Source organism: Edwardsiella piscicida (assembly GCF_021733145.1).
Classification (GTDB): Bacteria; Pseudomonadota; Gammaproteobacteria; order Enterobacterales; family Enterobacteriaceae; genus Edwardsiella; species Edwardsiella piscicida.
Map to the genome: position 1 here is coordinate 1,093,853 of NZ_CP090968.1, position 56,787 is coordinate 1,150,639.

The window sequence follows — 56,787 nt, forward strand, 5'->3', positions numbered from 1 at the left end:
CAGGCCTTACCGCACCTGCGGGTGATCGGTGACTGCCGCCAGCAGGCGGTGGCGCAACAGCTTTCTCTTTGGCTAACGCAATCTCACCTCACAATTCCCCCGAATCACTGAGGCTATTCAGCCAGCCGGGCTGCGTGTTTGACTGCGCGCACCCGGTTTTCTTTTTATCTTTACCTGCGCCGGACATTCGACGCCGCGGGAAAAAGATTGATTATTGTTGCGTGGATTGGCCTAATTGGAGGAAATATTTCTCCCGGAGCCCCCTATGCTGGATAAAATTGACCGTAGCCTGCTGAACATGCTGCAGCGGGACTGCACCCTCTCGCTGCAGGTGCTGTCAGAGGCGGTGAACCTGACGTCGACTCCCTGCTGGAAGCGGCTAAAGCGTCTGGAGGAGGAGGGTTATATTACCCAGCGGGTCGCGCTGTTGGATAAAGAGAAGCTGGGCCTCGGGCTGACGGCGTTTGTGGCGATCAAGACCCAGCACCACAGCGCGGAGTGGTATCGCAACTTTGTGCAGCAGGTGGAGCATATGCCGGAGATCCTGGCGTTCTACCGCATGGCCGGTGAGTATGATTACCTGATGCAGGTGCAGGTTGCCGATATGAAAAGCTTCGATGATTTTTATAAGCGTCTGGTCAACGCGGTAAAGGGGCTGAGCGACGTCACGTCGAGCTTTGCCATGGAGCAGATTAAGTTCACGACGGCGCTGCCGCTGCGCGAGTAAGCCGTCTTTCCCGCTAACGGTCATCTCCTCACCCCGCTGACCGTGCCGCTATGCCCGCGTTTCCCGAATCCTGCCAATATTGCGCTCCCGACGGCGTCGCCGTCGGGGCGATCGCGCGTCTCCGACGTCTAACCTGCACCACGGCCGGCGCATTGCACCGTTTTGGTGCTATTGCCCCTGCCGTTCCGCCGTGAATCATGCGCCATCCCGCGTGGGCGGCGGGATCTGTCGCCCGCCTTCTGGGTTGGCATGACCTTTGCTCATAATTTTTGTGAATGAATCCACTGACAGAGGAGGGGGCGTCATGAAGCTGGTGAGCGCGGTGATCAGGCCGTTCAAGGTGGAGGAGGTGCGCGAAGCGCTGTCGGCCATCGGTATTCAGGGGCTGACCCTGACGGAGGTGAAGGGATTCGGTCGACAGAAAGGGCACGCTGAGCTTTACCGCGGCGCCGAGTACAGCGTCAATTTTTTACCCAAGGTCAAAATTGAGGTGGCGCTGGAGGATGAACGGCTGGAGGCGGTGATCGACGCCATTCGCCAGGCGGCCTGCAGCGGAAACATTGGTGACGGTAAGATTTTTGTTGCCGAACTGACGCGCGTGGTGCGCATTCGCACCGGCGAGTGCGATGACGCGGCGCTGTGATGGCTGGCATGGAGGTGTGAGATGAGGCGAGTACGCAGGGGAATGGTGGGCATGGCGCTGCTGCCGGGGGTTGCGCTGGCCGGCGCGCCGCAGATGGATCGGGCGGATAATGGCTTTATGATGCTAGCGACGGCGCTGGTGCTGTTGATGACTCTGCCGGGGATTGCACTGTTTTACGGCGGCCTGCTGCGCGCCAAGAACGTGCTGTCGCTGATGACGCAGGTGATGGTGACCTTCGCCGTCGTGAGCGTGCTGTGGGTGATCTATGGCTATACGCTGGCGTTTGGCAGCGGGAACGCTATCGTTGGCAACCTGCACGCGCTGTTGCTCAAGGGGATCGGACTGCACGAGGTGACCGGCTCGATATCGACGCTGGTGCACGTGGCCTTTCAGGGATCGTTTGCCTGTATTACGGTGGCGCTGGTGACCGGTGCTCTGGCTGAGCGGGTTCGGTTTTCGGCGGTGCTGATCTTTGCCGCGCTGTGGTTTTCGCTCTCCTATGTGCCGCTGGCCCATATGGTCTGGGGCGGGGGCTGGCTGGCCGCCGACGGTGCGCTGGACTTTGCCGGCGGGACGGTGGTGCATATTAACGCCGCCGTGGCAGGACTGCTGGGCGCTCGCCTGCTGGGACGGCGCAGCGGCTATGGACGGGAGTCGTTTAAGCCGCACAGTTTACCCATGGTCTTTCTGGGCACCGCCATTCTGTATATCGGTTGGTTTGGCTTTAACGCGGGCTCCGCCGGCGCCGCCAACGATATTGCTGCGCTGGCGTTTATCAACACGATGATCGCCACCGCCGCCGCCATTCTCTCTTGGGTCTTGGCGGAATGGGGGTTACGTGGGAACCCCTCCCTGCTAGGCGCCTGCTCCGGTTGTATTGCCGGGCTGGTGGCGGTGACGCCGGCGGCGGGCAGCGTGGGTGTCGGCGGTGCGCTGCTGCTCGGCCTGATCGCGGGGGCGGCAGGCCTATGGGGCGTGGTGGCGCTGAAACGCTGGCTGCAGATAGATGACGCCTGCGATGTCTTCGGCGTGCACGGCGTCTGCGGTATCGTCGGCTGCCTGGCGACTGGGGTGCTGAGCGCCGCCTCGCTGGGCGGTACGGGCTATGCCAGCGGTGTCACCATGGGTCATCAGCTGTGGGTTCAGACGCTGAGCGTGCTGGTCTGTGTGATCTGGTCCGCGGCGGCGGCGCTGATTGCCTATAAGGCGGCGGATCTCTGCGTGGGGCTGCGGGTCAGTGAGGATCAGGAGCGCGAGGGGCTGGATGTGACGAGCCACGGTGAGAGCGCCTATAACCGCTAGATGCACGGCGCCGCGCTGCGGCGCCGCAGGGCACTCAGCGCGCCGGGTGCTGTCGAATGACCCCTTCCTGTGCGGAAGAGGCGACCAGACGCCCCTGCCGGTCGAAGAACTGACCGCGGACCAAGCCGCGGGCGCCGGAGGCGGAGGGGCTGTCCACCGCGTACAGCAGCCAGTCGTCGAGGCGAAAGGCGCGGTGGAACCACATGCTGTGATCGAGGGTCGCCACCTGCATGCCGGGCTCAAGAAAGCCCTTGCCGTGGGGCTGAAGCGCCGTCGGCAGGAAGTTAAAGTCTGAGGCATAGCCCAGCAGGTATTGATGCACCCGCGGATCGTCAGGAAGGACGCCGTTGGCGCGCAGCCAGACGTAGCGCTGCGGCGGGCATACGTCGCCTTTGAGTGGGTTATGGAAGGTGACTGGGCGCATTTCAATGGCCTGTTCACGGGTGAACGTATCGCGGACGGCCTCGGGGATCAGGTGCCGCAGCGAGCGGGCGATATCGGTCTCGCTGGGCAGGCCTTCGGGACCGGCGACCTGCGGCATGCTGCTCTGGTGTTCAAACCCCGCCTCCAGAGACTGGAAAGAGGCCGTCATATAAAAGATAGGCTTACCATGCTGGATGGCGTTGACCCGGCGGGCGCTAAAGCTGTTGCCGTCGCGTAGGACTTCGACATCATAGACGATCGGCATACGGCTATCGCCGGGGCGCAGAAAATAGCTGTGGAATGAGTGCAGCTGGCGCTGGGCGTCAACGGTCTGTTTGGCGGCATACAGCGCCTGACCGACAACCTGGCCGCCGAAGACCTGGCGCAGTCCCAAATCCTCGCTTTGCCCTCGGTAGATACCCTGCTCAATTTTTTCGAGATTTAATAGGTTTAACAGCTGCTGTAACGCCTGACTCATTGGTAATACCTTATTTTGTAACGGTGGGAGACCTCGGTAACGCGCTGGCGATGGGGCCAGGGGCGCCGATACGACGCCCCGCACGCAAGGGTAGCACCGGAGACGGGGCTATGGCTGCCAGCGCAGGCGCGCCAGGTCGAGCCGTCCATCGGCATTGACGTCGATCCCTTCGGCCTGCAGCGCGCTGCGCTGGCGGGTAAAGCCTTCGCCGACCAGAGAGAGGGTGCCAAGGCGATTGACCACCCGGTGCCAGGGGAGGGCGCTGCCCGCCGGTAGCGCGCGCAGGATAGCCCCCACCCGGCGCGCGGCGCGCGAGTGGCCGGCCATCGCGGCTATCTGACCATAGGTTGCGACTCGGCCTACGGGAATGGCGGCGATACACAGCAGTACGCGCTGGCGGAAGTCATCCTGTGCGGGGGGCGAGGTCGTCATTGTCATAGCGCGATTATCGCTGTCCGATGACATTAGCTCAAGAGGCCTGTTTAAGAAAACAACGGTTGGCGGGGGGCGCCTTGCAATTGGGCGTGGCATCGCTGATAATGCTCGGGCGCTGAGGTTATAGCGCTCGTTATGGGGGCCCTGTTGGTTCTCCCGCAATGCTAACCCGTGAATTCGGTCAGGTCCGGAAGGAAGCAGCCGCAGCGAGTGACGCGTGTGCCGGGATGTAGCTGGCAGGGCTCCCACCCATTTGAGCCGTGCTATTTATTCCTCGCCGCTTCTCGCTTCTCGCTTCTCGCTTCTCGCTTCTCGCTTCTCGCTTCTCGCTTCTCGCTTCTCGCTTCTCGCTTCTCGCTTCTCGCTTGCGGTTTGCAATCGGTGGCTACACGGAATTTATCGCTGAGATTGACGCCGATCTACGGGCGGTGGGGGACGGGCGAAAACAGGCCTACCCGCGTAACGCTGGGGTATCAATAAAGAATAAATATATTAATAGTAATATAACTAACGTTGCCAGGGCGTCGCTGAAACGCCCGGGGCACTTAGCGGACGTATTGCCAGACTTCTGCTGGAATTTTGTCGTATAGCTTATTCATAGTTAATTCGGCCAGACGATGATCTGCGGCAGAATAAAAAATTTCTAATTCATCATCTGAAAGTTCGTATTTATTCTTTTCGATCACGCGTTCTAGAGTATCCAGCGTCGTGCATTTACGCAGCTTCATCAGATAATCGATCTTGGTCATCACAACATCCTATTATTGGACTAAACATGTAAGGTAGCGTTGCGCTTTTCATGCGCCAGGCAGTATGCCACCCGCCGCTTGGTGCGCAGCCAGTGCCGGAGCGCCGTTTCACTGACGCTATAGGCGCCAAACAGGGCATAGGTTTCATCCAGATAATCATCCAATATTTCGGCTAAATCCGAATGATGCGGATATTTGATCTTAAATGATTGCGCGACGCTGGCAATATGCTCAATCAGCTCATTAAGCTGTAGATTTACCTTTGCCGTCGGGTCGCTGACCCAGCCGTGATGGCTCTCTCCCAGGACATCTATTCCCTGATGATACAGAGAATCACACAGGTATTTTAACTCTGCGATGTCATGCTGATAAGAAGTGTACTCATCCATAGTCTACCCCCTGCGGGAACCAAACCTGCTTTCCTGTAGCAAGGAATATAGCAAATCGATGCAATAATCAAGCGGTTACGCAATGGCTATGACAAGTAACCTCAGTATCATAGCAAAGGCGCAGGGCAATGGGAAAAGTTTTGTGTTAGTAAGTATTTAAACTATACCCAGACTGATTAAGTATAGCCCTCATTTTATGAATACGAGGAATGAAGAATAAATATTTTTAATGAGTTATCCCGCTGGGGCATATCATCATACTGAATTAAGCGTATTAATGTTTGTCTGGTGAGCGCGTCGGGGAGGGCCGTAGGCAATCGATGGATAAAAAAAGACCGCCCGCGGGCGGTCTTTTCATTTTTTATAACTATTTATTGTGCGGTTCAACCGGATGGTTGTGCTCAATATCCTCGCCGCGGCGGCCAAAGCGGCGGCGCACCACCACAAAGAACACCGGTACGAAGAAGATGGCCAGAATGGTAGCGGAGACCATCCCGCCCATGACCCCGGTACCGACGGCGTTCTGGGCTCCGGAGCCCGCGCCGTTGCTGATGACCAGCGGCATAACCCCGAGAATAAAGGCCAGCGAGGTCATCAGGATCGGGCGCAGACGCATACGCACCGCCTCCAGCGTCGCTTCTACCAGCCCCTTACCCTCTTTGTGCATCAGGTCGACGGCGAATTCGACGATCAGGATGGCGTTCTTCGCCGATAGCCCGATCGTCGTCAACAGGCCGACCTGGAAGTACACGTCGTTGGTCAGGCCGCGCAGCGAGGTCGCCAACAGGGCGCCGACGACGCCGAGCGGGACCACCAGCATGACGGAGAACGGAATAGACCAGCTCTCATACAGGGCGGCCAGACACAGGAAGACCACGATCAGCGAGATGGCATACAGGGCCGGAGCCTGGTTGCCGGACAGGCGTTCCTGATAGGACATACCGGTCCAGTCATAACCGACGCCCGCCGGCAGCTTGGCGACCAGGGACTCCATCAGCGCCATGGCCTCACCGGTACTCTTACCGGGTGCGGCTTCGCCCAGGATCTCCATGGAGGGCAGACCGTTGTAGCGCTCCAGACGCGGTGAGCCGTACTCCCAGCGTGAGCTGGAAAAGGCGGACAGCGGTACCATCTGACCATTGCTGCTGCGCACGTACCAGTTATCGATATCGCTTGGCAGCATACGGAACGGCGCATCGGCCTGGACATAAACGCGTTTGACGCGTCCGCGGTCGATAAAGTCGTTGACGTAGGCCCCGCCCAGCGCGGCAGAGATAGTCTGGTTAACGTCGGCGAGAGAAACCCCCAGCGACTGCGCTTTTTCTTGGTCGATATCCAGCTTGAACTGCGGCGTATCTTCCAGGCCGTTGGGGCGCACGCCGACCAGCAGGTCAGGGTGCTGCGCCGCCATGCCCAGCAGCTGGTTACGCGCTTCGGTCAGCTTTTCGTGGCCCAGGTTGGCCTGATCGATAAGCTCAAAGTCGAAGCCGGATGCCGTACCCAGCTCAACGATAGCCGGCAGGTTAAACGGATACACCATGGCGTCGTTGATCTTACTGAAGGCGCCCGCCGCACGTTGAATGATCGCGGTAACCTTGTTCTGATCGCCCTTACGCTCGTCCCATGGCTTCAGACTGACGAAGGCCAGACCGTTGTTCTGCCCCTGACCGCTGAAGCCGAAGCCGCTGACGGTAAAGACCGATTCAACGTTATCTTTTTCTTTGGTCAGGTAGTACTGGGAGACCTGCTTGAGCACATTGTTGGTGCGCTCCTGGGTCGCGCCCGGCGGCAGCTGGGCCATGGTCAGCAGTACCCCCTGGTCCTCTTCCGGCAGGAAGGAGGTGGGCAGGCGGATAAACAGCAGCCCCATGCCGACTACGATCAGCAGGTAAATCACCAGATAGCGCCCGGTGCCGCGCAGGATGCGGCCAACGCTGTCGGTATAGTGGTGAGTGCTCTTTTCAAACAGGCGGTTAAACCAGCCAAAGAAGCCGGTCTGTACGCCGTGATCGCCTTTGGCGATCGGTTTGAGCATAGTCGCACACAGCGCCGGCGTCAGGATCATCGCCACCAGCACTGACAGCACCATGGAGGAGACGATGGTGATGGAGAACTGGCGATAGATGGCCCCGGTTGAGCCGCCGAAGAAGGCCATCGGTACGAAGACCGCGGAGAGCACCATGGCGATACCGACCAGCGCCCCCTGGATCTGCTCCATGGACTTCTTGGTCGCCTCTTTCGGTGGCAGCCCCTCTTCGGACATGACGCGCTCGACGTTCTCCACCACCACGATGGCGTCATCCACCAAGAGGCCTATCGCCAACACCATCCCGAACATGGTCAGGGTGTTGATGGAGAAGCCCACGATCTCCAGGATAGCGAAGGTCCCCAGCAGTACCACCGGTACGGCGATGGTGGGGATCAGGGTAGCGCGGATATTCTGCAGGAACAGATACATCACCACGAACACCAGCACGATCGCTTCCAGCAGGGTCTTCACCACTTCGTCGATCGAGAGCTGAACGAACGGCGTGGTGTCATACGGGTAGACCGTCTTCAGGCTTGCCGGGAAGTAAGGGGCCAGCTTGGCCAGCTCCGTCTTCACGGCCTTGGCGGTGTCCAGCGCGTTGGCGCCGGTCGCGAGCTTCACGGCGATACCGGCGGCCGGTTTACCGTTATAGCGGGCGATGGTGCCATAGTTTTCCGCCCCCAGCTCTACGCGCGCAACGTCGCGCAGCAGAACGCGGGAACCATCCTGTTGGACCTTAAGCAGAATCTTGCCGAACTCGGTCGGATCCTTCAGACGGGTCTGCACGATGATCGAGGCGTTCAGCTGCTGTCCCGGCACCGGCGGGGTTCCCCCCAGCTGGCCACCGGCGATCTGGTTGTTCTGCACCTTAATCTGGGAGACCACGTCGACCGGCGTCAGGTTGTACTTATTCAGCTTGTTGGGGTCCAGCCAGATACGCATGGCGTACTGGGAGCCGAACAGCTGTACGCTGCCGACGCCCTGGGTACGGCTCAGGGGATCCTTAATGTTGGACGCCACATAGTCGGCGATGTCATCCTGACTCAGGCTGCCGTCTTCGGAGATAAAGCCTGCGACCAGCAGAATACTGCTGGAGGCCTTATCCACGCTGACGCCCTGCTGCTGTACTTCCTGCGGCAGGGAGGGCATGGCCAGCTGTAGCTTGTTCTGCACCTGGACCTGAGCGATATCCGGATCGGTACCGGCCTCGAAGGTCAGGGTGATGCTGGCGTTACCGGCCGAGTCACTGGTTGACGACATGTACATCAGGTTATCGATACCGTTCATGTTCTGTTCGATAACCTGCGTCACGGAGTTTTGCACCGTGGCCGCATCCGCCCCCGGATAGCTGGCGGAGATGGTGACTGCCGGCGGCGCAACGGTAGGGTACTGTGCGACCGGCAGACTCATGATCGCCAATGCACCGGCCAACATCATGATGATGGCGAGAACCCAGGCAAAGATCGGACGATCGATAAAAAACTTAGCCATGTATTACTGGCTCCTTTTCCCAATATTATGCATCGCGATGCGTTTACTGCTGTGCGCCACTGGCCGCACCGTCGCTGACCGCTGCATTCAGTTTAGCTTCCTCTACTTTCACCTGCACACCCGGGCGAATACGCTGCAGACCGGATACGATCACCCGATCGCCGCTCTTCAGACCGCCGGTGACCAGCCACTGATCGCCGATCGCCTGTGCGGCATCGATGGTGCGCATTTCGACCTTGTTGTCTGCGCCGACCAGCATGACCGTCGCCTGGCCGCGGGGGTTACGCGTTACGCCCTGCTGCGGAACCAGCAGCGCATCGGGACGGACGCCCTCTTCCAGACGGGCGCGGACGAACATGCCCGGCAGCAGGTCATTGTGCGGGTTAGGGAACACGGCGCGAATCGTGATAGATCCGGTGCTCTCATCTACGGTCAGATCGGAGAACTCTAGCGTCCCTTTCAGCGGATAGGGCTGGCCGTTTTCCATCACCAGCTCGACGCTGGCCTTACCGTTTTCCTGCTTGATCTGCCCGTTGGCCAGCTCCTGCTTCAGACGCAGGAAATCATTGCTGGACTGGGTCACGTCGACATAGATGGGGTCGAGCTGCTGTACGGTTACCAGGGCGTTGCTCTGGTTGGCGGTCACCAAGGCGCCTTCGGTGACGGAGGACTTGCCGCTCAGGCCGGTAATAGGCGAGGTGACTTTGGTGTAAGCCAGATTGATGCGTGCGCTTTCAACGGCGGCTTTCGCGGCGACGACGGTCGCGTCGGCCTGGCGCGCGTTGGCGACGGCGGTATCGTAGTCCTGCTGACTGATGTATTTGGTCCCCAGCAGCGGGGTGTAGCGTTTGACCGTCAGATGGGCGATGTTAGCGGCAGCCTCTGCCTTGGCCAGATCGCCGCGGGCGCTGTCATAGGCGGCCTGATAGGTCGCTGGGTCGATCTGATACAGTGATTCGCCGGCTTTTACCGTGCTGCCTTCGACAAAGTTACGCTTAAGGATAATACCGCTGACCTGCGGACGGACTTCTGCGATACGGTACGCAGAGGTTCGGCCCGGAAGCTCGGTTGAGACATTTAACGGCGCCGTTTTCAGTGTGACTACACCGACTTCGGGGGCAGGACGTTGCCCGGTTGCGCCATTGTCATCATTACATCCTGTAAGAAGTAAACTGCCGGAAAACAGCAGTATCGCCGCCAGAGGCGTTAACCCTCTGTTTTTCTTCATATTATACCTCAAGAGTCCGAGTGCGAAATGGGTATGGAGCACACTGGTAAAAAACCCATTGCTGCGCTATAAAAAAACGCATGTTATGGTACATACATTCATCAATGCATGTAAGTCTTGATACTTTAAAAAACCAACGCCATGGCACGAAAAACCAAACAGCAGGCCCAGGAGACCCGGCAGCAGATCCTTGACGCTGCCATACGTGAGTTTTCCGTACGCGGCGTTGCTGCCACCTCACTAAACGATATCGCCAAAGCCGCCGGGGTTACCCGCGGGGCCATTTACTGGCATTTTAAGAACAAAACTGACATTTTCCACGCCGTCTGGGCGTTTATGGAGTCCAGGATCAGTGAGCTTGAGCTAGAGTATCAGACAAAGTTTCCGGATGATCCACTGCGTATATTACGTGAGCTCCTAATTTTTATTTTGGTCGCGACGGTGGTGGATCCGCAGCGGCGGGCGATGATGGAAATTCTGTACCATAAGTGCGAGTTCGTCGGCGAGATGCGGGCGCTGGGGGAACGGCGTAAACTGATGTACCTGGAGAGCTACGCGCGCATCGAGCGGGTGCTGCAGCACTGTGTCTTCCGGGAGCAGCTGCCGGCGAATCTGGATACGCTGCGCAGCGCCATCGCCCTGCGCAGCTATATTACCGGTATCATGGAGAGCTGGCTGTTTACCCCGGACCGCTTCGATCTGCAGCAGCAGGCGATACCGCTGGTGGATAACGTGATTGCCATGCTGCGGCACAGTCCGTTTTTGCGCCGTGACGCGGTATGCGCCCCCAATGATACCTCTGTATGGGGAAGCGGTTTCCCACCCACCGTAAATTGTGTTGATAAAGACGAGTAGATAACAATGCAAAAAATTGTCGTGATTGCCAATGGGGCCGGTTATGGCCATGAATCCCTGTTCAACGCGCTGCGCCTGGCGCTGGCGATGAAGGAGCAGGCGGCGGATATCGATCTGAAGCTTTTTCTGATGTCGGACGCCGTGACGGCGGCGCTGCCGGGGCAGAAGCCCCACGAAGGCTACAGCCTGCAGCAGATGCTGGAGATCCTGTGCGCGCAGCGCACGCCCATTCTGCTGTGTAAGACCTGCGCCGACGCCCGCGGCATTGCGTCGCTTCCGCTGATTGAGGGGGTGGCTATCGGTACGCTGACCGAGCTGGCCACCTGGACGCTGGCCGCCGATAAGGTCTTGACGTTCTAAGGCGTACGCCGCCGTTCATCTGGCGACGGTGGACGCGTGACCGCCCGGCGTGGGGCTACGACGCCGGGCAATTTTCTCCGATTGCGCCTATTCTTGCTATTACAGCTTCATGTTACTCTAGGCCGCTTTTTGCGATGGGACGCTGACAAGCGTCGCGCGGAATCGAGCCCAAGAAACCTATTCTTCCTTTATTGATAAAGTCTGCTTAATTTAACTATGACTCACGGCGTGTTATTACGGCCAGGCAAGGGTGTCGCCCTTTGGCGCGTTATTATTGTCACTCTGCTGTTTTCCCTGCTCTTTTGCAGCGCCTTTGCACGGGCGCAGAGCGGCGATATCGATTCGCGCAACGAGGTGCAGAATCAGATCGATGCCCTGAACCGGCAGAAGAGCCTGTCGGCCAGCGATAAGCTGGTGCTGCAGGATCTCAACCAAACCCTTGAATATCTGGATGGCATCGAGCGCTACCGTAAAGAGAGCCTGCAGCTGAAGCAGCAGGTGCAGCAGGCGCCGGGGAAACTGAACCAGGCGCTGGCCGGGCTAGAGGCGCTGCAGCGCAGCAGCGATGCGGCAGACGAGGCTAACTTTTCAGCCATGGGCACCCGCCAGCTGCAGAACCAGTGGGATGATACCCTGGCCGAGCTGAAGCAGGCGCAGGACGATCTGGCCTCCTACAGCAGCCAGCTGATCGCCCTGCAGACCCAGCCGGAGCGCGCCCAGGCCTCCATGATGGCCAGTTCTCAACAAATTCAGCAGATCCGGAATACCCTGGCCGAAGGCACCCAGCTGCGCGCCAGCCAGCGTAACATGCTGAATACGGAGCTGGCGATGTTGAACCAGTCCCTGGATTATCAGCAGCAGAGCCTCGCGGACAACACCACCCTGCAGGATGTACTGCAAAAGCAGCGCGACTATGCCAGCGCCCGGATCACCAAGCTGGAGCGCAGCGTACAGCTGATTCGCCAGGCCGGCTATAGCAAGCAGCTGATTCAGTCCGAAAAAACGGCCAGAGAGGCGATCAATCCCGACGATGCGGCCCAGGACTTTAACCATAATCCGCTGATAGCCAAAGAGCTGGAGATAAACCGCGCGCTGAGCCAGCGGCTGATCGACGCCACGGAAAAGACCAATGCGCTGGTGCAGGAGAATATCCGGGTTAAAAACTGGCTTGACCGTTCACTGCAGGCCGAGCGCAATCTGAAAGAGCAGATCTCGGTACTGAAGGGCAGCCTGCTGCTGTCGCGTATTCTCTACCAGCAGCAGCAGAAGCTGCCGACGGAAAAGCTGAGCAACGATGTGGCGGCGCAGGTGGCCGATCTGCGCGTGGCCCAGTTTGATATCAACGCCCAGCGCGATGCCCTGAGCCAAAGCAGCGACTATGTGGCGGCGCTGCAGGCCGACAGCAAAGAGAAGCTGAGCGATGAGGCGGTCGCGGCGCTGGAGGATCTGGTTGATACGCGCCGTGACCTGCTGGATAAGCTGAACAAACAGCTGGGCAGTGAGCTGACGCTGGCCATCAGCCTGCAGATCAATCAGCAGCAGCTGCGCAATGTGAATGATTACCTGCAGCACACCCTGACCCAGCAAATCTTCTGGGTCAGCAGCAACAAGCCGATGAATCTGTCCTGGTTTATCGGACTGCCCGGGGCGCTGCACACCCAAGCGACGAACCTGCACATTGACTTCAAGCCGGCGCAGCTGCTGGAGGGCTTTATCAGCTCGCTGTACCTGTTCATCCCCCTGCTGATCGGCACCGGGCTGCTGCTGTGGCGCCGTCGCGCCATCAACGCCCGGCTGGATAAGCTGGGCGATGAGGTGGGGCAGCTGAAGCGAGACGGACAGCTGCATACGCCGGAGGCCATCCTGCTGAATATCCTGCGCGGGCTGCCGGGGACGCTGCTGCTGCTGGCCGTCGGGGTGATGTTCTACCATACCGAAACCCAGATAGGCGGTCTGCTGTGGGTGATGTCTCTGCGCTTCGCGCTGTTTTGGCTGATCATCAGCACCACCTATCGCCTCATTTCGCCGGGGGGGGTCTCCGAGCGTCACTTTAATGTACCGCCGCTGGTCTGCGCCCACTACCGTCGCATGGTGCGGCGCCTGGGCTTTACCCTGATCCCGCTGATGGTGTGGTGCGTGATCGGGGAGAAGTCACCGCTGCAGCTGAACGAAGACGTGATCGGGCAGGTGGTGATTCTGATCACCCTGGCGCTGCTGACGGTGTTTGTCTTTCCGCTGTGCCGCGATGCCTGGCGGGAGAAAAACTCCCACAGCGTACGGCTGGTGCTGGTGACCCTGCTGGCGATCGCGCCGCTGATCCTGATGATCCTGACGGCCTGCGGCTATTTCTATACCGCTCTGCGCCTGGGGACCCGCTGGATCGAGAGCCTGTACCTGATGCTGCTGTGGGCCGTGGTCTACTCCACGGTACTGCGCGGCCTGAGCGTGGCGGCCCGCCGTCTGGCCTATCGCCGCGCGCTGGCGCGCCGTCAGCAGAACGCCGCCGGCGCCTCGCGCGAAGGGGCGGAGGGGCTGGAGGCGATCGAGGAGCCGCCCCTGGCTATCGATCAGATCAATACCCAGTCCCTGCGTCTGACCACGATGGTGCTGTTTTTGATCTTTGGCTGCGTGCTGTACTGGATTTGGGCCGATCTGTTCACGGTGATCTCCTATCTCGACAGCATTACCCTGTGGCACTACAACAGCGGCAGCGGCGCCAGCCAGATAACCCAGGCGGTGACGCTGGGCAACCTGCTGTTTGCCATGATGACGGTGGTGGTGGCCTATATCATGATGCGCAACCTGCCCGGCCTGCTGGAGGTGCTGGTACTGTCGCGTCTGCAGCTGCGTCAGGGGGCGTCCTATGCGATCACCACCATCCTGACCTATGCGATTATCAGCGTCGGGGTGATTATCTTCTTCGGCTCGCTGGGCATCTCCTGGGATAAGCTGCAGTGGATGGCCGCCGCGCTGTCGGTGGGCCTCGGCTTTGGCCTGAACGAGATCTTCGGTAACTTCATCGCCGGCCTGATCATCCTGTTTGAGCGACCGGTGCGCATCGGTGACACCATCACCATCGGCTCCTATTCCGGCTCGGTGAATAAGATCCGTATCCGCGCGACGACCATTACCGACTTCGATCGCAAAGAGGTGATCATTCCCAACAAGGCCTTTGTGACCGAGCGGCTGATTAACTGGTCGCTGACGGATACGGTGACCCGGGTGCTGATCAAGGTCGGCGTAGCCTACGGTTCGGATCTGGATAAAGTGCGGGAGATCCTGCTGCAGGCGGCGAGTGAGAACCCGCGGGTGATGGTGGAGCCGGAGCCGCAGGTCTTCTTCCTGGCCTTTGGCGCCAGCACGCTGGACCATGAGATGCGGCTGTACGTGCGTGAGCTGCGCGATCGCAGCTATGTGGTGGATGAGCTGAACCGGCGCATCGATCAGCTGTGCCGAGAGAACGATATCAACATCGCCTTTAACCAGCTGGAGGTGTACCTGCATAACCCGCAGGGCAATGAGGTACAAGAGGTGAAGCGTACGCTAACGGATCTGCCGCCTGACTCGCCGAGGGTCTGATGGACGGTTGGGCGGCGGGCGCTCTGCGCCGCCGCCGCTATTCGCTGTGGGCAGGGCTGGCCTGAGCCAGCTTTTGCCGGTAGTCGCGCAGGACGATCTCCAGCGCCGCCAGCGCGGTATGCGCGGGGACGGCGTTACTCTCCAGCAGGTAAATCAAATCGACGGCCAGCTTGACCTCGTCGCTCGCTTGCTCCAGTGACATGGGGCTCCCTATGATCGGATCTTACGGTAAATAAACAGCACCAGCATCGCACCGATGACCGAAACTATCAGGCTTTTTAGATTGAAGCCCGCGGTGATATTCATATGAAATAGCAGGTTGCCGAGATAGCCGCCGAGTAGGGCGCCGACGATGCCCAGCGCCACGGTCATGATAACGCCCCCGCCATCCTGGCCCGGCATCAGCCACTTCGCCAGTATCCCGACGATAAGCCCCAGTACAATCCACGCGATGATGCCCATGGCGAACGCTCCAGCATAGGTGATGGGCCGAACCCCTGTGCGGCCACCTTACTCCAGTATAGATAAGGCATCGGCGCTCAGCGAAATCCGTTTTCACGGCGTTCGATCTGTTTTTCTATCCGCCGCAGCGCCTGGCGGCAGCGCTGCAGTCGTCCCTCCATGGCGGCCAGCTCGCGCTGGATCTGCTGCTGCTGGGCCAGGGTCTGGCAGGCCGCCAGGCGCAGCTCACGCTCACGCACCATGGTGTGCAGACGCCGCTCATAGTCCTGGTGGCGCGCCAGCTCTTGGTACAGATCGCCTGCGCTCTCCGCCCGCTGCGGCTCTTGTCGTCGCAGCGTCTGGGTGGCCTGCTCGCGCTGCAGGGCGGCCATCTGCGCCAGCAGACGCTCGGCGAGAAAGGCGACCTGCTGGCGCTGCCCGGCGCCGACGGCGCGCTGCAGGGCGGTGAAGTTATCCCGGGTCTCCTGCAGATAGTCCTTCAGCCGGGTGCCGTGGGTCATGAACAGCGCCCGATCGAAGCGTGAGCGGGCGGCGGGCTGTTCGGCCAGCGGCGCCAGCGCCTGCGCCAGCCGCTGCAGGCGCTGTTCGAGCTGGTTGAGCATCTGTTGACTCGACATAACCTACCTTTAAATGATAGTAACCATAGCGCATGGTACTGGAGCGGCAGGGAGCGGAGCAAGCCAGAGAATGAAACGCATGATAGTAATGGCGCTGGGCTGGATAGCTTTTGCCCTGGGATGTCTGGGCGTCGTGCTGCCGCTGCTGCCGACGACCCCCTTTCTGCTGCTGGCGGCGGCCTGTTTTGCCCGTTCGTCGCCGCGTTTTCATCACTGGCTGCTGTACCGCGCCTGGTGCGGCGCCTACCTACGTCACTGGCAACAGCACCGTGGCCTACCGCCGGGCGCGCGCGGCCGCGCGGCGATCCTGCTGCTGGCGAGCTTTTCTCTCTCTCTGTGGCTGGTGGAGAGCAGCTGGCTGCGCCTGCTGCTGTTGGCGCTGTTGGCCGCGCTGCTGCTGCTGCTGTGGCGCCTGCCGGTTATTGACGTACCGCAAGAAAAAATCCCTTAATCCGGCGATGTCGGTTGCAATTTCCCGGCGGTTTGCATAGATTTGAGCGTTTTCGTGCGCGGGTTACCTCCCTGTTCCGAGGGCGACGGCGATTTATGCCGAGCCATGTTTGGGGGGATTGTAGGTGGCTTGCGTTAGCCCGGACCCGGTGTTTATCAGGCAACAAGTTATGACCGCTACAGCACAACAACTCGAATTTCTTAAACAAAGCATCAAGACCATCCCTGACTACCCTAAGCCAGGTATCCTTTTCCGTGACGTGACCAGTCTGCTGGAAAAGCCCGACGCCTATGCTCTGAGTATCGAGCTGCTGGCGGCGCGCTACCGTGCTGCTGGGATCACCAAGGTGGTGGGAACGGAAGCGCGTGGCTTCCTGTTCGGCGCTCCGGTGGCGCTGGCGCTGGGCGTGGGCTTTGTGCCGGTGCGTAAGCCGGGCAAACTGCCGCGGGCGACGCTGGCGGAAAGCTATGCGCTGGAGTACGGCACCGATACGCTGGAGATCCATCAGGACGCTATCGACGCGACCGATCGCGTGCTGATGGTGGACGATCTGCTGGCGACCGGCGGCACCATCGAGGCGACGACCCGCCTGATCCGTCGACTGGGCGGCGTGGTGCACGACGCCGCGTTTATCATCGACCTGCCTGCGCTGGGCGGTGAGGCGCGCCTGGAAGCGATGAACATTAACTGCTACAGCCTGGTCTCCTTCGACGGACATTAATTTGTCACGCGCGTCGTACGCTCTCTCTCCGGGCCACCGCCAGTGCGGTGGCCCGGCTGTTTTTGCCGCCGTCCGGCGGCGGAATAAAGTGATGGGCATTGCGACAACTACTGTTACAATGATCAGATGATCGGGGCCGGCGGGCGCCAGTGCTCGCCCCGCGCCATCAGTCTGACGCCGCTGGCCGTCTGTGGGACGGTCGGCGAATCTTCTTATTCTATCAGCGACGAATCATCAATGAGCTACCAGGTTCTCGCCCGCAAGTGGCGTCCACAAACCTTTGCTGACGTCGTGGGTCAGGAGCATGTCCTGACGGCACTGGCAAACGGGCTCTCTCTGGGCCGTATTCACCATGCCTATCTGTTTTCCGGTACCCGCGGGGTCGGCAAGACCAGTATCGCCCGTCTGTTGGCCAAGGGGCTGAACTGTGAAACCGGGATCACCGCCACGCCGTGCGGCGTCTGCGACAACTGTCGAGAGATCGAGCAGGGGCGCTTTGTCGACCTGCTGGAGATCGATGCCGCCTCGCGAACCAAGGTCGAAGACACGCGTGACCTGCTGGATAACGTGCAGTATGCCCCGGCGCGCGGTCGGTTCAAGGTCTACCTGATCGACGAAGTCCACATGCTGTCGCGCCACAGCTTCAACGCGCTGTTGAAAACGCTGGAGGAGCCGCCGCCGCACGTCAAGTTTCTGCTGGCCACCACCGATCCGCAGAAGCTGCCGGTCACCATCCTGTCGCGCTGTCTGCAGTTTCACCTGCGTGCGCTGGATCATGAGCAGATCCGGGCGCAGCTGGAGAAAATCGCCCATGCCGAGGCCCTGACGGCGGAGCCGCGGGCGCTACAGCTGCTGGCGCGCGCCGCCGAAGGCAGCATGCGTGACGCTCTGAGCCTGACGGATCAGGCGATCGCCATGGGGCAGGGGCAGATTACCGCCGACGCCGTTAGCCAGATGCTGGGAACGCTGGACGATGAGCAGCCCCTGGCGCTGATCGAGGCGCTGACCGCGGCGGATGGCACGCTGGTGATGGCGCGGGTAGAGCAGGCCGCCGGGCGCGGTGTGGACTGGGAAAACCTGCTGGTCGAGATGCTGGCGCTGCTGCACCGGGTGGCGATGCTACAGCTGCTGCCCAGCGCGCTGGACAGCCAGTTCGCGGCGGTAGAGCCGCGTCTGCGTGAGCTGGCGCGGATGCTGCCGCCGGCGGATCTGCAGCTGTTTTATCAAATTCTTCTCAACGGCCGTAAAGAGCTGGCCTTTGCGCCGGACCGGCGCATGGGGGTTGAAATGACCCTGCTGCGCGCGCTGGCCTTTCACCCTAAGGCGGTGATTGCCGAGCCGAGCCCCGCGCCGTCAGCGGCGCAGGGCGGCGATATCCCGGCCGTCCCGGCCACGGTAGCTCAGCGCGTCGCCCCGCCGTCGCCGGCCACGGTGCCGCCGACGGTGAGCGCCCCGCCGCAGGCGGCGAGCGCCGTGCCGGAGAGTACCGCGCAGCTATTACAGGCCCGCTCGCGCCTGCGGCAAAAGGCCGCCGGAGGGAGTGAGCCAAAAAAGAGTGAGCCGGCGGCGCCGCAGCGTGCGCAGCCGGCATCTTCAGCGCTGGAGCGTCTGGCCAGCATAAGCGAGCGGGGCCAGCAGAAGATCGCCTCGGCGGAGCAGGAGCAGGCGTCGACGCGCAAAGAGGCCTATCGCTGGAAGGCGCAGAACCGTCCGGTAGAGGAAAAGGCACCCAAGACGACCCCCAAGGCGCTGCGCAGCGCGCTGGAGCATGAGAAAACGCCGGAGCTGGCGGCGCACCTGGCGCAGGAGTCGCTGACGCGGGATGCGTGGGCCCAAGAGCTGAGTCAGCTGCGGCTGCCAAAGCTGGTGCAGCAGCTGGCGCTGAATGCGTTTCGTGAGCCTGCGCCGGAGGGAAGCGTGCTTCTGCATTTACGTTCGGCCCAGCGTCATTTAAACTCCGCCTCTGCGCGGCAAACGCTGGAGCAGGCCCTGAGCGACCACTATGGGCATCCGGTGGCGCTGAGCATTGTCGAGGATGACGATCCCCAACGGCGCACGCCGCTGGAGTGGCGCCAGGCTATCTATGAAGAGAGGCTGGCGCAGGCCCGCGCATCGATTGCAGCGGATGGCAATATCCAGACCCTGCGGCGTCTGTTCGATGCCGAGCTGGATGAAGAGAGCATCCGCCCCGTTTAACCGCTGTGCCGCTGCGGCACGGCCCTACGAAAAGAGAGAACGCTATGTTTGGTAAAGGCGGACTGGGCAACCTGATGAAGCAGGCCCAGCAGATGCAGGAAAAAATGCAGAAGATGCAGGAAGAGATCGCCCTGGTCGAAGTGACCGGTGAATCCGGCGCGGGGATGGTGAAAGTCACCATTAACGGCGCGCATAACTGCCGTCGCGTGGAGATCGATCCCAGCCTGATGGAAGACGATAAAGAGATGCTGGAAGATCTGATCGCCGCCGCATTTAACGATGCCGCCCGTCGCATCGACAGCGAGCAGAAAGAGCGTATGGCCTCTGTTTCTTCCGGTATGCAGCTGCCGCCGGGCTTCAAGATGCCGTTCTGATGCAGACCAGCCCGCTTCTTGAATCCCTGATGGAGGCGCTGCGCTGTTTGCCCGGCGTCGGCCCCAAGTCGGCCCAGCGCATGGCGTTTCACCTGCTGCAGCGCGATCGCAGCGGGGGAATGCGCCTGGCGCAGGCGCTGACGCGCGCGATGTCGGAGATCGGCCACTGTCGAGACTGTCGCACCTTCACCGAGCAGGAGGTCTGTACTATCTGCACCAACGCGCGTCGGCGTGAGAATGGGCAGATCTGCGTGGTGGAGAGCCCGGCGGATATTCATGCCATTGAGCAGACTGGACAGTACTCCGGGCGCTATTTCGTGCTGATGGGGCACCTCTCTCCGCTGGACGGCATAGGTCCACAGGATATTGGTCTGGACAGGCTGGAGGCGCGGCTGGGCCAAGAGACGCTCAGCGAAGTGATCCTCGCCACCAACCCGACGGTCGAGGGCGAGGCGACCGCCAACTACATCGCGGAGATGTGTGCGGCGCACGGCGTGCTGGCCAGCCGTATCGCCCACGGCGTGCCGGTGGGGGGCGAGCTGGAGATGGTCGATGGCACCACCCTGTCTCACTCGTTGGCCGGGCGTCACCCGGTGACGCGCTGATCCGCTGACGTCGCCAGGGGATACGCCGCCCGGCGTATCCCTACCATTTTATCCACCCGAGCGATTCCCTCGACGCCGCCTTTACCGCCTCTATCACCTGTTATCTGTTTTTTTTGCCCTTGAAAAGCGAATTCGCGGTCCCCATCTGTAACGCTATAACCCATTTTATCTGCGTGTTATCGATGAGAGGTAAAAGCGAATAATGAAAGGCCAAGAAACCCGTGGCTTCCAGTCAGAGGTGAAACAGCTTCTGCACCTGATGATCCACTCACTCTATTCCAATAAAGAGATCTTCCTGCGTGAGCTTATCTCCAACGCGTCCGATGCCGCTGACAAACTGCGCTTCCGCGCGCTGTCCAACCCGGATCTGTATCAGGGCGACGGTGAGCTGCGCGTGCGCATCAGCGTGGATCGCGACAACCGCACCCTGACGCTGAGCGATAATGGTATCGGTATGACGCGCGATGAGGTGATCGAGAACCTCGGCACCATCGCGAAGTCCGGTACCAAAGCCTTCCTGGAGTCCATGGGCTCCGATCAGGCGAAAGACAGCCAGCTTATCGGGCAGTTTGGCGTGGGCTTCTACTCCGCCTTTATCGTGGCGGATAAGGTCACCGTCCGTACCCGCGCCGCCGGCGCCAGCGCCGATCAGGGGGTATTCTGGGAGTCAACCGGTGAAGGTGACTACACCATCGCCGATATCGAGAAAGCCGATCGCGGCACCGAGATCACCCTGCATCTGCGCGAGGGCGAGGATGACTTCCTGGATGACTGGCGCCTGCGTAACATTATCGGTAAGTACTCCGATCACATCGCTCTGCCTGTCGAGATCCTCACCAGCGAGGAGGGCGAAGAGGGTAAAGAGGGCGAGAAGAAGTGGGAGAAGATCAACAAGGCTCAGGCGCTGTGGACCCGCAATAAAGCGGATATCAGCGACGAAGAGTATAACGAGTTCTATAAACACATCGCCCATGACTTCAGCGATCCGCTGGCCTGGAGCCATAACCGGGTAGAGGGCAAGCAGGAGTACACCAGCCTGCTCTATATCCCGTCCAAGGCGCCATGGGACCTGTTTAACCGCGACCATCAGCACGGCCTGAAGCTGTATGTCCAGCGCGTGTTCATCATGGACGACGCCGAGCAGTTTATGCCGAACTACCTGCGCTTTGTGCGCGGTCTGGTGGACTCTAACGATCTGCCGCTCAACGTATCGCGTGAGCTGCTGCAGGATAGCCGCGTCACCCAGAATCTGCGCTCCGCGCTGACCAAGCGCGTGCTGCAGATGCTGGAAAAACTGGCCAAGGATGATGCCGAAGCCTATCAGACCTTCTGGCAGCAGTTTGGCCTGGTGCTGAAAGAGGGGCCGGCGGAGGACTTCGCCAACCGTGAAGCGATCGCCAAGCTGCTGCGCTTCGCCTCTACCCATAACGACAGCGCGCTGCAAAACGTGTCGCTGGACGACTACATTGGGCGGATGAAGGAAGGGCAGGAGAAGATTTACTACATCACCGCCGACAGCTATGCCGCCGCCGCCAGCAGCCCGCATCTGGAGCTGCTGCGTAAGAAGGGCATCGAGGTTCTGCTGCTCTCCGAGCGCATCGATGAGTGGATGATGAGCTACCTGACCGAGTACGATGCCAAGTTCTTCCAGTCCGTCAGCAAGAAGGATGAGACGCTGGAGAAACTGGCCGACGAGGGGGACAGCGATGCGCAGAAAGAGGCGGATAAAGCGCTGGAGCCTTTCGTTGAGCGGGTGAAAACCCTGCTGGGCGAGCGCGTCAAGGAGGTGCGTCTGACGCATCGTCTGACCGATACGCCGGCGGTGGTCAGCACCGACGGCGACGAGATGACGACCCAGATGGCCAAGCTGTTTGCCGCCGCGGGACAGCAGGCGCCGGAAGTGAAGTATATCTTCGAACTCAATCCGGAGCATGCGCTGGTGCAGCGCGCCGCGGAGCAGCAGGATGATGGGCGCTTTGCCCAGTGGATCGAACTGCTGCTGGATCAGGCTCTGCTCGCCGAGCGCGGCAGCCTGGAAGATCCTAACCAGTTCATCAAGCGTATCAACGCGCTGCTGCTGGCCTGATCGTCAGCCATCGCGCATAAGGGCGGCCCACGGGCCGCCCTTTCTTTTTGGGGGCCCGCCCGGAGGCGACTGCGATTTTTTTACCGGCAATTGCGCCCGAACGACCAGTTTCACGTTTCAGCCGTATGCCGTTGCCTTGAGCCGGTGCCCGTTATAATGGTAAGGTTTAGCGTTTTTTAAATCTTAGGCAATAATTTGAGGGGAATTACGCGATGCGTATCATTCTGCTGGGCGCTCCGGGCGCCGGTAAGGGCACACAGGCACAGTTTATCATGGAGAAATACGGCATTCCGCAGATCTCCACCGGTGACATGCTGCGCGCTGCGGTGAAGGCAGGCAGTGAGCTGGGCAAACAGGCGAAGGCGATTATGGACGCCGGTAAGCTGGTGACCGATGAGCTGGTTATCGCGCTGGTCAAAGAGCGTATCGCTCAGGAAGATTGCCGCAACGGTTTTCTGCTCGATGGTTTCCCGCGCACCATTCCGCAGGCGGACGCCATGAAAGAGGCCGGCATCAACGTAGATTACGTGCTGGAGTTTGCCGTACCGGACGAACTGATCGTCGACCGCATCATTGGCCGTCGCGTGCACCCGGGCTCCGGGCGTGTTTATCACGTTAAGTTCAACCCGCCGCAGGTTGAGGGCAAGGATGACGTGACCGGTGAAGATCTGATGACCCGTAAGGACGATCAGGAAGAGACCGTGCGTAAGCGTCTGGTGGAATACCATCAGCAGACCGCACCGCTGATTGGCTACTATGGCCAGGAAGCGCAGGCGGGCAATACTCGCTATGTGAAGATCGATGGCACCCAGAGCGTCGATCGCGTGCGCGCCGAGCTGGAAAGCGTACTGGGCTAATATCGCCGAAGCGACGCGATGAAGCGGCCTATGGGCCGCTTTTTTGTCGCCGTTATCGGGGCGCTTGGCCGATGCCAGCGATTGGTGGGACGCCGTCGTTTATCCTTTACAATAGGGGTAAGCGAGTGAGGGAGCGAAGAGATGATGGCAGAAAAACATGGGGTACTGCTGGTGAATCTGGGCACACCGTCGGCGGCAACGCCTGCGGCGGTCAAGGCCTATCTGGCGGAGTTTCTTAGCGATCGGCGGGTGGTGGATCTGCCGTCCTGGCAGTGGCAGCCGCTGCTGCGTGGGCTTATCCTGCCGCGCCGGGCGCCGCGGGTTGCCCGTCTGTATCAGTCTATCTGGACGGCGCAGGGGTCGCCGCTGCTGTACTATAGCCAGCGCCTGTGCGACGGGCTGCAGGCGCGTCTGGGCGAGGCGATCCCGGTCGCGCTGGGCATGAGCTACGGGGAGCCGTCGCTGGACCGCGCGCTGTCCACGCTGTCTGCGGCGGGGGTGACCCAGCTGACGGTGGTTCCGCTGTATCCGCAGTACTCCTGTTCGACCAGCGCCGCGGTGTTTGACGGCGTGGCGGCCTGGCTGGCGCGCCAGCGACGGATACCGGCGCTGCGCTTTGTGCGCGACTATGCGCAGCACCCGGCCTACATTGCCGCGCTGTGCCAGCGCATCCGCCGCAGTATCGCCGAACACGGGCAGCCCGATACGCTGTTGTTCTCCTACCACGGCATTCCGCAGCGCTATGCCGATGAGGGCGATGACTATCCGCAGCGCTGTCTGGCGACCACGCAGGCGGTGGTTCAGGCGCTGGGGCTGACGCCGTCCCAGTATGCCGTCAGCTTCCAGTCGCGCTTTGGCCGGGAGCCTTGGCTGACGCCCTATACCGATGAGACCGTGGTCGCTCTGGCCGCCGGTGGTACGCGTCATCTGCAGGTGATTTGTCCCGGCTTCGCCGCCGACTGCCTGGAGACGCTGGAGGAGATCGCGGTACAGAATCGCGAGGCCTTTTTGGCCGCCGGCGGCCGCCATTTTGTCTATATCCCGGCGCTAAACGATGACGACATGCAGATAACGCTGCTGCAGCAGCTGGTCGCGGTACCCGCCGCGTAGGATGCCCGCTGACGCGGCCGGGGGGAGTGTGCTATTCTAGCCCGCTCCCTTTTCTTTTTGCCGATAACACAGATGAAATTCCCCGGTCAACGCAAGTCCAAACACTATTTCCCGGTTAATGCCCGCGATCCGCTGCTGCAAAAGACGCAGCATAATGAAATTGATAAAGCCTACGTCGTGGGTATCGATCAGACGCTGGTGGATATTGAGGCCAAGGTGGATGAGGCGTTTATCGCCCGCTACGGCCTGAGCCAAGGGCACTCGCTGGTGATCGAGGATGATGTCGCCGAAGCGCTGTACCAGGAGCTGTGTGACAGTAAGCTGATTACCCATGAGTTTGCCGGGGGCACGATCGGCAATACCCTGCACAACTACTCCGTGCTGGCCGACGATCGCTCGGTTCTGCTGGGGGTGATGTGCGAAAACGTCAAAATCGGCAGCTATGCCTACCGCTATCTGTGTAACACCTCAAGCCGCACCGATCTGGACCATTTGCAGGGCGTCGATGGCCCTATCGGGCGCTGTTTTACCCTGATCACCGATAACGGCGAACGCACCTTTGCCATTAGCCCGGGCATGATGAACCAGCTGCGCCCGGAAAGCATTCCCGAGGCGGTGATCGCCGGTGCCTCGGCGCTGGTGCTGACGGCCTATCTGGTGCGCTGTAAGCCGGGCGAGCCGATGCGCGATGCGACCATGCAGGCGATCGCCTATGCCAAAAAGCACCACGTTCCGGTGGTGCTGACCCTGGGCACCAAGTATGTGATCGCCGACGATCCGCAGTTCTGGCGCGATTTCCTGCGCGATCACGTCACCATTGTGGCGATGAACGAAGAAGAGGCTCAGGAGCTGACCGGGCTGTCCGATCCGCTGGCGGCCTCGGACAGGGCGCTGGAGTGGGTGGATCTGGTGCTGTGCACCGCCGGGCCGGTCGGCCTGTATATGGCGGGCTATACCGAAGATGACGGCAAGCGCAAAACCCAGCATCCGCTGCTGCCGGGGGTGATCCCTGAGTTCAACCTGTACGAGTTTAGCCGGGCGATGCGTCGCGCCATGTGCGACGCGCCGTGCCGGATCTACTCGCATATTGCGCCCTATATGGGGGGCCCGGAGAAGATCATGAACACCAACGGCGCCGGAGATGGCGCGCTCTCTGCGCTGCTGCATGATATCGCGGCCAATGAGTTTCACCGTACCAATGTGCCTAACTCCAGTAAGCATCAGCGTAGCTATCTGACTTACTCCTCCCTGGCGCAGGTGTGCAAATATGCTAACCGCGTCAGCTATCAGGTGCTCAACCAGCACTCGCCGCGTCTGACCCGCGGTCTGCCCGAGCGGGAAGACAGCCTGGAAGAGTCCTACTGGGAGCGCTGAATAGTGTCTCTGCCCGTGGGCAGGTGAGATGATCTTACGGAGATACGCCGGCGCAGCGCCGGCGTTTTCTTTTCTCGCGCTCGGCGTTATCTGCGCGGAGTCGGTGGCTAAAGAGGGCGAAAAGGCTAGAAACGATCTCATTTCCCCTAAGCGGAATACCCCTTTTCACTTTCCGCAACCATGATCAAAGAGCAATTTTCTTGATTATTGGTAATGTCATACAAATAAAAAATATGATGTAAAACAATGAATTGATTTCTTTTTTGCATTTGATCAAAATCTATTAAATTTAACTATCTTTAAAATTAATCAATTATTTGTTTTTTATCAGTTTTATTGATTTTACTGTTTCTCGTCGGACAATTAATCTTTGCGCAAGTTTTTACATTAATAAAATAAATATCCTTGCTGTAATATCAGTGAGTGGATATATGCCCTGACAATATATTCAATATTGCGATTCGCATTGCGCCATATTAATAGCGCAGTGCCAATTTTTGCTATTTTAAATAAATCCTTTACCTCGATTGGATTTATGTATTTCGGCATAAATCCATCATTTTATGCGCTGTCGGGAATAAAGATTTTTCTCGTCGGCTCTCTACGCGAAATATATTCGCAGCCTCGTTCCGCGCCAACCTAGCGGTCGGATATTTTTAATTGATAAACGGAGTTATGATAATGAAGAAAATTTTACTGCCTGTTATGGCTCTGGCCGCCGCCGCTGTGAGTGGTCAGGCAAGCGCAGCTAACGGTAAAGTTGAGTTTACGGGTGAAATCGTTAACTCCACCTGCCAGGTAAGCAGCGACTCTCAAAATATCAACGTGTATTTGGGTAAATATCCGACCTCTGCATTTAAAGCGGTTGGCGATAAGTCCGCATCCAAGGCTTTCCAGATCAACCTGGAGCAGTGTGAGCCGGGGAGCTACACCGTACGTTTCGATGGCAATACCGTTGCCGGTCATCCTGACCTGCTGGCCGTCTCCAGCAGCGGTGCCACCGCGGCGGCGAAAGGCGTGGGTATCGAAATTACGGACGTTAACGGCAAGCCGTTCCCGATCGCCGATCAGAGCCAGGGCGATGTGCCCACGGTGACGGTTGTTAGCGATAAGAAGGCGATATTTAACCTGCAGGCGCGCTATCGCTCTTACGCCAACACGGTTACAGCCGGTCTGGCCAACGCGACCAGCCCGTTCACCATCGAATATAAATAATTATTCGTCGGAATATTCGGCCAGGGACGGTCCGTATAGAGGAATAAGATGAAAAGAATCGTTGCCGCATTATTACTGGTGAGCGCATTTGCTGCCCACGCAGGAATTCAGGTTGATGCTACGCGCGTTATTTATAACGGCGATGAAAAGTCAGCGTCACTGCCTATCCACAATGACAGCGCGGATGCCTATATGGTGCAGACCTGGCTGGATAAAGGGGATAGCACCAAGGTAGAGAATAAGTTACCGATGGTTGTGGTGCCGCCGATTGTTAAGCTGGATGCGCAAAAATCGGCAATTTTACGCTTCATCTATTCTGGGCAGGGTTTTCCGCAGGATCAGGAAACGCTGCTGTGGGTCAACGTGCAGGAAATTCCGCCGACGCCCAAGCAAGAAAACGTATTACAGGTTGCCGTGCGCACGCGGATTAAGCTGTTTTATCGCCCGAGTTCGCTGCATACCACCCTGGATGAGCAGGTGCATAAGCTGCGCTGGCAGAAAGCGGGTAATCAATTGCTGGCCATCAACGACGGGCCGCTACACATCACCTTTGGCTCTGTACAGATGCAGGGCAGCAACGGCAAACCCATCGCGGTCGATGCCAACATGGTTGACCCCCACAGCCGCCTGGCGATCGCCATTCCGGCGGGGGCTCGCGTCGGCAATACAGTCTCCTTCAGCTACATCAATGACTTTGGAGGTCGGACTGAGGTTAAGGACGCGATAGTACACTGACGGAGAGAAGCGGGATGGCGCAACAACAACGGACAGTATCACTGAAGACAGAGCCGACACGCTGGATGTGCCTGGCGTTTGCCGCCGGTAGCCTGTCCCTGGGGTGCAGCGCATCGGCCTGGGCCGAGTTCAACATGTCATTCGTTCACGGCAGCGAAAACGTCAACGCCGCTCATGCGGTGGCCGAGGGCAACGCGCTGCCGCCCGGAGAGTATCCGTTCGCGATTTACCTGAACAAGCAGCAGGTCGACAACAAAGTCATCCGCTTCACGGCGAAAGAGGGCGCCGCCGCCCAGCCCTGTCTGACGGTGGAAGATCTGCTTAACTATGGGGTGAAACTGCCCGATACGCTCACGCCGGGCAGCTGCGTCGACGTGGCCGCCGCCGTCAATGGCGCGACGCTCTCCTTCGATCCGGCGGTGCAGCAGATAGACCTTTCTGTGCCGCAGGTCATGCTGGCGCAGCACGCGCGCGGCGCCATTCCGACGACCCTGTACGATCAGGGGATCAACGCCGCCTTTAGCAACTACAGCCTGAACTATAACCGTAACAGCAGCCAGCGCCAGAGCGGCCAAAACAGCGAATATACCTTTCTCTCCCTGAATAACGGTCTTAACCTGTGGAACTGGCGTCTGCGCAATAACATGACCATGAATAAAGTCAGCGGTCAGGCGGCACAGTGGGACAATATCGCGACCTGGGCGGAGACGGATATTGCGTCCTGGCGCAGTCGACTGCAGCTGGGGCAGGCCAGCACCAATAATACCGTTTTTAATAGCATTCAGTTTCGCGGTGCCCAGCTTTCCAGCGTGGATGACATGCTGCCCGAAAGCCTGCGCGGCTATGCGCCGGTGGTGCGCGGCGTCGCCGCCACCAACGCCCGCGTCGACATTCGTCAGAACGGCTACGTGGTGTACAGCACCAACGTGGCGCCGGGGCCCTTTGAGATCCGCGATATCTATCCGCACTCCAACAGCGGTGACCTGCAGGTAACGGTCAATGAGGCCGATGGTACGCGTAAGCACTTTACCGTTTCTTACTCCTCTATCGCCAACATGCTGCGCGAAGGGATCTGGAACTATCAGCTGACGGCGGGTCGCTACCAGAACGGCGATACCCGCTATACCCCTAACTTTATGCAGGGGACGCTGGCGCGCGGCATCGCCTATGGTCTGACGCCCTATGGCGGGCTGATCGTGGCGGATAACTACCGCGCCGCCGCGCTGGGCGTCGCTAAAAATATGGGGGAATGGGGCGCCATCTCCATCGATGGTTCCTATTCCGATACTACGCTGGCCAACGGCGAGCGCGCCCGCGGGCAGAGCTACCGCTTTCTCTATTCCAAGTCCCTGAACCAGATGGGCACCAACGTGCAGCTGGCAGGCTATCGCTATGCGACGTCGGGCTATTATGACTTTGCCGATGCGGTCGAGGAGCGCAGCCGCTGGCGGCAGGGGATATATGAGAACAACTACTATAATCCGGGCGATGAGCAGACCGGGATCCCCGATCTGGACGATCGCAACCAGCACCGCGTGTATACCTCGCGCTATGCCAACAAGCGCGAGCGCGTGGATGTCTCCATTAACCAGCAGCTGTGGCAGGGGGCGACGCTGTATGCCAACGTCAGTAGCCAGAGCTACTGGGGCGGCGGTGGTCGGGATCGTACCGTCCAGCTGGGCTACAACGACGCCTTTAAGCGCATTAGCTATGGCGTATACCTGCAGGATACGCGCAGCCAGTATGGCTACGCCGATCGCAGCATCAACCTGTCGGTGTCGATTCCGTTGAACTGGGGACGCGAAAACCACTCGGCCTCGCTGAACGTCAGCGGAACCCACAGCCGCCAGAGCGGAGATAGCTATAACACCGGTATCAGCGGAACGGCGCTGAGCGATCAGCGGCTGAGCTACGCCCTGAGCACCGGCCATACCGAGTCGGCGGGACAGAGCAGCGCGCTGAACCTGGGCTACCGCGGCGCCTATGGCAACCTGGACAGCAGCTATAGCTACAGCAACAGCTATAACCAGCTGGGGCTGGGGCTCTCCGGCGGCGTCTTGCTTCACTCTGGCGGCGTGACGCTGTCGCAGCCGCTGCAGAATACGGTGATTCTGGTCGAAGCGAAGCACGCCAGCGGCGTTCGCCTGGATAACCAGACCGGCGTGGCCATCGATCCCTTTGGCTATGCGGTCGTCCCCTCAGCGACGCCATACCGATTCAACGCGGTGGCGCTGCATACGCAGGACTTTGAGCCGGGCCTGGACGTGCCGGTGGCCAGCAAGCAGGTCGTGCCGACGGAGAAGGCGATCGTGAAGGTGCGCTTCGATACGTTTTACGGCGTGAGTCTGCTGATCCATAGCCACCTCAACGACGGCGGCTATCCGGCGGTCGGCGCCAGCGTCTTTAACCCGCAGGGGCGTAACAGCGGAACCGTGGGGCTTAACGGCGATCTGTATGTATCCGGGGCACAGCCGGGCGAGACGCTGACCCTGCGCTGGGGCAACCAGCCGGGCCAGCAGTGCACGCTGACGCTGCCGTCCGATCTGTCGATGCGGAACACCACGGCCGGCTACCAGGAACTCACTCTACCCTGTCAGACTCAATAAGGTGACGGATTAATGAAAAGCCTAAGTATAAAACAGGCGCTGGCATTCACGCTGCTACTGCTGCTGGGCCTTTGCGTCAGCCGCCAGGCGTCCGCGCTCTCCTGCCGAGAGGGCAGTAATGCAGGGAGCTGGTCGCCCATCGGGAGTATTTATCAGCGCATCGATATCGGGCGGCCGATTATCCTGTCCGCCGCCGACTTTACCGCCGGTAACCTGATTTGGCGTTCGCAGAACTTTACCACCACCTTTACCTGTTGGGATAACTGGAATACTGGAAGGGGAGAGCACGCCTACATTTACTGGAACCCGAAGGATGCGTTCGGGAGCCTGCACCGTTCGCTGTCGGTTGGGGTTTCGATCAACGGGATCGACTATGATGCGATTAACCTCAGACAGAGCGGCAGCCGGCCCAGTGGCCCCGATCTGGGTGAGGGGACCTCAAACAGCGGCGGCGGCGTCGCCAGACCGCGTACGGTCACCGTCAGCTATTCGGTGTACATCAAGGCCACCGGCATCACGCCGCCGGCGGGTAACTTCCCGGCGCTGGGGCTGCCGTCGCTGTTTCAAATTGACGGCGTGGGCGGCTTGGACGCGCGCCCCAACGGCAACTTTAACGCCTATATCTCCGGGCTGGATAAGATCCAGGTGATCCACTGCAACCCGCAGATCAGCGTGCTGGCGAATAACGGCAACAGTATCGACTTTGGTACGCTGAGCGCCGCCGGCGCGCGTCCGGGGGTTATCGCTCGCCAGATACCGTTCAGCATCAAGGCGACGCTGCGCGGCGGCGAGTGCGGCGGGCAGCAGCTACAGGCCAGCTTCAGCACCCTGAGGCCGGACGTCAGCGATCGATCGCTGATCCTGCCGGATACCAACCCCGGCGTGGGGATTTTCCTGACGAAGGCGGGCGATACCAGCGCTACGCCGATCCCGCTGCAGACCAATGTCGACTTCGGCGGTCGGCTGCAGGATAAGCAGAATGAGGTGAGCGAGAACTTTACCGCCAATCTGAAATGGCTGACTAATCGGCCGACGGCGGGGCGCTTCCATGCGACGGCCAACATCGACGTCACCTTTAAATAGCCGGGTGCGCCGCCCCGTGGGTGGGGCGCGAATCCGGGTCACCTCCGCGGCGGCTTTTTGGCCGTCGCCCGCCCGATCCTCTCCCCGTTTTAGCATGCGCTGCATGTAACTCTAGAGTCTTTAATGCATTGTTAGGTGAGTCACGTCACAATAAATGGCTGATTTACAACATAATCACCGCCTGATTCAGGGTAAGATAAGGGCGTTCGCCGCCGTGCCTCCCCCGTGGCTGACATGAGCGGCGCGTTATTGTGACAAGGAGAGAGGGCAATGAAATTTACCTATCGGGGTGCCGCCTGCGCGATCGCGCTAACGCTGGCGCTGACGCCAGGCTGGTCGCTGGCCTGGGAAAAAGATAAAACCTATAACCTGACCATTCTGCATACCAACGATCACCACGGCCACTTCTGGCAGAGCGAGCAGGGCGAATATGGCCTGGCTGCCCAGAAAACGCTGGTGGATCGCCTGCGCGCCGAGATTGCCGCCGAGGGCGGCAGCGTGCTGCTGCTGTCGGGCGGCGATATCAATACCGGGGTGCCGGAGTCCGATCTGCAGGATGCCGAGCCCGATTTTCGCGGCATGAACCTGGTGGGCTACGATGCGATGGCCATCGGCAACCACGAGTTCGACAATCCGCTGAGCGTGCTGCGCCAGCAGCAGAAGTGGGCCGATTTCCCGCTGCTGTCGGCCAATATCTATGCGCAGGATAGCGGCAAGCGCCTGTTCCAACCTTATCAGATGTTCGATCGCCAGGGGATCCGCATTGCGGTGATCGGCCTGACCACCGACGATACGGCCAAGATAGGCAACCCTGAATACCTGAAGAACATCGAGTTCCGCCCCCCGGCGGCGGAGGCCAAGGGCGTGGTCGAACAGCTGCGGGCCAACGAGAAGCCTGATGTGGTGATCGCCGCGACGCACATGGGTCACTACGACAACGGCGAGCACGGCTCCAACGCCCCGGGCGATGTTGAGATGGCGCGCGCGCTGCCGGCGGGCTACCTCGATATGATCGTTGGCGGTCACTCGCAGGATCCGGTGTGCATGGCACAGGAAAACCGTAAGCAGGCGAACTATGTCCCCGGTACGCCCTGCGCGCCGGATCGCCAGAATGGGACCTGGATTGTACAGGCCCATGAGTGGGGGAAATATGTCGGGCGGGCCGACTTCACCTTCCGTAACGGGGAGCTGACCCTGCAGCGCTACCAGCTGATCCCGGTGAACCTCAATCGGCAGGAGAAGCAGGCCGACGGTTCGAAGACGCGGATCTACTATACCGAGGCGATCCCGCAGGATACGGCGATGCTGAAGCTGCTGACGCCGTTCCAGGATCAGGGGCAGGCCGCGCTGGGGGTGAAGATCGGCAGCGTAGAGGGGCGTCTGGAGGGGGATCGCAGCAAGGTTCGCTTTGAGCAGACCAACATGGGGCGCCTGCTGCTGGCGGCGCAGATGGAGCGAACCCATGCCGACCTGGGCGTGATGAGCGGCGGCGGCGTGCGTGACTCGATGGACAGCGGCGATATCAGCTATAAGGATGTGCTTAAGGTGCAGCCGTTCGGCAATACCGTCGCCTATGTCGACATGAGCGGCGCGGAGCTGGAGAAATACCTGGGCGTCGTCGCCAATAAAAAGCCCAACTCCGGCGCCTATGCGCAGTTTGCCAATCTGAGCCTGACGGCGGACGGCAAGCAGGGGGTCAGCGACGTGAAGATCGGCGGGAAACCGCTGGTGGCCGATCGGACCTATCGCGTGGCGCTGCTGAGCTTTAACGCCAGCGGCGGCGATGACTACCCCAATGTGACCCAGCATCCGGGCTACGTGAACACCGGCTTCGTTGACGCCGAGGTGCTGAAGGACTATATCCAGCGCCATTCGCCGATCAAGGCGACGGACTATCAGCCGAACGGTGAGATCGTGTATCGCGATTAAGCGCCGGGCTCAGGCCGCGTCGCGCTTGGCGATATCGGCAAAGCTTCCCTGCAGCAGGGCGGCGAGATCGGCGGCGGCTAGCTCAATGTCTAATCCGCGCTTGCCGCCGGAGACAAAGATGGTGTCGAACTGGCGGGCGGGCGCGTCAATCACCGTCGGCAGCCGCTTTTTTTGCCCCAGCGGGCTGATACCGCCGACCAGGTAGCCGGTGACGCGCTGAGCCAGCATGGGGTCGGCCATGTCGGCCTTTTTGGCGCCGAGTGCCTTGGCAACCTTCTTGAGATCGAGCTGGGTGGCGACCGGCGTGACGGCGACGGCGAGCTTCTTGCTGTCGCCGTTCAGGGCGACCAGCAGCGTTTTATAGACCCGATCGGCGCTCAGCCCCAGCTTGCGCACCACTTCGTCGCCGAAGTTGGTTTCATGGGGATCGTGCTCATAGGCATGCAGGGAAAAAGCGATGTTATTTTTTTCCAGTAGCAGAACGGCTGGCGTCATTAGGAATACCTCATCATGCGTTTTGCGCCAGTATATATCATACAAAAACGTTGGCTAGCGCCGGACGACGGCGTTGCATGGATCGCGTGCCGCGGGAGCGCGTCGGGATCACTCGGTGGATAACTTCCGGTGGATAACGGTTGCCAGCGCGGCTTGGCGATTGCTACCCTATACGGGATACCGGGTCCCTATGGGGGCCCGGCATAATAATAATATCTGAAGTTCCTCTTTGACTGGCCAATAGCGATATTGGCCTTTTTTTATGCGCCGTGCGGGCGCCTGCCGAAGGGGTTAGGCAAACAGACTGATGATCAGCACGATGATCAGGCCGACCACCGAGTTAACCAGCTCCAGCAGCCCCCAGGTCTTCAGCGTGTCTTTGACCGACAGATCAAAATACCCTTTAAACAGCCAGAATGAGGCATCGTTGATGTGCGTCAGGGTGTTGGAGCCCGCGGCGGTGGCCAGCACCAGCAGCGCCGGATTCACGCCGACCAACTGACCGGTCGCCGGATCGAGTATGGCGGCGCTGATGATCCCGGCGGCGGTCATGGCCGAGACGACGCCCTGGCCGGTCGCCAGACGGATCAGCACGGTGATAAGCCAAGCCATGATATAGGGGGAGACATTGCCATGGGACATCAGCATGCCGATGGTATCGCCGATGCCGGTATCGATAATCGTCTGCTTCAGCACCCCGCCAGCGCCGATGATCAGGATTACCATGGCGATGCTTTTTACGGCGTTCTCAAAGGCGTTCATAACCCACTGCATGTCGTGGCCGCGCGCGGTGCCGAACAGCACAAAGGCGACCAGCATAGCGATAAACATGGCGATGGGCGACGAACCGATAAAGTTGACGACCTCCCAGAGCGGCGTCCCTTTGACCAGCCAGACGTTGGCAATGGTCGTTGAGATCATAATGATCGCCGGGATCAGGGGCACCAGAATCGAGATGCCGAACGAAGGCAGGTTATCGCGATCGACCGGGACATCCGGCGTCAGAAACGCCGGCGTCGGGCGTTCAAGGTTACCGAGAAACCTGGGCAGGATCAGACCGGCGCAGATGACGCTCGGAATGGTGACCAGAATACCGTAGATATAGACCATGCCCATATCTGCGCCGTAGGCGTTAACCAGAGCGACCGGCCCCGGCTGCGGTGGAAACAGTGAGTGCGCCGTTGTGGCGGCGGCGACGGCTGGGATTGCCAGCTTCAGGAAGGGGATTTTGGCCTCGGCGGCGATGACGATCACCAGCGGCGCCAGCATGATGAAGGCCACCTCATAGAACATCGCCAGGCCGAAGATCAGGCCAATGATGATCACGGAGAGCTGAACATAGCGCAGCCCCAGACGCGCCAGCAGCGTATGGGCTATCTGATGCGCCGCGCCGGAGTCGACCATCAGTTTGCCGATCACGGCGCCAAACACCACGATGATAGCCAGCTCACCCAGGGTACTGCCGAAGCCGGACTTCATGGTATGCAGCAGCGCCATGAGATCCATTCCGGCGAGCATGCCGACGGAGAGCGCCGCCAGCAGCAGCGCCACCATCGAGTTGATACGAAACTTGAGGTTCAGCACCAGCATCAGTCCGATGCCGAATACGACCCAGAGTATATTGAGAATATGCATAAAATCCCTGTCATTTGGTCAACCAATTTAAATTCGGCCGACATGTTATATGTTTTTGGTTGACCAATAATGCGACGGTTATCACACCACTTTATTTATTATTTAAGTGACTAATAGCTTGCTATATCTTTTGGCGATGCCGTGAGACGGTGATTTTTTCTTTTTTATTCAATCGATTGATTTTTACGGCGGGGGTCTCATTTGACGCGAGAGCCCCGCGATCGCCGTGAGATTTTTGCGGGGCGACGATGCGCGGAGGCGGGATGCGGGTGGCTGAACCGATGTTATTTGATCCGCTTCGTTTTTCCGTGCGCCGGTGGCCACGACGTCGGCGGGCGGTGGTATAGTTCGGCGTTAAATCATTGGAGCTGGCGGGTGTTATATGATGAAAGATCACAGGGTGCAACGGCGGCCCTATCAGGAGATCGGGGCGATGATCCGCGATCTGATCGCCCAGACGCCCTATCGCCCCGGCGAGCGCCTGCCGCCGGAGCGAGATATTGCCGAGAGGCTGGGCGTCACGCGTACCGTGGTGCGCGAGGCGCTGATCATGTTAGAGATCAATGGACTGGTTGAGGTGCGGCGCGGCGCCGGGATCTTTGTGCTGGAAGCGCCGGCGCAGGCGGAGAGCGTCCTGTGTAATGACGCCGGCCCCTTTGAGCTGCTGCAGGCTCGTCAGCTGCTGGAGAGCAATATCGCCGAGTTTGCCGCGCTGCAGGCGACGCGTGAGGATATTATCAAGATGCGCCATGCGCTGCAGCTTGAGGAGCAAGAGCTGGCCTCGACCGCGCCCGATGGACCGGAGTGCGGCGACATGCAGTTTCACCTGGCCATCGCCGAAGCGACCCATAACAGCATGTTGGTGGATCTGTTCCGCCAGTCGTGGCAGTGGCGGGAGCACAATCCGATGTGGATCCAGCTGCATCGTCATCTGGCAGATACGCACTACCGTACGGCCTGGCTGGCCGACCACCGCCAGATCCTGGCCGCGCTGATCAAGAAGGATGCCCGGGCCGCCAAGCTGGCCATGTGGCAGCACCTGGAAAACGTGAAGCGGCGCCTGCTGGCCTTTTCTAACGTCGATGATATCGACTTTGACGGCTACCTGTTCGACTCTTGGCCGCTGGACAGACTGACTCCCTGAGGGGCGGGCTCAGGCTGTCAGCGCATGGGGCGCCAGCAGATCCGGCAGCCCCTGTTCGCCAAACAGGTGCAGCGCGCCCACGGCCACCACATACGATCCCGGCGGCAGGGCGTTAAGACGCTGGCACCAGGCGCGGTTGCGCTGCGCCATCAGCACGTCGGCCAGCGCCGGGCAAAAGGTCATCGGCAGCGGCGTCTGCAGAACCGCCGGGGGGGCCAGCCACCAGCCGATCAGCGTCTGCAGCAGGCGGGCATTGTTGTGCCAGTGCTCTAGGGTATCATCCAGCAGATCACGCCCCTGATCGGGGAGCCGGTACAGCATGTCCAGCTGAGTCTGGGTGCCCTCCAGCTCCACGATTGGCCGCTGCGCCTCATGGGCGCAGTTCAGCAGCTGACAGTCGATGCCGAACTCGCTGCACAGCCCCAGCTGCTGCGCCTGCTGCGCCTGCAGCAGCAGTGCGCAGCGCCACAGGGGAAAGTCATCCAGGCGCGCAACGGCCAGACCGGTTTCGCGACAGCGTTGACAGAGCGCGTCGTAGCGCGCGGCGTCCAGGCGCGCCGAGAGCGGCTGCGCCTGGGGCGGGCTGCTGATATCGCTATCGGGGCGGGTGATATCGGCCTCGACGATCAGCGCCTGCGCCCGGCGCACGCGCTGAAGCAGGGGCTCCGGCAGCGGCGACATCGCGGCATTGCCCATGTGAATGCTGGCGACCAGATGCAGGCGGACGCCGCTGCGCAGGTGTACGTCAAGGGCCGGATAGGGGTAGCGTGGCGGCGGGAGCAGCCCGAGACGGGCGGCCAGGTGCCGTAGTCGGTTGAACATGATGCCTCCGGCAGGGCGCGCCGCCGCATTCAGGCAGCCGCCATTACAGTGTGCGGTAATCTCTTCATGCTACCTGAGGACGAAAAAAAAGCACCGGTTTCCGGTGCTTTTTGTCTTCAGAGGCCGCTTAGTCCTTCGGGGTAAAACGCAGCAGGCGGTTGGCGTTGCTGACCACCGTGATGGAGGAGAGCGCCATGGCCGCGCCGGCGACCACCGGGCTGAGCAGGGTGCCGGTCAGCGGGTAGAGTACCCCGGCGGCGATCGGGATACCCAGCGAGTTATAGACAAACGCGCCCAGCAGGTTCTGCTTCATGTTGCGCAGCGTGGCCCGCGACAGCGCCACCGCATCGGCTACGCCGCTCAGGCTATGGCGCATCAGGGTGATGGCCGCCGTCTCAATGGCGATATCGCTGCCGCCGCCCATGGCGATGCCGACATCGGCCTGCGCCAGGGCCGGGGCATCGTTAATACCGTCTCCGACCATGGCGACCTTATGCCCCGCCTGCTGTAGCGATCTGATGGCCTCCGCCTTGCCTTCCGGCAGCACGCCGGCGATCACCTGATCTATCCCTGCTTCCTGCGCGATCGCCTGGGCGGTGAGCGGGTTGTCTCCCGTCAGCATCACCAGCCGATAGCCCATACCGTGCAGGCGCTGCAGGGCGGCGACGCTGTCGCCGCGCAGCGGATCGCGAATCGACAGCAGCGCCGCGGCGCGACCGTCGACCGCCAGCAGCACCGGCGTGGCGCCCTGGCTGGCCTGCTGCGCCAGCAGCGCGTCCAGGGCGTGCGTATCAACCCCCTGCGCCGCCATCAGCGCCGCGTTGCCCAGCAGCAGGGTATGGCCCTCGGCTTCACCGCTGACCCCCAGCCCGCGCAGGGTGCGGAACTGAGTGACCGGCGGCAGCGCTTGCCCCTCGGCTCGGGCGCTGATGGCGCGCGCCAGCGGGTGGTTGGAGCCACTTTCCAGCGCGGCGGCCCAGCGTAGGGCCTGCGCTTCATCGATCCCCTCCTGCGTATGGACGGCGATCACCTTGGGCATCCCTTCGGTCAGGGTGCCGGTTTTATCAAAGACCAGCGTATCCAACTCGCTGGCGTGCTGCAGCGCATCGGCGTCGCGTACCAGCACCCCCAGCTCGGCGGCGCGGCCGACCCCGGAGATGATGGACATCGGCGTCGCCAGCCCCAGCGCGCAGGGACAGGCGATGATCAGCACCGTCGTGGCGACCACCAGGGTATAGACCAGGTGCGGCTGCGGGCCGAAGAAGAACCAGATCAGCCCGCTGATAACGGCGATGGCGACCACCGTCGGCACAAAGACGGCGGAGATGCGATCCGCCAGCTGGCCGATGGCCGGCTTACTGCTTTGGGCCTGGCGGACCAGCTTAATGATGCGCGCCAGCGTGGTCTGGCTGCCGATGGCGGCGGCGCGGAACAGCACGCTGCCATCGGTGACGACGGTGCCGGCGTGCACCCGATCGCCGGCGCCCTTTTGCTGTGCGATGGGCTCGCCGGTCAGCATGGCCTCATCCAGCCAGGCCTCGCCGGAGAGGATCTCGCCGTCGACGGGCACCCGATCGCCGGTGACCAGACGCAGGGTCATTCCCAGCTGCACTTCGGCTAACGGCACGCTCTTCTCGCCCTCTTCCGTCACCAGGCGAGCGGTCGGCGGCGTTAGATCCAGCAGGCGTTCCAGGGCGCTGGAGGAGCGTTGACGCGCCCGCGCCTCCATCGCGTGTCCCAGGTTGATCAGGCCGATGATCATCGCGCTGGCCTCATAGTAGAGGTGGCGCGCCTCCGGCGGGAAAATCTGTGGCCACAGGTTGACGCTGATGGAGTACAGCCAGGCGGCGCCGGTGCCCAGCGCCACCAGCGTATCCATGGTGGCGCTGCCGTTGAGCAGGCTACGCCAGGCGTTGCGATAGAAGTGGCCGCCGGCGCCGATCATCACCGCCAGGGTGGCGATCCCGACGATAAGCCAGGGTATCTGGCTGTGCTCGGTCAAGGTCATCGAGCCGCCAAAAAGCCCCCAGGCCATCAGCGGCAGACCGAGCCCCAGCGCCACGGCGGCCTGCCAGCGGAAGGCGCGCACGGCTTTCTGCGCGCTCTCATGCTGACGGGCGCGGCGCAGCGCCTCATCTTGGATTATCTCCGCGCCGTAGCCGGCGTTCTGCACGGCGCTGACCAGTGCCTGCGGATCGCCGTGGCCGCTGACCAGCGCGCTGCGTTCGGCCAGGTTGACCCGGGCATGCGCTACGCCGGGCACCGCCTGCAGGGCGTTTTGCACTTTCAGCACGCAGCTGGCGCAGCTCATGCCTTCGAGCAGCAGCTGTACACTGTCGTCGTCATCGTCGGCGCGCGGTGCGGGGGCGACGGACGCGGTGGCTGCCGGAGTAGAGTCGAGAGCCGCTGCCTGGGTTTCCGGCATTGCAACATCAGTGCTGGGCAGCGGCTCAGATTTTGGGTGTGCGCCCTCCACGGCCTGCGCCTGGTAGCCGGCCTGCTGTACGGCGGCGATCAGCGCTGCGCTGTCAGCCTGGCCATAGATATCGGCCTGGGTGAGGGTCACCATGGCGGCGTCCACGCCGGGCACGGCCTCCAGCGCCTGGGTGACGCTGGCGATGCAGTGGCCACAGCTCAGGTCGCTGAGGCTCAGGCGGACATCGGCATTGCTGGCCGGCGCGGCCTGGTAACCCGCCTGCTCGACGCTCTGAATAATATCAGCGGCGCTGGCGCTGCCGATCACCCGGGCATAGCGCGGCGTATTGACGATGGCCTGCTCGACGTCGGGACGGGCCTCCAGCGCATTTTTTACTTTTTTAGCGCAGTTCATGCAGGAAAGCCCCTGCAGGGCGAACAGCTGGGTCTGTGACATGGTGAAACCTCTCTCGCAAATGGTTACGCCCAGGGTGCGGCGCGATAGCCTGCCGATTGGCGTCGTATTCAATTACGTTTAAGCTTAAACTTAAACCTTCCCGCAAGGTTAAGGTCAAGGGGGACGGGTGAATATTAGTGAAGTGGCGAAAAAAACCGGCCTGAGCAGCAAGGCCATTCGTTTTTATGAGGAAAAAGGGCTGGTGACGCCGCCGCTGCGCGGGGATAACGGCTACCGCCACTATGCGGCGACCCAGCTGGAGGAGCTGACGCTGCTGCGTCAGGCGCGCCAGGTCGGCTTTACGCTGGAGGAGTGCCGAGAGCTGGTGGCGCTGTTCCACGACGAGCATCGCCACAGCGCCGAGGTAAAACAGCGCACCCTGCAAAAGGTGGCGGAGATCGAGGCGCACATCCGCGATCTGCAGGCGATGCGTGACCGGCTGGCGGCGCTGGCGCAGGCCTGTCCCGGCGACGACAGCGCCGATTGCCCGATCATTAACGATCTGGCCGGCTGCTGTCGCGGGGCGGGGCACAGGGGATAACCTCCAGCGTGATGCCGCTGACGGCGCGCACCTGCACGCACTGTCCGGCGGGCAGATCCTGTGTACTGGTGACGCGCCAGCTGCTGTCGCCGAGGCGCAGACGTCCATGGCCGTTGACCAGGGGCTGCTCCAGGATCGCCCGTTGGCCGATCAGCTGGCGGCCGCGCTGGTTGAGGGCGCTATCTGCGGCCTCTTCCGCGGCGCCGCGGCGCTGCCAGCGCCACCACAGCAGGGCGCTGATCACCGTCAGCAGGGCGAACAGGGTGAGCTGCGCCTCCCAGCCAAACGGCCACAGCCAGTGCAGCAGCCCGACCAGCAGGGCGGCGCAGCCGCTCCACAGGGCATAGCCCCCGGCGCCGAGCAGCTCGGCGGCCAGCAGCAGTCCCCCCAGCGTGAGCCACAGACCGTGAGGGTTCTGCAGCAGATAGGCCATCATGGCTGGCGATCCTTGCGGCTGTCTGCACGCAGCAGCTCGCTGATCCCGCCGACGGCGCTCAGCAGGCTGCTGGCCTCCAGCGGCATCATGATCACCTTGCTGTTATTCGACTCCCCGATACGCTGCAGCGCTTCGGTATACCTCTGCGCGACAAAATAGTTGATGGCCTGCATATTACCGGCGGCAATGGCCTCCGACACCATGGCGGTGGCCTGGGCTTCCGCCTGGGCGGCGCGCTCGCGCGCCTCGGCCTGCAGGAAGGCGGACTGGCGCTCCCCCTCCGCCTTGAGGATCTGCGACTGTTTCTCCCCCTCCGCACGCAGAATCGCGGCTTGACGCACCCCTTCGGCCTCCAGAATATCGGCGCGCTTGGTACGCTCGGCCTTCATCTGGGCGTTCATGGAGGCGATCAGCTCCGCCGGTGGGCGCACGTCGCGGATTTCAATACGGGTCACTTTGATCCCCCAGGGGTTGGTGGCCTCATCGACGATCTGCAGCAGGCGGCTGTTGATCAGATCGCGCTGGGAGAGCATCTCATCCAGTTCCATGGAGCCGAGCACGGTACGGATGTTGGTCATCGTCAGGTTGATGATCGCCAGATTGAGGTTGCTCACCTCATAGGCGGCGCGCGCCGGATCGATCACCTGAATGAAGCAGACGGCGTCGATGGTGACGTTGGCGTTGTCTTTGGAGATCACCTCTTGGGACGGGATATCCAGGACCTGCTCCATCATGTTGATTTTACGGCCAATGCGATCCATGAACGGGATCACCAGATTCAGCCCCGGCATCAGGGTGCGGGTGTAGCGGCCAAAGCGTTCGACGGTCCACTGATAGCCCTGAGGGACGATCTTTATCGCCGACCAGACGATCACCAGGGCGACGATCACCAGTACCGGAAAGACAGTGAGCATGGGTTTCTCCTTGAGTTGGCGGGCTGAAGGCGCGGCGCGGGGGCCGCGCGGCTTAGTCCGGGAACGCCGTCAGTTCAAACACGCCCAGTTGGCCGTGACCGCGGATATCCACGCTGTGGGTCTGCGGACAGGGCGTTTGCAGGATGGCGCTGTCATAGCGCGTCAGCTGCAGCGATGTCGCGGCACCGAGCGGCGTCAGCGACAGCTCGCCCTGGCGGCAAAACAGTAGGATCGTGCTGGCGTGGCAGCGCAGCGGGGGCATGGTGGGGCGAATATCTAGCCACTGCAGCCGCGCGCCGTAGTGGCGCGGGTCGTAAATCAGGTTGAGATCGCGCACCGGGCCATCGCTCAGATGGCCGCTGACCCGGCTATCGCCGGAGAAGCGCACGATGTCATTGCCGCGCAGCGGCGGCTGGGCTGAACCGTCAATGGTCAGCGTCAGCCCTGCCCCCTCGAGCAGCGAAAGGATCCGCTGATAGCCGCCATAGGCTGAGAAGGGGGCGTCGCGGGTGACGTCGGCCATCGAGAGCCGCCAGCGAAAGCGGGAGCCGCTGGCGTTGTCCTCCCGCATGATTTCACGCGTGGTGCCCTGACCGTTGTGCCAGGGCATGCTTTGGTAGTCGCTTAACCGGTGAATCTGCCACGGGGTCATCGCTGTCTGTCCTGTAAACGGGCCGCACGGCGGCATAATCTGTAGTCTGTGGGGCACCTTCGGCGCCCTTCCATTCCTATCTATAATGTATAGCTATTTTGTGGGTAATGGCACGCGACAGGTCAAATAGTTGTGTCCGATAGCTGCGTTTATCGCGGCCGATGAGGGGGCGACGGTTTGGCGTGCGCGGGGAAATCTGCCACAATGGCCGACCGTCCGAGGCGTCCTCAAACAAGGCAGAACACGATGCAGTATCCGATCAATGAAATATTTCAGAGTTTACAGGGCGAAGGTTTTTATACCGGCGTTCCGGCGGTTTTTATCCGTCTGCAGGGGTGCCCGGTCGGCTGCAGCTGGTGCGATAGTCAGCACACCTGGCATCAGCGCCCGGAGTGCCAAGCCGATCTGGCGCAGATCGTTGAAAAGACGGCGGAGAGCGAGGCCTGGGCCAGCGCCGATGCGGCGGCGCTGGTTGCGCTGTTACGGCAGCGTGGCTATCAGGCGCGCCACGTGGTGATCACCGGCGGCGAGCCCTGTATGCACGATCTGCTGCCGCTGACCACGGCGCTGGAGCAGGGCGGCTATCGCTGCCAGATAGAGACCAGTGGAACCCATCCGGTACGCTGCAGTGCCCAAACCTGGGTGACCGTCTCCCCCAAGGTGGGGATGCGCGGGGGAATGACGGTGCTTACCGATGCGCTGCGCCGCGCCAACGAGATAAAACATCCGGTTGCGCGGGCGCGCGATATCGAGGCGCTGGATGCGCTGCTGGCGCGTTTGGACGGTGAGCTGCCGCCGGTGGTGGCGCTACAGCCGATCTCCTGTAAGGAAGAGGCGACTCGCCTGTGTATTGAAACGTGCCTGGCGCGCAACTGGCGCCTTTCCATGCAGACCCACAAATACCTGAATATCGTCTGAGTAGCGTGCCCCGCCGAGTCACGGCGGGGCGCGTTGGCACTAGCGCCGGGCCGCGGGCGCCGAGCGCCGCGGCATGTGGAGACCGACCGGCTGGGTCGGCGACGTCGGTTGGCGCTCCGGCCTGAGATCCATCTCAATCATCCATAGCTGCTCATTGATCTCCTCCTTGCGGGCATCGATCTGACGATAGTCTGAGTGAGGGCTTTGCGTCACGGTATACGCTCCTGATGGATTATTTGCCGGCGCATCATAGCGCGTCGGCGCCAGAGAGAAAGCAGGTAATGTCTGAAAACCGTATGCGTTCTCATTTCTTGTCCTTTTCTGCGTCGCCGGGCGCGGCGATAACGTCGAATAATCGTTTGCCTGGGGCACGGTGGATAGCTAAAGTAGGCGGCTATTTTCACTGTGGGCGGGAAGTCAGCGAGGTAATACGCGCTGGCAAGGAGAGGATATGCTGCCATCAGCGGGCTGGTTAGGGCTCAGTTACTTTACCTATTTTTTCTCATTCGGCGTCTTTCTTCCGTTCTGGAGCCTGTGGCTGCAGGGGCAGGGGATCTCGCCGGAGTCCATCGGCATTCTGCTGGGCGCCGGGATGGGCGCCCGCTTCGTCGGCAGCCTGTTCATCACCCCGGCGGTCAAAAGAACCTCTCAGCTGCTGGTGGCGCTGCGTCTGGTGACGCTGATCGCTCTGTTCTGCGGCGTCGCCTTTATGCTGGGCAGCGCCTGGGCCTGGCTGATGGCGGTGATGGTGGGGTTCAGCCTGTTCTATGGCCCGCTGGTGCCGTTGACCGACGCGCTGGCGGCGACCTGGCAGCGCCAGATTGGGCTGGACTACGGCAAGGTGCGCCTGTGGGGATCCCTGGCCTTTATCGTGGGGTCGGCGGCGACCGGTGAGCTGGTCAACGCCTTTGGCCATCAGGCTATTCTGTATAGCCTGCTGGGGGGACTGCTGGCGATGCTGCTGGGTATGCTGCCGCGCCCCGCGCAGCCGCCTCAGGATGGCCCCGCCCATCAGACGGCGCAGGTTACACCCTGGTCCGTGTTGCTGCGGGAGCGTTCGGTGTGGCGTTTTTTGCTGTGCTGCGCGCTGTTGCAGGGGGCCCACGCCGGCTATTACGCCTTCAGCACCCTTTTTTGGAGCCAGGCCGGTTACTCTGCGTCGCTGGTGGGATACCTGTGGTCGCTGGGGGTGGTGGCCGAGGTGATTATCTTTGCCCTGAGCAATCGTCTGTTTCGCCGCTGGACGGTGTCTGGCCTGCTGCTGCTATCCTGCCTCTGCGCGCTGCTGCGCTGGGTGATGATGGGGGCGACGACGGCGCTGCCGTGGCTGGTGGTGATACAGATCCTGCACGCCGGCACCTTCACCGTATGCCATCTGGCGGCGATGCGCTTTATCTCGGCGCGTCAGGGCGGTGATGTGATCCGCCTGCAGGCGGTCTATTCCGCGCTGGGGATGGGGGGCAGCGTCGCAGTGATGACCGTACTGGCTGGCGTGGTCTATCAGTACAGCCCCAGCGGCATGTTTTATCTGATGGCGCTGCTGGTGACGCCGGTGCTGTTCCTGCGCCCCGGCGTCCGCTGATCACTGGCCGCGATAGGTGCAGCCGGCGGTGCAGGTCTCTTTGACTCGCACCGCGCTCAGCAGCGGCAGGCACGGCTTGAGCTGATCCCAAATCCAGCGGGCCAGCACCTCACTGGTCGGGTTTTCCAGCCCGGCGATCTCATTGAGATAGTGGTGATCCAGCTGATCATAGATCGGCTGGAAGCGCGCTTTCAGATCGGCAAAGTCCATTACCCAACCGGTGTAGGGGTCGACCTCACCGGTGATCTCTATGCGCACCAGAAACGAGTGGCCGTGCAAACGGCCACACTTGTGTCCCTGCGGTACGTGCGGCAAACGGTGGGCCGCTTCAAACTGAAACTCTTTAAACAGGGTGGTTGTCATGGTGACGCCTCATAACCAAAAGAAGCGCATGGTAGCGCAAAGCGGCGCGGGGGGGTAGTTTGCGCCGCAGATCGCCCCCGATTGTGTTATTTAGTCTGCATTGTTATGTTTTTTATTTGTTAACTTGAGGCGATCGACACTATGCTGGACGGCACCCTATTCCGCCGTCACAGGAGTGATGCCATGCCCTTTTCCCGCCCCGTCCCGCCGGCCGAGACGCTGCTGTCCCAGCTGCGCGCCATCGCAGGTCCCGCCCGAGTATTAAGCGATACGCGCAAAATGGCGCGTTACTGTAAAGGCTTTCGCTCCGGCCAGGGCCGCGCGCTGGCCGTGGTGTTTCCCGATACGCTGCTGGCGATGTGGCAGATCTTCAAGGCCTGCGTCGAGGCCGATCGCATTATTCTGATGCAGGCGGCCAATACCGGCCTCACCGAAGGGTCGACCCCCAGCGGCGACGACTACGATCGCGAGCTGGTGATCATCAATACCCTGCGCCTGGGTGGCGCCCAGCTGCTGGATGAGGGACGCCAGGTGGTGGCGCTGCCCGGCACCACCCTGTGGCAGCTTGAGCGGCTGCTGAAACCGCTGGGGCGGGAGCCCCATTCGGTGATCGGCTCCTCCTGTATCGGCGCCTCGGTGATCGGTGGCATCTGTAACAACTCCGGCGGCGCGCTGGTGCAGCGCGGTCCGGCCTATACCGAAATGGCGCTGTATGGACGGGTCAATGAACGGGGAGAGGCAGAGCTGGTCAACCATCTGGGCATTGCGCTGGGCGAGACACCGGAGGCCATATTGACGAATCTGGCCCAGCGGCACTACGGCGATGCGGATGTCCAGCATGATGCGCGCCGGGCCTCCGACCACCAGTATGCGCAGCGCGTCAGGGCGGTGGATGCCGCCACGCCGGCCCGCTTTAACGCCGATGAGCGGCGTCTGTTTGAAGCCTCCGGCTGTGCCGGAAAGTTGGCGGTGTTCGCCGTACGTCTGGACACCTTTCCCGCCGAGCCGCGCCAGCAGGTGTTTTATATCGGCACCGATCGGCCCCAGGTGCTGACCGAGCTGCGGCGGCATATATTGGGCCACTTTACCCACCTGCCGGTGGCCGCGGAGTATATGCATCGCGATACGTTTGATATCGCCGAGCGCTACGGCAAAGATACCTTTTTGATGATCGAAAAGCTGGGGACGGATCGGATGCCGTTCTTCTTCAACCTGAAGGGGCGGATCGACGCATGGGCGGAGCGTGTGCCGCTGCTGCCGTCCCATCCGGTCGATCGCGCGATGCAGGCGCTGAGCCGTCTGTGGCCGGGGCATCTGCCGCCGCGCATCAAGCAGTACCGCGATCGCTATTCCCACCACCTGCTGCTGAAGATGGCCGGCGACGGGATTGAGGAGGCGCAGCGGTGGCTGAGCGACTATTTCTCCCAGGCCGACGGCGACTTTTTTACCTGCACGCCGGAGGAGGGGAGCAAGGCGTTTTTACACCGCTTCGCCGCCGCCGGGGCGGCGATACGCTATCAGGCGGTGCATGACCAGCAGGTCGAAGACATTCTGGCGCTGGATATCGCGCTGCGGCGCAACGACGCGCAGTGGTTTGAACAGCTGCCGCCGGAGCTGACGCAGGATCTGTCGCACTGTCTGTACTATGGCCACTTTATGTGTCACGTATTCCATCAGGACTATATCGTGCGCAAGGGGGCCGATGCGGCGGCGATTAAGGCGAAGATGCTGGCGCTGCTGGATGCGCGCGGCGCGGAGTACCCGGCGGAGCACAACGTGGGCCATCTCTACCGCGCCAAGCCGCAGCTGGAGGCCTTTTATCGCCATCAGGATCCCACCAATACCCTTAATCCCGGCATTGGTAAGACCAGCAAGTGCCGCGACTGGGGCTGCGACGGCGGGCACTAGGCCGGCGTTTCATCCGCCGGTTCCGCCGGCGGGCAGTACAGGCGGTGCAGGGTTTCCAGCAGGGCCAGCGTGCGCAGATCGTCAATGCGATAGACGATCTGTTTGCCTTCGCGTCGGGTGGTGACCAGCGCCAGGCGGCGCAGCACCCCAAGCTGCTGGGAGAGGGTCGGCTGCCCGATCCCCGTCGCCGCCTCCAGCTCACCGACGGCCGCCTCGCCCTGACTGAGGCGGCACAGCAGCAGCAGGCGATCCGGATTGGCCAGCGCGCGCAGGATCCGCGATGTGTCCGCCGCCGCCCGCTGCATCTGCCGGTGTATTTGAGATGTCGTCATCGTGCGCCTCCTCACTAACGCTTTCTTATTTTATATTATATATTATTATATAATGTTGAGGGGAAGCTGGCAACGCCGAGCCGGGTCGCTGCCGGTCTGATAATCGGATTCGATGAGGTGAGCAGATGAAAATCGTAATTGTCGGCGGGGTTGCCGGTGGCGCCTCCGCCGCGGTCAGGGCCAGGAGGCTGTCTGAGACGGCGCAGATCATCGTGCTGGATCGCGGGGAGTACGCGTCGTTCGCCAACTGTGGCCTGCCCTATCATATCGGCGGGGAAATCCCGCAGCGCGATAGCCTGCTGTTGAAGACGCCGCAGGATTTTCGCCAGCGTTTCAACGTTGAGGTGCGGGTGCGCCACGACGTACTGTCTATTGATCCCCAGGGGAAAACCGTGGAGGTGCGCGATAGCGCCAGCGGGAAAACCTACCGTGAATCCTACGATCGCCTGCTGCTGAGCTGCGGCGCCGCGCCGCTGGTGCCGCCGCTGCCGGGGATAGCGAGCCCGGGGGTATTTACCCTGCGCAGCATCAACGATATGGATGCCATTCTGGCGTACCTTGCGGCGCGGTCGCCGCAGCATGCCACCGTGGTCGGCGGGGGCTTTATTGGTCTGGAGGTGGCCGAGGCGCTGCGTCAGCGCGGGCTGGCGGTAACCCTGCTGGAGATGGGGCCGCAGGTGATGATGCCGGTCGATGGCGAGATGGCGGTGCCGCTGCACCAGACGCTGCGCCGCCATGGGGTGGATCTGCGCCTGCGGACGGCGCTGCAGGCGATTGCCGCCGACGGGGAGGGCATGGCCCTGACCTTGAGCGACGGCAGCGTGCTGCAGAGCGGGCTGGTGATCATGGCTATCGGGGTGAGGCCGGAAAGTCGCCTGGCGCAGGACGCCGGCCTGGCGCTGGGCGCCAGCGGCGGTATTCGGGTGGACAGCGGGATGCGCACCTCCGCGGCGGATATCTATGCAGTAGGCGACGCCGTTGAGGCGCCGCCCTTTGACGACGCCATGCCGCCGCTGGTTCCGCTGGCCGGACCGGCCAACCGCCAGGGGCGGATTGCGGCCGATACTATGCTGGGGCGTGACCGTCGCTACCGCGGTAGCCAGGCGGCGGCGGTGTGTAAGGTCTTTGATATGACCGTCGCCAGCGTCGGGCTGAGTGAGAAGCTGCTGCAGCGCCAGCAGAGGGGCTATGAGAAGGTGTATGTGCATGGGCCTAACCACGCTGGCTACTATCCCCACGCGACGCCCATCAGCCTGAAGCTGCTTTTCGATCCGGCCGACGGCGCCATTCTGGGGGCGCAGGCGATAGGCCAAGAGGGGGTCGACAAGCGGATTGATGTGATCTCCGTCGCCCAGCGCGCCGGGCTGAAGGTGGAGGATCTGGAGCACCTGGAGCTGTGCTATGCGCCGCCCTATAACAGCGCCCGGGATCTGGTCAATCAGGCGGGGATGCTGGCGGCCAACGTACGCTGCGGCGATACCGCGATTTGCCATGTTGCCGACGTACTGCAGCGCGATCCGGCGCGCCAGTGTCTGCTGGATATCCGCACGCCGCAGGAGCTGAAGGCGCATGGGACCTATCCGCAGGCGCTGCACATCCCGCTGGATGAGCTGCGTGAACGTCTGAATGAGCTACCGCGGGATAAGGAGATCCTGATCGGCTGCCAGTCGGGCCTGCGTGGCCACGTGGCCTATCGCATGCTGGTTCAGCACGGCTTGCGCGCGCGTAATCTGAGCGGGGGCTATATCACCTTTGCACGGACGTTGGCGGCGCAGGCATAGCGCGGCGCATCGGGATGGTCCGTCCGGTGGACCATCCCGACTTCGCATCCGCGCAGGGCGAAGTAAAAAGAGTATTTTTCTAATTAATGTATTTACTCTCAAAAATAAACCCTGCGCGTTCAGGTTAAGTTTTATTTATCGATCTATCCATGGATTTAATCTAGCCGCAATCACTGTATTCTCCTTTTAGGCTGGCGCCGATCTTCATGACTTATTATTCTGCGTTATTCCCTTGCGCCGCCGGAGCGAGATAAGCCATGCCTACACGCAGACAGCCCATTATTAATCTGGATCTGGATTTATTACGCACCTATGTCGCGGTGGCGGATAGCCACAGCTTTGCCGCCGCGGCAGAGACGGTATGTCGTACCCAGCCAGCGGTCAGCCAACAGATGCAGCGTCTGGAGCAGATCGCGGCGCGGCCGCTGTTTATTCTGCAGGGGCGCAATAAGACGCTGACGGAGGAGGGCGGATGGCTATTGAATTATGCCCGACGTATTTTACGGCTGAATGATGAGGCCTGCCTTTTCCTGCGGCGGGAGGATATTGACGGCGTGCTGAAAATAGGGTCGCCGGACGATACGGCCAATACCATTTTGCCCGATCTGCTGGCGCGCTTTTCCACGGCCTACCCGCGCCTGACCATGGATATCGTGGTGCAGCGCAGCCCCTTTTTGATGCGGATGCTCGCCGACAATGCGCTGGATCTGGCGATCTCCACCGAGGAGTGCGTCGGTTATCCGCGGATTACCCTGCGAGCCTCCCCCTCCCTGTGGTTTGCCGGGCGTCGCTATCAGCCGGATTTTTCCCGCCCTCTGCCGCTGGTGGTGCTGGACGAACCCAGCACCTATCGCAGCATGATGATAAGCCATCTTGAGCGACACGGGATCCGTTGGCGCATTGCCTACATGGCCACCACCCTGTCCGGGGCCCGGGCGGCGGTGCGCGCCGGGCTCGGCATTATGGCGCGCTCTCTGGAGCTGCTCGGCGAAGATCTCGGGGTGCTGGATGAGCGGCACGGCCTGCCGCCGCTGCCCGCCATCCGCTATAACCTGTATCTGAACACCGTCAGCCCCGCCCGGGCCGCCCACATTCTGTTCAATACCCTACAGGCGGAGCTGGCGCGTGCGGACGGCGCGGCGGGGAGCGCATAGCGAGTCAGCGGCGGGGGGGCGTCAGCAGCGCCGCCAGCGTTGCCGGGGCGCAGGGGGTGCCGTGCAGCAGCGCGTCGGCCAGCGCCAGCGCCTGCTTATCGGGCAGGCATCGCCCGGCGTTGGCCAGAAACTTGGCGCGGACGGCCGACGGCGGCAGCGGATTGTCCGGGTTGCCGTAGTTGATCGGCAGGGCCTGCTGCAGCTGGCGCCCGTCGTGGAGCCATACCGAGATCAGGCCGGGGAAATAGCGCGGAAAGTCGATCTCACCGGGGTGGGGATAGCGGTAGCCGATCCTCTGCGCCAGCTGCAGAAGCGCCGGGCGCGCCAGACTCGCCGGCGCCAGCGAGGCCAGGGTCAGATCGTCGTCCATGATGACGGCGGCGACCAGCCAGGGCAGGCTGAATTTTGCGGCATAGCTGCTCTCTGGACGGTACTTGGCCGCGGGCGGCTCGCAGATCAGCGCGGCGGCGACCGGATCGATGACGCACTCGATCCGGGCTATCTGCGCGGGGGGAATGCCGCGGCGGCGCAGCTGACGGGCGCAGTCGAGCGTCGCGTGGGCAAAGTGGCAGCAGGGATAAGGCTTAATGGAGACCTGCATCAGCTGCCACGACTCGCCCAGCCCCTGGGTCAGGCTCTCCAGGGTCGCCTCCTCCGGCTGCCCATGGGTTTTATACAGGCCGAAGCGCCCTTCAAATATGGTCTGCGGGCCGCTGACCCCCGCTTGACCCAGCCGCGCGGCCCAGATACCGCTCAGGGCAGCCCAGCCCGCATGAAAACACTTGGCGTCATCGCTGTGGGTTAAAAATTCGGTCACGCCGGCGGCCTGGCTGCCGGCCAGTCCCAGGGCGTGACAGGTTTGCTGCGGCGTTAGGCGCAGCAGCACCGCGGCGCAGGCGCAGGCGCCAAAGATCCCGGCGACGGCGGTGGCGTGAAAGCCGCGCCGGTGAAAGCCGCCGTTGGCCGCCAGACCGACGCGGGCGGCGATCTCCCAGCCGATAGCCCAGGCGCTCAGCGTCTGCTCGGCGCTGCTGTTACAGAGCTGGCCCAGCGCCAGCGCGACCGGGGTCAGCAGCGCGCTGCCGTGCAGGATGGCGCCGGTATGGGTATCGTCAAAGTCCAGCGCGTGTGCGGCGATACCGTTGAGCAGCACCGCCTGAGAGAGGGGCGCCCGCCGAGGGGTTCCCCATACCGGCAGGGTGGCCTCGCCGTCGGGTACGTCCGCTAGCGTCGTTTGGGCGCGGCGCGCGGCGTTTTGTTCGGCGCCCGCCAGCGCCACGCCAAAGGTATCGAGCAGGTGTAGGCGAGCGCGGTCGCTGACCGCCGCCGGCAGCGCCAACTGCCCCTGTGCGACGATAAAGCGGCTGAGGGTGTGGCTGAGCGTCATGGGAGGCTCCTAAACTGGGGAAGAGGGGGACCGCCGGCGAGGCGGCGGACGCCGGTTACTGCAGCCAGCCTGCGCTGTCGACCGCGGCCAGCAGGCGATCGACCTGCCGCGGGGCGTGACCGACATAGGTGGTCGGATCGAGCAACGCCTCCAGCTCTGGGCGGGTGAGATGGGCGCTGATGCGGCTGTCGTCATACAGAACCTGGCTGAAGGGGAGCCCCTGCTCCTGCCCGCGCATCGCCGCCGCGTACACCAGCTCATGGGCGCTCTGCTTTCCCGCCTTCTCCGCCAGCGCAAACATGACGCGCTCCGCCAGCATGAAGCCGCCGAGCAGATCCATATTGGCGCGCATCCGCGTACCGTTGACCGTCAACCCGCTGAGCACGGAGCGCATGTTGTCCAGGATCACCGAGAGCATCAGACACAGCTCCGGCATAATCTTCCACTCGGTCTTCCATACTGCGCCATCGCGCTCGTGCTGGTGTTTCATCATGTCGCTCAGCACGCTCAGGTTGGCCTTGAGGGCGTTACTGACGCAGGCGGCATTCTCCGCCACGGCGGGGTTGCGCTTATGCGGCATGGTGGACGATCCGACCTGCCCCGGGGCAAAGAACTCGGTCAGCTCGTCGACTTCGTTATGGGCCAGCAGCAGGATCTCGTTGGCTATCTTGCCGAGCGTCGCCGCGATAAGCCCGATCGTCATACCATATTCGCTCAGGCGATCGCGCGCCGGCTGCCAGGAGATCTCCGGCGTTTCCAGCCCAAGCCGGGCCAGCACCCGCTGCTCCAGCTGCGAGGCCCGTTCGCCAAAGGAGGCCTGGGTTCCGACGGCGCCGACCATACTGCCGACAAACAGGCGTGGCTCCAGCGCGCGCAGGCGCTGATAGTGGCGCCCCATTTCCGCCAGCCAGATCGCGCTTTTGTGGCCAAAGGTGATCGGCAGCGCCTGCAGGGCCAGGGTGCGTCCGCTCATCGGGGTATCGCGATGGCGCGCGCTCAGCTGATACAGGCTGCGGCCAATGGCCTTTACGTCGCGCAGAAATACGCCGTGTGCCTGCTGTAGCTGCAGGATCAGCCCGGTGTCGATGACATCCTGGGTGGTGGGGCCAAAGTGGACATACTCGCCCGCCCCGGCCGGGCAAGCCCGCTCCAGCGCCCGGATCGCCGGCACCAGCGGATGACGGGTCAGGCGCAGCTGCTCCAGCAGATAAGCGAAGTCCAGTTTTTCCAGCCGGGCGCTGTCGGCGATGGCGCGGGCAGCGTCGGCGGGAATGATGCCCAGCTCGCCCTGCTCCAGGGCCAGCGCGGCTTCATAGTCCAGCCATTTCTGGATCCGGGTCTCATCGGAGAAAATCAGGCGCATCTCCTCGGTCGACCAGGCATTATTTAATAACACGGAATCAAACACACTTGAGCCCATATAAATACCTTATATGCGTTAGATGACTTTTATTTTAATCCGCGATGGAAACAGGGAAATATCGCCACCGGACCATGTTGCCGCGCGCTGCATCAATATAGTGTGAAAAAAACCGCGTAGCGCTGCAATATGGCGGCGTCCTTTTTTCATTGAGTTGTTCTAATACGTTATTGCTTTTCGCTAATGTATTTATTGAATTCTACGGCGTTGAGCGTGGCGCGCGAATAACGCCGTCGACAGAAAACAATTAGCGGCATGCAACGCACGATAAATATAATTAACCCGTTATTGGTAGCTTTATTTCGCCTTTCCTGTGATGGTCATAAAACGATCTCTTCTGGTCATTCACGCCGCGCTGTGCCGTATTGCAGGGAACGCCTGTCATGCGGCGTAGCCAGCGTGCTGTCTACGTTCGTCTTTTTTCTGCGGGAGAAGCATGATGGACCCCATAACCTACCTGATCCACGGCGAGCGCCCAGCGGGGCCAGTGACGCCGGTCAATCCGCCGCTGATGCGCGCCAGCACCATTCTCTTTGACTCTTTACAGACCTGGCGCGAGACGCGCAGCCGCCGCCAGCGGGAGCGCGTGCTGAGCTATGGCGCCCGCGGTACCGAAACCGGCTTTGCGCTGGAGAGAATGGTGACGACGCTGGAGGGCGGACACCGCTGCCAGCTGTTTCCCACCGGCTTGGCGGCGATTGGGTTCACCATCATGGGCTATGCGCGCGCCGGCGGCCATGTGCTGTTTTCTGACGCGGTATATGAGCCGGTGCGCAAGATTGCCGCCTGTCTGCTGCGCCCCAACGGGATCGACTATGACTTCTTCCGCGCCGACGGCGCCGATGTCGAGCAGAAGATCCGGGCTAATACCCAGCTGATCTTCGCCGAGTCTCCCGGCTCCCTGCTGTATGAAATGGTGGATTTACCGGCGCTGTGTCGCCTGGCCCACGCGCGTGATATTCCGGTGGCGGTCGATAACACCTGGGGATCGGCCTTTCTCTACCACCCGCTGCGCCTGGGGGCGGACGTCTCGGTGATCGCCGCTACCAAATACCTCGGCGGTCACTCGGACGTCATGATGGGCATGATGGTGGCCAGCGAACGGGCCTGGTCGCGCATCGGTGCGCTGCCGGAGGCGCTGGGGCAGAGCGCCAGTCCCGATGACGCTGCGCTGGTGCTGCGCGGAATGCGCACGCTGGCGCTGCGTATGACGGCGCACGGCGCCGCCGCGCTGCGGGTGGCCCGCTGGCTGCAGGGACGTCCCGAGGTGGCGCGGGTGCACAGCCCGGCGCTGCCGGATCACCCCGGCCATGCGCTGTGGCAGCGCGACTGCAGCGGCAGTAACGGGCTGCTGACCCTGGAGTTCGCCGCGCGCTATAGCCAGCGTCAGGCCGATGCCTTTATCGATGCGCTGACGCTGTTCGGCATCGGCGCCTCCTGGGGCGGCTTTGAGAGTCTGGTCCTGCCGGCCAACGTTCAGAGTGCCCGCTCGGTCGTGGACTGGCACAGCGGGCGCGGGCCCTATGTCCGCCTGCATATCGGGCTGGAGTCTGTCGACGACCTGATCGCCGATCTGCAGCAGGCGTTTTCGGCGCTGTAGCGGCTGAGCTCAGCGCCGCCTGTGCGCTGGGTCCTTATTTTCTGCGTCTTGCACTACGGGATACGATGATGACGGGTCTACTCTGTGCCGCTTTGGTGACGGCACTCCTGATCGCGCTGTTCGCCAAAGGATATAAAACGCAGCCGGTGCTGTTCCTGGCGGGTTTTTTACTGCTGCTGCTGACGGCGCTGTTCGATCTGGGGCCGCTGCTGCCTGCAAAGAGCGGCACCGGCGCCAAATACTTCGATATCTTCAAGGTATTCAGCGATATTCTCAGCTCGCGCCTGGCCGGTCTGGGGCTGATGCTGATGGCTATCGCCGGATTTTCTCGCTACATGGAGCACGTCGGCGCCAGCATGGCGCTGTTTCGGGTTTTCGAACAGCCGCTGAAGCGGGTGCGCTCCCCCTATCTCCTGCTGACGCTGTCGTTTCTGGTAACGCAGATCCTGGTTATCTTTATCCCTAGCCACGCCGGGTTAGGGATGCTGCTGATGGTCACGATGTACCCGATTCTGATCCGGTCGGGGATCAGCCCGGCCTCGGCGCTGGGCGTGATCGGCTGCTGCCAGTTTATCGATCACGGTCCCGGCTCCGGTAACGTGGTCTTGGCGGCGCAGACGGCGCAGCTGGAGCCCGCGGTCTATTTCGTTTCACATCAGCTCCCCTTTACCCTGCCGATCATCTGCGCCGTGGCGGTCACCCACTACGTTGTCCAGCGTTGGTGGGATCGCCGCGATGGCTTTGTCTTTGCCCCCCAGCAGACGATAGGCCATGAGGCGGATACGCGCGATGCGCCGCCGCGTATCTACGCTATCCTGCCGGTGATCCCTTTGGTATTGATTATCGGCTTTAGTCCGCTGTTTCATCCGCTGATTAAGCTGGATGTGACCACCGCCATGCTGATCAGCACCGTCGTCGCGCTGCTCTTCGAGTTTGTGCGGCTGCGCAGCGCGCGGGCGGTTCTGGACAGCTTTATGCTGTTTTTTGAGGGAATGGGGCGCCAGTTTGTGCTGGTGGTCTCGCTGATCGTCTGCGGGGAGTACTTCGCCAGCGGCCTGCTGAAGATCGGCGCCGTCGATACGCTGGTCTCTGCGGCTCAAGACGCAGGGTTTGGCAGCGGGGCGATGATCGTGGCGATGAGCGCCGTGCTGGCACTATCGGCGTTTTTGATGGGCTCCGGTAATGCGGCCTTTTTCTCCTTTGCGGCCCTGATCCCCAAGATCGCCGCCTTCCTCAAGGTGGACGTGGTGACGCTGCTGCTGCCGATGCAGATAATGACCAGCTTCGGCCGTACGGTGTCGCCGATTACCCCGGCGATCGTGGCGATTGCCGGCATCGCCGGCGTATCGCCTTTCCTGGTGATTAAGCGTACCGCGATTCCGATGGCGGTCGCGGCGCTGATGAATCTGCTGCTGACCTTTACCCTGCTGCCGCTGTAGCGCGCAGGGTATGGGGTGATTGCGCTGAAAAGATAACGAAAAGTTTAATAAAGCGGGGGACGCATTTTGCTAGGCTGCCGAAGGGATGACATAACATGGGAGCCCAGTGATGAAAAAAATGCTTTTACTTACCGCGATGTTATCTGTAATCGGCGCGGCGGCGCAGGCCGCGCCGGTGGGCACGCTGAGCGTGCATATCCTGAATCAGCAGACGGGAAAACCGGCCCCCGGGGTGGCGGTGATGCTGGAAAGGCAGGATGGCAGCGCGTGGCGTGAGATCGCC

52 protein-coding genes, 1 other RNA gene and 1 other annotated feature (2 of these 54 only partly in view) are annotated in these 56,787 nt (G+C 61.4%); of the genes, 32 read left to right on the top strand and 21 right to left on the bottom strand.

The genetic code is table 11. From position 1 onward, the window contains the following. From cof to amtB, 4 genes are all read left to right on the top strand, one after another. Positions 1–111, top strand: partial view of an HMP-PP phosphatase gene (cof, locus tag L1P05_RS04900; RefSeq protein ID WP_012847864.1) — the final stretch only. 708 nt of this gene lie to the left of the window's left edge; only the last 111 of its 819 coding nucleotides appear in the window; its start codon lies beyond the left edge, outside the window; its stop codon occupies positions 109–111. A gap of 154 nt (positions 112–265) precedes the next feature. Then, entirely contained in the window at positions 266–727 is a 462-nt protein-coding gene (locus L1P05_RS04905; RefSeq protein WP_012847865.1) for an Lrp/AsnC family transcriptional regulator, read from the top strand. 304 nt (positions 728–1,031) lie between these two features. After that, positions 1,032–1,370: a P-II family nitrogen regulator gene (gene glnK / locus L1P05_RS04910; RefSeq protein ID WP_012847867.1), complete on the top strand. Its 339-nt coding sequence runs from the start codon at positions 1,032–1,034 to the stop codon at positions 1,368–1,370. A gap of 21 nt (positions 1,371–1,391) precedes the next feature. Next, positions 1,392–2,672 (top strand): ammonium transporter AmtB, encoded by a 1,281-nt coding sequence (amtB, locus tag L1P05_RS04915; protein WP_041692495.1) that lies wholly within the window; start codon positions 1,392–1,394, stop codon positions 2,670–2,672. A gap of 34 nt (positions 2,673–2,706) precedes the next feature. Here the strand turns inward: amtB and tesB are convergent, their stop codons facing one another. Then, the gene (gene tesB / locus L1P05_RS04920; RefSeq protein ID WP_012847869.1) at positions 2,707–3,573 is read right to left on the bottom strand and encodes an acyl-CoA thioesterase II; all 867 of its coding nucleotides are present in this window, start codon (positions 3,571–3,573) and stop codon (positions 2,707–2,709) included. A 108-nt stretch (positions 3,574–3,681) separates the two neighbouring features. Further along, positions 3,682–4,005, bottom strand: coding sequence for an MGMT family protein (locus tag L1P05_RS04925; protein WP_015461124.1), 324 nt, complete (start codon positions 4,003–4,005; stop codon positions 3,682–3,684). Between the two features lie 148 nt (positions 4,006–4,153). Between L1P05_RS04925 and ffs the strand changes: the two genes are divergently transcribed. Next, an RNA gene (gene ffs, locus L1P05_RS04930) (signal recognition particle sRNA small type) lies at positions 4,154–4,250 on the top strand. A gap of 303 nt (positions 4,251–4,553) precedes the next feature. On the opposite strand, the gene L1P05_RS04935 is transcribed toward ffs, so the two are convergent. From L1P05_RS04935 to L1P05_RS04950, 4 genes are all read right to left on the bottom strand, one after another. After that, positions 4,554–4,757 carry an HHA domain-containing protein gene (locus tag L1P05_RS04935; protein WP_012847872.1) on the bottom strand — a complete coding sequence of 68 codons (204 nt, stop codon included), beginning with the start codon at positions 4,755–4,757 and terminating at the stop codon, positions 4,554–4,556. A 20-nt stretch (positions 4,758–4,777) separates the two neighbouring features. Then, the gene (tomB, locus tag L1P05_RS04940; RefSeq protein ID WP_012847873.1) at positions 4,778–5,146 is read right to left on the bottom strand and encodes an Hha toxicity modulator TomB; all 369 of its coding nucleotides are present in this window, start codon (positions 5,144–5,146) and stop codon (positions 4,778–4,780) included. A gap of 367 nt (positions 5,147–5,513) precedes the next feature. After that, positions 5,514–8,666: an efflux RND transporter permease subunit gene (locus tag L1P05_RS04945; RefSeq protein WP_012847874.1), complete on the bottom strand. Its 3,153-nt coding sequence runs from the start codon at positions 8,664–8,666 to the stop codon at positions 5,514–5,516. 43 nt (positions 8,667–8,709) lie between these two features. Further along, positions 8,710–9,894, bottom strand: a complete 1,185-nt coding sequence (locus L1P05_RS04950) for an efflux RND transporter periplasmic adaptor subunit (protein ID WP_012847875.1) — start codon at positions 9,892–9,894, stop codon at positions 8,710–8,712. A gap of 141 nt (positions 9,895–10,035) precedes the next feature. On the opposite strand from L1P05_RS04950, the gene acrR reads away from it, so the two are divergent. The 3 genes from acrR to mscK all read left to right on the top strand — a co-directional run bounded on the left by acrR (position 10,036) and on the right by mscK (position 14,688). Beyond that, the gene (gene acrR / locus L1P05_RS04955) at positions 10,036–10,749 is read left to right on the top strand and encodes a multidrug efflux transporter transcriptional repressor AcrR (RefSeq protein WP_012847876.1); all 714 of its coding nucleotides are present in this window, start codon (positions 10,036–10,038) and stop codon (positions 10,747–10,749) included. A 6-nt stretch (positions 10,750–10,755) separates the two neighbouring features. After that, entirely contained in the window at positions 10,756–11,109 is a 354-nt protein-coding gene (locus L1P05_RS04960) for a DsrE/DsrF/TusD sulfur relay family protein (protein WP_012847877.1), read from the top strand. Positions 11,110–11,325: 216 nt separating this feature from the next. Then, positions 11,326–14,688, top strand: coding sequence for a mechanosensitive channel MscK (gene mscK / locus L1P05_RS04965; protein ID WP_012847878.1), 3,363 nt, complete (start codon positions 11,326–11,328; stop codon positions 14,686–14,688). Between the two features lie 37 nt (positions 14,689–14,725). Here the strand turns inward: mscK and rsmS are convergent, their stop codons facing one another. The 3 genes from rsmS to priC form a co-directional block, all read right to left on the bottom strand. Further along, on the bottom strand, positions 14,726–14,890 hold the full coding sequence (gene rsmS, locus L1P05_RS04970) for a pleiotropic regulatory protein RsmS (RefSeq protein WP_012847879.1): 165 nt from the start codon (positions 14,888–14,890) through the stop codon (positions 14,726–14,728). A gap of 8 nt (positions 14,891–14,898) precedes the next feature. After that, positions 14,899–15,150, bottom strand: coding sequence for a GlsB/YeaQ/YmgE family stress response membrane protein (locus tag L1P05_RS04975; RefSeq protein WP_012847880.1), 252 nt, complete (start codon positions 15,148–15,150; stop codon positions 14,899–14,901). A 77-nt stretch (positions 15,151–15,227) separates the two neighbouring features. Next, the gene (gene priC / locus L1P05_RS04980) at positions 15,228–15,767 is read right to left on the bottom strand and encodes a primosomal replication protein PriC (protein WP_012847881.1); all 540 of its coding nucleotides are present in this window, start codon (positions 15,765–15,767) and stop codon (positions 15,228–15,230) included. A 70-nt stretch (positions 15,768–15,837) separates the two neighbouring features. On the opposite strand from priC, the gene L1P05_RS04985 reads away from it, so the two are divergent. From L1P05_RS04985 to ushA, 14 genes are all read left to right on the top strand, one after another. After that, positions 15,838–16,218, top strand: a complete 381-nt coding sequence (locus L1P05_RS04985) for a DUF454 family protein (RefSeq protein ID WP_015461127.1) — start codon at positions 15,838–15,840, stop codon at positions 16,216–16,218. Positions 16,219–16,387: 169 nt separating this feature from the next. After that, positions 16,388–16,939: an adenine phosphoribosyltransferase gene (gene apt, locus L1P05_RS04990; RefSeq protein WP_012847883.1), complete on the top strand. Its 552-nt coding sequence runs from the start codon at positions 16,388–16,390 to the stop codon at positions 16,937–16,939. A 237-nt stretch (positions 16,940–17,176) separates the two neighbouring features. Then, positions 17,177–19,135, top strand: a complete 1,959-nt coding sequence (gene dnaX, locus L1P05_RS04995) for a DNA polymerase III subunit gamma/tau (protein ID WP_041692581.1) — start codon at positions 17,177–17,179, stop codon at positions 19,133–19,135. Beyond that, positions 18,472–18,532, top strand: a sequence feature (DnaX frameshifting element). (Overlaps the previous gene by 61 nt.) A gap of 44 nt (positions 19,136–19,179) precedes the next feature. Continuing rightward, on the top strand, positions 19,180–19,509 hold the full coding sequence (locus L1P05_RS05000; protein WP_012847885.1) for a YbaB/EbfC family nucleoid-associated protein: 330 nt from the start codon (positions 19,180–19,182) through the stop codon (positions 19,507–19,509). After that, positions 19,509–20,114, top strand: a complete 606-nt coding sequence (gene recR / locus L1P05_RS05005; RefSeq protein WP_012847886.1) for a recombination mediator RecR — start codon at positions 19,509–19,511, stop codon at positions 20,112–20,114. The genes L1P05_RS05000 and recR overlap by 1 nt, the downstream gene beginning before the upstream one ends. A 202-nt stretch (positions 20,115–20,316) precedes the next feature. Further along, entirely contained in the window at positions 20,317–22,200 is a 1,884-nt protein-coding gene (gene htpG, locus L1P05_RS05010; protein ID WP_012847888.1) for a molecular chaperone HtpG, read from the top strand. 212 nt (positions 22,201–22,412) lie between these two features. Next, positions 22,413–23,057, top strand: coding sequence for an adenylate kinase (gene adk, locus L1P05_RS05015; RefSeq protein WP_012847889.1), 645 nt, complete (start codon positions 22,413–22,415; stop codon positions 23,055–23,057). Positions 23,058–23,198: 141 nt separating this feature from the next. Beyond that, a complete protein-coding gene (gene hemH, locus L1P05_RS05020) occupies positions 23,199–24,167 on the top strand; it encodes a ferrochelatase (RefSeq protein ID WP_012847890.1) in 969 nt (322 codons plus the stop codon). A 72-nt stretch (positions 24,168–24,239) separates the two neighbouring features. Further along, a complete protein-coding gene (locus L1P05_RS05025; protein WP_012847891.1) occupies positions 24,240–25,541 on the top strand; it encodes an inosine/guanosine kinase in 1,302 nt (433 codons plus the stop codon). Positions 25,542–26,222: 681 nt separating this feature from the next. Further along, on the top strand, positions 26,223–26,756 hold the full coding sequence (locus tag L1P05_RS05030) for a fimbrial protein (RefSeq protein ID WP_012847894.1): 534 nt from the start codon (positions 26,223–26,225) through the stop codon (positions 26,754–26,756). A gap of 48 nt (positions 26,757–26,804) precedes the next feature. Next, the gene (locus tag L1P05_RS05035; protein WP_012847895.1) at positions 26,805–27,491 is read left to right on the top strand and encodes a fimbrial biogenesis chaperone; all 687 of its coding nucleotides are present in this window, start codon (positions 26,805–26,807) and stop codon (positions 27,489–27,491) included. Positions 27,492–27,505: 14 nt separating this feature from the next. Next, complete coding sequence (locus L1P05_RS05040) at positions 27,506–30,097, top strand: fimbria/pilus outer membrane usher protein (RefSeq protein ID WP_012847896.1); 2,592 nt, start codon at positions 27,506–27,508, stop codon at positions 30,095–30,097. 12 nt (positions 30,098–30,109) lie between these two features. Continuing rightward, positions 30,110–31,180, top strand: a complete 1,071-nt coding sequence (locus L1P05_RS05045; protein WP_012847897.1) for a fimbrial protein — start codon at positions 30,110–30,112, stop codon at positions 31,178–31,180. 270 nt (positions 31,181–31,450) lie between these two features. After that, entirely contained in the window at positions 31,451–33,109 is a 1,659-nt protein-coding gene (ushA, locus tag L1P05_RS05050) for a bifunctional UDP-sugar hydrolase/5'-nucleotidase UshA (protein WP_012847898.1), read from the top strand. A 9-nt stretch (positions 33,110–33,118) separates the two neighbouring features. On the opposite strand, the gene ybaK is transcribed toward ushA, so the two are convergent. Both ybaK and gntP read right to left on the bottom strand, forming a co-directional pair. Beyond that, positions 33,119–33,604, bottom strand: a complete 486-nt coding sequence (gene ybaK / locus L1P05_RS05055) for a Cys-tRNA(Pro)/Cys-tRNA(Cys) deacylase YbaK (RefSeq protein WP_012847899.1) — start codon at positions 33,602–33,604, stop codon at positions 33,119–33,121. 291 nt (positions 33,605–33,895) lie between these two features. Then, positions 33,896–35,239 (bottom strand): gluconate permease GntP, encoded by a 1,344-nt coding sequence (gene gntP, locus L1P05_RS05060; protein ID WP_012847900.1) that lies wholly within the window; start codon positions 35,237–35,239, stop codon positions 33,896–33,898. Between the two features lie 385 nt (positions 35,240–35,624). Here gntP and uxuR point away from each other — a divergent pair, with 385 nt between their 5' ends. Further along, complete coding sequence (uxuR, locus tag L1P05_RS05065) at positions 35,625–36,383, top strand: Uxu operon transcriptional regulator (RefSeq protein ID WP_015461135.1); 759 nt, start codon at positions 35,625–35,627, stop codon at positions 36,381–36,383. Positions 36,384–36,392: 9 nt separating this feature from the next. On the opposite strand, the gene L1P05_RS05070 is transcribed toward uxuR, so the two are convergent. Further along, the gene (locus tag L1P05_RS05070; protein ID WP_012847902.1) at positions 36,393–37,205 is read right to left on the bottom strand and encodes a TraB/GumN family protein; all 813 of its coding nucleotides are present in this window, start codon (positions 37,203–37,205) and stop codon (positions 36,393–36,395) included. 127 nt (positions 37,206–37,332) lie between these two features. Next, on the bottom strand, positions 37,333–40,077 hold the full coding sequence (gene copA, locus L1P05_RS05075; protein WP_012847903.1) for a copper-exporting P-type ATPase CopA: 2,745 nt from the start codon (positions 40,075–40,077) through the stop codon (positions 37,333–37,335). Positions 40,078–40,204: 127 nt separating this feature from the next. On the opposite strand from copA, the gene cueR reads away from it, so the two are divergent. After that, positions 40,205–40,618: a Cu(I)-responsive transcriptional regulator gene (gene cueR, locus L1P05_RS05080; RefSeq protein ID WP_012847904.1), complete on the top strand. Its 414-nt coding sequence runs from the start codon at positions 40,205–40,207 to the stop codon at positions 40,616–40,618. On the opposite strand, the gene L1P05_RS05085 is transcribed toward cueR, so the two are convergent. The 3 genes from L1P05_RS05085 to L1P05_RS05095 are packed head-to-tail and all read right to left on the bottom strand — an operon-like array spanning position 40,572 to position 42,620. Beyond that, entirely contained in the window at positions 40,572–41,054 is a 483-nt protein-coding gene (locus L1P05_RS05085; protein WP_012847905.1) for an NfeD family protein, read from the bottom strand. The two genes, cueR and L1P05_RS05085, sit on opposite strands and share 47 nt — an antisense overlap. Beyond that, on the bottom strand, positions 41,051–41,968 hold the full coding sequence (locus L1P05_RS05090; RefSeq protein ID WP_012847906.1) for an SPFH domain-containing protein: 918 nt from the start codon (positions 41,966–41,968) through the stop codon (positions 41,051–41,053). The genes L1P05_RS05085 and L1P05_RS05090 overlap by 4 nt, the downstream gene beginning before the upstream one ends. Before the next feature lie 52 nt (positions 41,969–42,020). Further along, on the bottom strand, positions 42,021–42,620 hold the full coding sequence (locus L1P05_RS05095; protein ID WP_012847907.1) for a HutD/Ves family protein: 600 nt from the start codon (positions 42,618–42,620) through the stop codon (positions 42,021–42,023). 246 nt (positions 42,621–42,866) lie between these two features. Between L1P05_RS05095 and queE the strand changes: the two genes are divergently transcribed. Next, on the top strand, positions 42,867–43,538 hold the full coding sequence (queE, locus tag L1P05_RS05100; RefSeq protein ID WP_012847908.1) for a 7-carboxy-7-deazaguanine synthase QueE: 672 nt from the start codon (positions 42,867–42,869) through the stop codon (positions 43,536–43,538). Positions 43,539–43,577: 39 nt separating this feature from the next. Here queE and L1P05_RS05105 read toward each other — a convergent pair whose 3' ends face one another. Then, positions 43,578–43,751: a hypothetical protein gene (locus L1P05_RS05105; RefSeq protein ID WP_012847909.1), complete on the bottom strand. Its 174-nt coding sequence runs from the start codon at positions 43,749–43,751 to the stop codon at positions 43,578–43,580. A gap of 238 nt (positions 43,752–43,989) precedes the next feature. Here L1P05_RS05105 and L1P05_RS05110 point away from each other — a divergent pair, with 238 nt between their 5' ends. Then, positions 43,990–45,120, top strand: a complete 1,131-nt coding sequence (locus tag L1P05_RS05110) for a 3-phenylpropionate MFS transporter (protein WP_012847910.1) — start codon at positions 43,990–43,992, stop codon at positions 45,118–45,120. Here L1P05_RS05110 and queD read toward each other — a convergent pair whose 3' ends face one another. Next, on the bottom strand, positions 45,121–45,483 hold the full coding sequence (queD, locus tag L1P05_RS05115) for a 6-carboxytetrahydropterin synthase QueD (protein WP_012847911.1): 363 nt from the start codon (positions 45,481–45,483) through the stop codon (positions 45,121–45,123). It lies immediately after the preceding gene. 183 nt (positions 45,484–45,666) lie between these two features. On the opposite strand from queD, the gene dld reads away from it, so the two are divergent. After that, on the top strand, positions 45,667–47,391 hold the full coding sequence (gene dld / locus L1P05_RS05120) for a D-lactate dehydrogenase (RefSeq protein ID WP_015461138.1): 1,725 nt from the start codon (positions 45,667–45,669) through the stop codon (positions 47,389–47,391). Here the strand turns inward: dld and L1P05_RS05125 are convergent. Further along, positions 47,388–47,723 (bottom strand): ArsR/SmtB family transcription factor, encoded by a 336-nt coding sequence (locus L1P05_RS05125; protein WP_012847913.1) that lies wholly within the window; start codon positions 47,721–47,723, stop codon positions 47,388–47,390. The two genes, dld and L1P05_RS05125, sit on opposite strands and share 4 nt — an antisense overlap. Positions 47,724–47,848: 125 nt before the next feature. Here L1P05_RS05125 and L1P05_RS05130 point away from each other — a divergent pair, with 125 nt between their 5' ends. Next, positions 47,849–49,504 carry an FAD-dependent oxidoreductase gene (locus tag L1P05_RS05130; RefSeq protein WP_012847914.1) on the top strand — a complete coding sequence of 552 codons (1,656 nt, stop codon included), beginning with the start codon at positions 47,849–47,851 and terminating at the stop codon, positions 49,502–49,504. 257 nt (positions 49,505–49,761) lie between these two features. After that, on the top strand, positions 49,762–50,658 hold the full coding sequence (locus tag L1P05_RS05135) for a LysR family transcriptional regulator (RefSeq protein ID WP_012847915.1): 897 nt from the start codon (positions 49,762–49,764) through the stop codon (positions 50,656–50,658). 4 nt (positions 50,659–50,662) lie between these two features. Here L1P05_RS05135 and L1P05_RS05140 read toward each other — a convergent pair whose 3' ends face one another. Both L1P05_RS05140 and purB read right to left on the bottom strand, forming a co-directional pair. Next, positions 50,663–52,045 (bottom strand): MmgE/PrpD family protein, encoded by a 1,383-nt coding sequence (locus L1P05_RS05140; RefSeq protein ID WP_012847916.1) that lies wholly within the window; start codon positions 52,043–52,045, stop codon positions 50,663–50,665. A gap of 55 nt (positions 52,046–52,100) precedes the next feature. Continuing rightward, positions 52,101–53,465 (bottom strand): adenylosuccinate lyase, encoded by a 1,365-nt coding sequence (purB, locus tag L1P05_RS05145; protein WP_012847917.1) that lies wholly within the window; start codon positions 53,463–53,465, stop codon positions 52,101–52,103. Between the two features lie 436 nt (positions 53,466–53,901). Between purB and metC the strand changes: the two genes are divergently transcribed. From metC to uraH, 3 genes are all read left to right on the top strand, one after another. Beyond that, the gene (gene metC, locus L1P05_RS05150; RefSeq protein WP_012847919.1) at positions 53,902–55,065 is read left to right on the top strand and encodes a cystathionine beta-lyase; all 1,164 of its coding nucleotides are present in this window, start codon (positions 53,902–53,904) and stop codon (positions 55,063–55,065) included. A gap of 68 nt (positions 55,066–55,133) precedes the next feature. After that, positions 55,134–56,504 carry a C4-dicarboxylate transporter DcuC gene (dcuC, locus tag L1P05_RS05155; protein ID WP_041692496.1) on the top strand — a complete coding sequence of 457 codons (1,371 nt, stop codon included), beginning with the start codon at positions 55,134–55,136 and terminating at the stop codon, positions 56,502–56,504. Between the two features lie 109 nt (positions 56,505–56,613). Beyond that, a protein-coding gene (gene uraH, locus L1P05_RS05160) for a hydroxyisourate hydrolase (RefSeq protein WP_015683286.1) crosses the window boundary here: on the top strand, positions 56,614–56,787 show its 5' portion. 234 nt of this gene lie beyond the right edge of the window; the window shows 174 of its 408 coding nt (coding positions 1–174); its start codon is at positions 56,614–56,616; its stop codon lies beyond the right edge, outside the window.

Excerpts from the sequence above, each read along its gene's own strand:
- L1P05_RS04905 (WP_012847865.1), top strand. The coding sequence starts at position 266 with ATGCTGGATAAAATTGACCGTAGCCTGCTGAACATGCTGCAGCGGGAC.
- glnK (WP_012847867.1), top strand. The coding sequence starts at position 1,032 with ATGAAGCTGGTGAGCGCGGTGATCAGGCCGTTCAAGGTGGAGGAGGTG.
- amtB (WP_041692495.1), top strand. The coding sequence starts at position 1,392 with ATGAGGCGAGTACGCAGGGGAATGGTGGGCATGGCGCTGCTGCCGGGG.
- tesB (WP_012847869.1), bottom strand. The coding sequence starts at position 3,573 with ATGAGTCAGGCGTTACAGCAGCTGTTAAACCTATTAAATCTCGAAAAA.
- L1P05_RS04925 (WP_015461124.1), bottom strand. The coding sequence starts at position 4,005 with ATGACGACCTCGCCCCCCGCACAGGATGACTTCCGCCAGCGCGTACTG.
- L1P05_RS04935 (WP_012847872.1), bottom strand. The coding sequence starts at position 4,757 with ATGACCAAGATCGATTATCTGATGAAGCTGCGTAAATGCACGACGCTG.
- tomB (WP_012847873.1), bottom strand. The coding sequence starts at position 5,146 with ATGGATGAGTACACTTCTTATCAGCATGACATCGCAGAGTTAAAATAC.
- L1P05_RS04945 (WP_012847874.1), bottom strand. The coding sequence starts at position 8,666 with ATGGCTAAGTTTTTTATCGATCGTCCGATCTTTGCCTGGGTTCTCGCC.
- L1P05_RS04950 (WP_012847875.1), bottom strand. The coding sequence starts at position 9,894 with ATGAAGAAAAACAGAGGGTTAACGCCTCTGGCGGCGATACTGCTGTTT.
- acrR (WP_012847876.1), top strand. The coding sequence starts at position 10,036 with ATGGCACGAAAAACCAAACAGCAGGCCCAGGAGACCCGGCAGCAGATC.
- L1P05_RS04960 (WP_012847877.1), top strand. The coding sequence starts at position 10,756 with ATGCAAAAAATTGTCGTGATTGCCAATGGGGCCGGTTATGGCCATGAA.
- mscK (WP_012847878.1), top strand. The coding sequence starts at position 11,326 with ATGACTCACGGCGTGTTATTACGGCCAGGCAAGGGTGTCGCCCTTTGG.
- rsmS (WP_012847879.1), bottom strand. The coding sequence starts at position 14,890 with ATGTCACTGGAGCAAGCGAGCGACGAGGTCAAGCTGGCCGTCGATTTG.
- L1P05_RS04975 (WP_012847880.1), bottom strand. The coding sequence starts at position 15,150 with ATGGGCATCATCGCGTGGATTGTACTGGGGCTTATCGTCGGGATACTG.
- priC (WP_012847881.1), bottom strand. The coding sequence starts at position 15,767 with ATGTCGAGTCAACAGATGCTCAACCAGCTCGAACAGCGCCTGCAGCGG.
- L1P05_RS04985 (WP_015461127.1), top strand. The coding sequence starts at position 15,838 with ATGAAACGCATGATAGTAATGGCGCTGGGCTGGATAGCTTTTGCCCTG.
- apt (WP_012847883.1), top strand. The coding sequence starts at position 16,388 with ATGACCGCTACAGCACAACAACTCGAATTTCTTAAACAAAGCATCAAG.
- dnaX (WP_041692581.1), top strand. The coding sequence starts at position 17,177 with ATGAGCTACCAGGTTCTCGCCCGCAAGTGGCGTCCACAAACCTTTGCT.
- L1P05_RS05000 (WP_012847885.1), top strand. The coding sequence starts at position 19,180 with ATGTTTGGTAAAGGCGGACTGGGCAACCTGATGAAGCAGGCCCAGCAG.
- recR (WP_012847886.1), top strand. The coding sequence starts at position 19,509 with ATGCAGACCAGCCCGCTTCTTGAATCCCTGATGGAGGCGCTGCGCTGT.
- htpG (WP_012847888.1), top strand. The coding sequence starts at position 20,317 with ATGAAAGGCCAAGAAACCCGTGGCTTCCAGTCAGAGGTGAAACAGCTT.
- adk (WP_012847889.1), top strand. The coding sequence starts at position 22,413 with ATGCGTATCATTCTGCTGGGCGCTCCGGGCGCCGGTAAGGGCACACAG.
- hemH (WP_012847890.1), top strand. The coding sequence starts at position 23,199 with ATGATGGCAGAAAAACATGGGGTACTGCTGGTGAATCTGGGCACACCG.
- L1P05_RS05025 (WP_012847891.1), top strand. The coding sequence starts at position 24,240 with ATGAAATTCCCCGGTCAACGCAAGTCCAAACACTATTTCCCGGTTAAT.
- L1P05_RS05030 (WP_012847894.1), top strand. The coding sequence starts at position 26,223 with ATGAAGAAAATTTTACTGCCTGTTATGGCTCTGGCCGCCGCCGCTGTG.
- L1P05_RS05035 (WP_012847895.1), top strand. The coding sequence starts at position 26,805 with ATGAAAAGAATCGTTGCCGCATTATTACTGGTGAGCGCATTTGCTGCC.
- L1P05_RS05040 (WP_012847896.1), top strand. The coding sequence starts at position 27,506 with ATGGCGCAACAACAACGGACAGTATCACTGAAGACAGAGCCGACACGC.
- L1P05_RS05045 (WP_012847897.1), top strand. The coding sequence starts at position 30,110 with ATGAAAAGCCTAAGTATAAAACAGGCGCTGGCATTCACGCTGCTACTG.
- ushA (WP_012847898.1), top strand. The coding sequence starts at position 31,451 with ATGAAATTTACCTATCGGGGTGCCGCCTGCGCGATCGCGCTAACGCTG.
- ybaK (WP_012847899.1), bottom strand. The coding sequence starts at position 33,604 with ATGACGCCAGCCGTTCTGCTACTGGAAAAAAATAACATCGCTTTTTCC.
- gntP (WP_012847900.1), bottom strand. The coding sequence starts at position 35,239 with ATGCATATTCTCAATATACTCTGGGTCGTATTCGGCATCGGACTGATG.
- uxuR (WP_015461135.1), top strand. The coding sequence starts at position 35,625 with ATGAAAGATCACAGGGTGCAACGGCGGCCCTATCAGGAGATCGGGGCG.
- L1P05_RS05070 (WP_012847902.1), bottom strand. The coding sequence starts at position 37,205 with ATGTTCAACCGACTACGGCACCTGGCCGCCCGTCTCGGGCTGCTCCCG.
- copA (WP_012847903.1), bottom strand. The coding sequence starts at position 40,077 with ATGTCACAGACCCAGCTGTTCGCCCTGCAGGGGCTTTCCTGCATGAAC.
- L1P05_RS05085 (WP_012847905.1), bottom strand. The coding sequence starts at position 41,054 with ATGATGGCCTATCTGCTGCAGAACCCTCACGGTCTGTGGCTCACGCTG.
- L1P05_RS05090 (WP_012847906.1), bottom strand. The coding sequence starts at position 41,968 with ATGCTCACTGTCTTTCCGGTACTGGTGATCGTCGCCCTGGTGATCGTC.
- L1P05_RS05095 (WP_012847907.1), bottom strand. The coding sequence starts at position 42,620 with ATGACCCCGTGGCAGATTCACCGGTTAAGCGACTACCAAAGCATGCCC.
- queE (WP_012847908.1), top strand. The coding sequence starts at position 42,867 with ATGCAGTATCCGATCAATGAAATATTTCAGAGTTTACAGGGCGAAGGT.
- L1P05_RS05110 (WP_012847910.1), top strand. The coding sequence starts at position 43,990 with ATGCTGCCATCAGCGGGCTGGTTAGGGCTCAGTTACTTTACCTATTTT.
- queD (WP_012847911.1), bottom strand. The coding sequence starts at position 45,483 with ATGACAACCACCCTGTTTAAAGAGTTTCAGTTTGAAGCGGCCCACCGT.
- dld (WP_015461138.1), top strand. The coding sequence starts at position 45,667 with ATGCCCTTTTCCCGCCCCGTCCCGCCGGCCGAGACGCTGCTGTCCCAG.
- L1P05_RS05125 (WP_012847913.1), bottom strand. The coding sequence starts at position 47,723 with ATGACGACATCTCAAATACACCGGCAGATGCAGCGGGCGGCGGCGGAC.
- L1P05_RS05130 (WP_012847914.1), top strand. The coding sequence starts at position 47,849 with ATGAAAATCGTAATTGTCGGCGGGGTTGCCGGTGGCGCCTCCGCCGCG.
- L1P05_RS05135 (WP_012847915.1), top strand. The coding sequence starts at position 49,762 with ATGCCTACACGCAGACAGCCCATTATTAATCTGGATCTGGATTTATTA.
- L1P05_RS05140 (WP_012847916.1), bottom strand. The coding sequence starts at position 52,045 with ATGACGCTCAGCCACACCCTCAGCCGCTTTATCGTCGCACAGGGGCAG.
- purB (WP_012847917.1), bottom strand. The coding sequence starts at position 53,465 with ATGGGCTCAAGTGTGTTTGATTCCGTGTTATTAAATAATGCCTGGTCG.
- metC (WP_012847919.1), top strand. The coding sequence starts at position 53,902 with ATGATGGACCCCATAACCTACCTGATCCACGGCGAGCGCCCAGCGGGG.
- dcuC (WP_041692496.1), top strand. The coding sequence starts at position 55,134 with ATGACGGGTCTACTCTGTGCCGCTTTGGTGACGGCACTCCTGATCGCG.